Genomic DNA, 54,775 nt, shown 5'->3' with positions numbered 1-54,775 from the left:
GTTTTTACAGATTCTCGTCACGAAAACTAGATTGACTGTAAAAATACGATGTATTCTATTAGAAAATATATTTCATTAACTAATAGAAATATTTACTATTTCCATCTTACGATAAATTTTTTAAACATTCCAATTTATATTTCTTTATAATAAATCGAAACTCCTGTAAAAATATTATTCCAATAAAAATTTAATACCTAGTAATAATACCAAGTTTCACATGAAATTGGCAAGACCACTTCTTAAAAAACATTCACTACTTTAGCAAAACGTTACACAGCAAACATGCCATTCCCTCTCCACTCTTCACCACACCTATAGTCAATAACATATTTTTACCAAATATTATTTTTTTGTTTACACGCCGTTCATCATTCCTTCATATAAGAATAGTATGTTCAAAGTGTAGAAAATATATTGTGTCGAGGTGTGGAAATATGATATGGCTCATTCTCTTTTTACCTGCCGTAATCGTTTGGGCATGTGTTCTTTGCATCCACGTCAAATCCGGAAAAAGTAATCATCAGTACCATGAACCATTAATCTTTTACTCACAACGTGTTTCTCCATTCCGAGTTGAACATAGTAAAAATAATTACAAAGACGAAATAGAAAAAAGCTATCGAAAATGATAGCTTTTTTCTATCCACACGTTTACTTACATACTCTATTTTACTATTTGCATACCCTTTGCTTAGTAAAAAGTAATAATCCGCAAGGAACCCCCTACGGATTAAAGTTTCACTTATTTCGCCGGTGGATCAAATTTCACACCTACATCTTTTGATCCGCCTTCACTTCTTACAAGTTGAATAATTTTATTTGCTTCTTTCTGTGAATGTTTTGCCGCTTTAACCGTTACTCTAATATCAGTACCATCAGCTCTTACAAGAGCATCTGGATATCCTCCTTGAGATTTAATTACTGTCTCAAGTAATTCTTGCTTCGTTTCCATTGTAGTGATTGCATCAAAGTTATCTTTCGCTTTACTCTTTTCTGTTGCTGAAGATTTCGAAGAATTCATCACTTCTTGTAATTTTGCTTTCGCTTCACTACGTTGATCTTCCATTTGCATACGTAAAGCTGTGAAATTCTCATCACTTGATTGAACTGATACATTGCCCTCTTTTTTACTTGTTTCTTTTTTAGTATTTTCTTTTTTGTCTGTTTCTTTATTCGTTGTTTCCTTGCTTGTATTTTCTTTTTTCGGAGTTTCTTTAGGTGCTTCGTTTGTTACTGCTTTATCAGTACCTTGTTTTTCTTGCCCAATCTTTTCACCTGTTGCTGGCGATGCTGTATTCATTTTGTCAGGAGTTGTCACGTAATACACCGATAGTACAACAACTAAACTTAACATCGTTAATAGCCAAACTGTTTGTTTTTTTAACACTTTATTTCCTCCCTATCAATTTTTCGGTGAAACTGAAACGCGATGGGCCGGTACATCTAGCAGCCTTATCACAGCTTCTTTTACCATTGCTTTAACTTGTATATTATCCACTCCCTTTGCTACGACAAGAACACCACGTACTTTCGGCTTCTCTGTTCGTAAAACAACAGGAGTTTCTTTATCCCCTTCACGTATAATGACAGTCTTTTCATCAAGAGACTCGTCCTCTACTTCTCTCTTACCGCCTGTTTTATCTGTTTCACCTGTTGTTTGTGAGCGTTTCACTGTATTTTTTTCTAAAATTTTTTCTTCAGATGAATCTAAATTCACTTTAATCGTTACGTCTTTTACTCCTGCTATTTCTTCTAAAGCAGCTTTTAATTCTTGTTCATACGCTTTTTCATATTTTTCTACATTTGACATACTATCATTATTTTTTTGTCCGAAAGTTGGTACGTCTTTTTCTTGGTTTTGAGTTTTTTGTTCTTTAAATACAGGTACTTCTTCTTTTTTACCCGCAAAGAAATTACTAGAAAACATAAGCAAAATTCCAAGTATGAGTAGGACAAGTAAAAACTTAGGTGTTACCTTTTTACCCTTCTCGTTGCTTTCTTTTTGATCCCCATTTAATAAGTTTCGAAAAAATGAGAATTTCGAATTTTTATCTTTATTGTCCATTTACTCTACCTGTCCTCCCTTCCATTTGAACTTGGATTTGTTTACCCTCTAGTTGCCACCTGCTTGAAAAGAAATCTTTCATTTCTACATTCGTTTCTTCCACTTTTTTTGGAGGCTCTTTCGTGTTAATTTCAATTGGCTTTACTGTTTCGATTGCATCATTTTTACTACGTTCTTTTTCTTTCAACGTCACAACAACAGATTGAATATCTTTCGCTGACTTTACTTCTTCTATATTTTCTGCTGCGACTATTTGTATTTCAGAGACAGTCATACCATACTTTTTCTCAAACTCTTTTCCTACTTCTTTTTTCATTTTGGTAGCCATCTCTTCTAAACTATATGCACGTGTTAGAGCTTGTATTTCTTTTTTCTTCGAATCTATTGAATTTTTTACAGATCCTTCTGCTACGTACTTTTCTTCATTAAAATTTGCAATTACTTCATTTACATCTGTCTGCAATAGTTTAAAAAGAGGCGTTAAAATTAATACAACTAACAAAAGACTTACAACGAATTTAACGTACTTTTGCAAATTCGAATTTGGAAGAATAAGATGAAGCATTGTCGCTAAGAGCAAAAAAACGATAATATTTCTGATCCACTCTGTAACAAATTGCATACTCTTCACCTCCTACCGCATCATAAGTGTAATATTCCCCGCAGCAATAATAATTGTAATACTTAAAAAGAACATAAATGATACGATAGCTAAGCAAGCAAATACGTAAATGATACTTCGTCCAATAATGTCTAAGCATTGAATAATTGCTCCGCCGCCAACCGGTTGCAATACTGCTGCTGCGAATTTATAAATAAATGCGATACAGAAAATTTGAATCGCTGGAAAAGCAACAATTAAACATAAAATGACGAGCCCAATAATTCCGACTGTGTTTTTCAATAATCCTGATGCGCTAATAACAGTATCTGCCGCTTCCGTAAACATCCTTCCAACTACTGGAATGAAGTTTCCTGTTACAAATTTAGCAGTTTTCACAGCTATTCCATCAGCAACGGCTGTTGCTGTTCCTTGTACAGATAATACTCCTAAAAAAATTGTTAAAAAGACACCGATAATCCCTACGCTAACGTTTTGCAGAAGCTTGGATAATTTCGTCACTTTATATTGATCACTCATTGTACTTACAATACTTAATATCGTTGCCAGTAATAAAAGTGGTAGAACGATATAATTCATAAGAAGCCCACTCGTATTCATTAAGAAAATGATAACCGGATGAAAAAATGATACAGATACAACCCCGCCCCCAGTTGCTATAAGCGCCAGCAAAATTGGCAATAACGCTAATATGAAATCTACCATTGTTTGTATCGTTTCTCTTGCATATGTCATAACGACATAAAAACTATTTAAAGCAAAAATAATAAGTACCATATATACAACAGCATCAGCAATTTTACTTACGCTACTTTTTGAAAAAGCGGATTGCAGTGATTGCAACAATGCACTAAAAATTGTGAGCATAATAAGTGTGCCAAGCAGTTTTCCATTAGCAGCAAGCTCATGAAATAAATATTTTAATAACCCTATCATCCACTCTTTTAGAGAGAATTCTTTTTCTCCCTTTACAAACTCCATAAAGCTCCCTTTTTGACTCTCTGGCAAATAGCCTCCATATTTTGTAACAAGCCCGTCCCAAAATTGCTTCACATCTTCAATTCCGAGCTTATCCAATTGTTGATCAACGACGTTTGTTTCTACAGGAGAAGCTTGTACAACAACCGGTAAAGAAAAGAAAAGGAAGCAAGCAAATAGCAGCTTAGCTCCAAACCTCCTCAACATTCACTCCCCCTTATCCCGTCGGTAAAAATCCGAGAATAGTTTCAATTACAACCGTCAAAATAGGAATCGCCATAACGAGAATTAAGATTTTCCCAGCAAGTTCAATTTTCGAAGCGATGGCACCTTGACCAGCATCTTTTGTAATTTGGGCTCCAAACTCAGCAATATAAGCAATTCCAATAATCTTTAGTAACGTTTCCACGTAGACGTTACTAACTTTCGCTTCACTTGCTACTCTCTCAATCATTTGTAAAATAGAATGAATTTGATCGATTAAAATAAGAAACATCACGCTACCTACGAACACAATAAATAAAGATGTAATACTAGATTTATGCTGATTCAAAACAGCAGCTAAAAACGTAGCAACGAGGCCTAATCCGACAATTTGTATAATTTCGATTCGAACCGCCTCCTTTACTGGAAGAGAAAGACACTTTTAATCTTGTCAAATAGCGTATTAATTAAAAATGCAACATGAAATAAAATGACGACAAAACCGACAAGGATAACCCAATTTGCAATATCCTCCCGCTTTAATTCTTTTAGTACAGTATGAATGAAAGCTAAAACAATGCCGATTCCGGCGATTTGAAATATTAATCCAACATCAATGGACATCGCCTTTCTCCCCCCTATAGCAGTAAAATTACAATAAGTAGCCCTGCTAGTACCCCTAAGCTCTTGATCATTTTTTCGTATTGCAGTTGTAATGCTTTCGCTTCTCCTTCTTCTCTCTCCAAATGTGTAATACATAAGCGAATATGTTTTTGTTGTGATTCACGATCATGTTGCCCGAGCGTTTCACCAAATTGCTGCAGTATTTCATACTCAGTTTGTTGAAATGCGGTTAACTTCCAGTTCTCTTTCAAACTATCTATCCACGCTTCTCTTACTGTTTGTTCTCCACTTTCTAGTCTTTTAGCGAAACTTTGAAATATCCAATTTAATGGCTTCGGCATTTGTTTCACTAATCGCTCGGCCGCTTCAGATAAAGGTGTGTGTCCATACATAATTTCTGCTTCTAATGATTGTAATGCCGCCTTTAATAACCTAAGTTGCCGCGGTCTCTCACTGTACCTTTTAGCGTATGAAAATCCGAAAAAGGTGCTGACAGCAACTATTAATACCGCACCAAATATTTTCACCATACGCCTTCTGCCTTTTTATGAGGTAGTACTGGTTTTCCAGCTCTATCTTTCACTTGCATTATCGTTCCTGGACCTCTCGCTTTTGACAATTCCACAAACCTGTCAAACACGCCAAGTTCCAGCACCGCTTTTAGTGATGGCCGCTTTACAACATCTTCATAGGAAAATCCGTGTGCACTTATAAAAAGCTGAACACCTGCATGCACCGCTTCCATAATTGCTTCACTATCTTCTTTACGGCCAATTTCATCTACGATCAAAATATCAGGACTCATAGAACGAATCATCATCATCATTCCTTCAGCCTTTGGACATGCGTCTAACACATCGACTCGTGTGCCAAAATCATATTGCGGGATTCCTTTCACACAGCCAGCAATTTCTGACCGTTCATCAACAATCCCCACTTTACAGGAAGGAATTTCCGAAGCACTTACCCCTTGACTCATGCAGCGTGCCACATCTCTTAAAAGTGTCGTTTTTCCCGTTTGTGGAGGGCCAATTACCATCGTGTTTAACCATCTTGTTTCATACAAATATGGCAAAAGCGGTTCAGCAATTCCTATTTTTTGACGAGCGATACGAATATTAAAGGAAGAGACATCACGAATCATTTTCACTGCGCTTTTTTCTGTAATGACTTTTCCCGCTAACCCGATTCTATGCCCCCCGCGAAGCGTCACATACCCACGTTTTAATTCCTCTTCCATCGTATAAATTGAGAATTGACTTAACTTATTCAATAAGTAAATAGCATCCTCTGCAGTAGTGATATAGTCATAAAAAAATACCTTTCCATGTGCAATGCACTCTAGCGGTCTTCCAATTCGAACACGAATTTCCTCTAAAGCATCGTATTGCTTACATTCTTCAATTAAGTACTTCATCGTTTTTGGTAAAACTTCTAATACCTCTTTCATCGGCTTCTCCCCACTATACTCGACTTACTATTTCAGTAATGCGATAAAAATACAGCAAATTCCAAGCGCTAGAAAAAAGAGCTTCAAGAAAGAAATTTCACTTGCTACACTCGCTATCCCAATTGTCATTGTTAAAATTAATACGGTAGGTCCAACAAACGCTAACATACCATTTATAAACAACGCTTTCTTCGCATCATTCACATAAAGCATAAGCAAAGCAGCAAATATCTCCGCACTACCTGAAAATAATCGAAGTGCTCCCATAACAAGCACGGATGTTTCCATTGCCGCTAGCCACTGTTTCATTCTTCCACCTTCTCCCGTAACAGTTACTAACTTCATATTCTAAAAAAGAATATATTTGTACAACCATATGCAGAGGTTGTCTATTTCAGAAGCAAAAACATAACTTTTCTCTAAAGTCTGCATTTTAATCTGAATATTCATATTATTTTATGGTATATTATGGTATATTTAGTTTAAAAGGGGTATAAGCCATACAGCACGTCACTTTATTACCACTAGATTTATGCTATACAAATGTGATTTTCGAGCTATCAAGTGATCCACATATAAAAAATGCATTAGGGCTAACGGTAGAAAACATCGAAGACACGAAAACATTTCTTCTTTTCGCAATAGAAGAAGAACATCAAAAGAAATCATTATCGAGAATGATTGTGAATGAAGATAATGAAATAATTGGCCTCACCACACTTAAACATATTAATAATGAGAAGAAGCAATCTCACATTGGTAGTTGGCTCGGCTATCCGTACTGGGGAAAAGGCTATAACGAGGCTGCTAAAAAAGAAATCTTTAAAATCGCTTTTTTAGACTTACAACTTTCCTACGTATTTGCTGGTGCTAAAACGAATAATATCCGCTCGTTAAAAACACAAGAAAAACTACCTTATATTTCATTGCATGTGGAAAACAAGTTTCCAGACGAACATGCTGCACTAGAGAAAGAAGTAAAGTCATCTTGCTCTCTGCATGTCGTGTCACGTGAAAATTTTTTAAACTGGTTGGAATTACAGAGTGAGGAGGAAAAATATGAAGGCATTGAAAATTAGTTTAACCGTTGTAGTAGAATTAGCTCTTATTTATCTTTTTTCATTGTTGGTCGGTTGGTCATTTATAGAGACCTTTTTCCTTGGTAGTTTAGCAATATTTGCAATTATGTGGTTAATTATTATGAGTAACCATAGAAATAACATTACAGATCACGCAATAAGTAAAACATTAACTGGCGTTGAGACTGGCGAAATAAAACCATTTCAAATTGTTTTGACTCCATCTATTATGGCTACTCTTTCACTTGTTTTAGTAAGTTTTATTATAACCACTATTTACTATCTACCCTATTTCCTATAAAAAAAGCACTCGTGATTATCACGAGTGCTTTTCTACTATGCACGAGAGACGTATTTACCTTCACCAGTGTTGATGATAAGCATTTCGCCTTCGTTAATGAAGATTGGTACTTGTACAACAAGACCAGTTTCTAATGTAGCTGGTTTTGTTACGTTAGAAGCAGTATCACCTTTAATACCAGGCTCTGTTTCTGACACTTTTAATTCAACTGTATTCGGAAGTTCAACACCAAGTACTTCGCCTTGGTAAGTCATGATTGCTACTTCCATGTTTTCTTTTAGGAATTTAAGCTCGCGCTCGATTTGGTTTTCACCAAGCTCGATTTGCTCATAAGTTCCGTTATCCATAAATACGTGAGCCTCACCGCTTGCGTATAAGTATTGCATACGACGGTTTTCGATGTGTGCTTTTTCTACTTTCTCACCTGCACGGAATGTTTTCTCTTGAACAGAACCTGTGCGAATGTTACGTAGTTTAGAACGAACGAATGCAGCACCCTTACCTGGCTTTACGTGTTGGAAATCAAGTACTTGCCAAAGCGCATTGTCCACTGAAATTGTTAAACCTGTACGAAAATCGTTTACTGAAATCATGTAAAAAAATCCTCCTGTGTATTACAAAATAATAAGTTCTTTTGGTGATTTCGTAATTACTTCATTACCTTCACTTGTCACAATGATATCATCTTCAATACGTACGCCGCCAATACCTGGAATATAAATACCTGGTTCTACTGTTACAGCCATACCTGGTTCAAGTACTGTATCAGAACGGAACGCTAAACCTGGTGCTTCATGGATTTCAAGACCTATTCCATGACCAGTAGAGTGCCCAAAGTATTCACCATATCCTTTTTCCGTTATGTAGTCACGCGTTAGCGCATCAGCCTCGCGACCTGTTAAACCAGCTTTAATACCGTTCACACCACGTAGTTGTGCTTCTAAAACGATATTATAAATTTCTTTTAATTTATCAGATGGTTCACCGACTGCAATCGTACGAGTAATATCAGAGCAATATCCTTTGTAATAAGCGCCGAAGTCTAATGTAACGAAATCTCCTGTTTCTATCACTTTTTCAGATGCCACGCCGTGCGGTAATGCCGAACGAAGACCTGAAGCAACGATAATATCAAACGAAGAAGATGTTGCTCCTTGTTTTCTCATGAAAAATTCAAGTTCATTTGACACTTCAATTTCAGATACTCCCGGGCGAATGAATGATAGAATATGCTCAAAGGCAGCATCTGCAATCTGTGCAGCTTCCTTTAATATCTTAATCTCTGAATCAGTCTTTATCAAGCGTAACTTTTCTACAAGTCCAGAAGTCGGGATAAATTCAGCATCAATCGCTTCCTTATGCGCTGAATAAGAACTATATGTAAGAGTATCTTGCTCAAAACCAAGCTTTTGAATTCCAAGCTCTTTCACTTGCTTTGCCACTTCATCAATGATCAATCCTGCGTGCTGTACAATCTCATATCCAACCGCTTGTTTACTTGCCTGCTCGACGTAACGGAAATCTGTAATAAATTGAGCACGATCTTTTGAAATAAGAACTACACCTGCTGTTCCTGTGAAGTTAGCCATATATCTACGACTATGTTCATTTGTTAACAAAATACCGTCAATGCCAGCCTCATCAAACGCACTTCGTAATCTTTCAATTTTCTCCATTACTTTATGCCTCCCTCAATTTCTCCATTAATGCAAATAACGCTAACTTATAGCCATAAAAACCAAATCCAACAATTTGTCCTGCACAAACAGCTGCCGTCACAGATTCGTGACGGAACGATTCACGCTGATGAATGTTAGAAATATGTACTTCAATAACAGGAATCGAAATGCTCGCAATGGCATCACGAATCGCATAGCTATAATGCGTAAATGCTCCTGGATTTAAAATGATCCCTTCATATATATCTTCCGCTTCATGAATAATGTCGATAATGGCACCTTCATGATTCGATTGGAAACATTCTAACTCCACTCCCATTGTTTCTGCTTCTTGCTTCATATCTGCTTCAAGTGTCGCTAGCGTGCCCTTCCCATATACATTTACCTCACGAACACCGAGGCGATTTAGGTTAGGACCGTTTACGAGGAGTAACTTTTTCATATTCTTAAAACTCCTTAATATTAAATATCTATACAATATTTTAACATAGGAGTTACTTATTTGAATAGTTCGTCTTCTCTTGCCCTTCTTGTTCTACTTTATTGCTATTTACTGCGTAAGAAACAGAATATGCTATAAACACACCATACAATATAAAAATACATATTGTCGTCACAATTGTCTCTTTTGGTAAATGGAGCGCACTTTTAATAACAGGGGCCATTAAACCCATCCCAAAAAACAGCAATGCCCACCAAAATAGCCCATAAATAATTCCTGGAATAACCCCTTCAAACTTCGCAAAAAATGCTTTATACAAAAAGGCAATCAAAATTGAAAGAAGTCCCATACACACTATTCCTGACACATTGCCCCATACACCTTCTTTCCAACTTCCAAACGCAAATGGTAAAAGGAAATAATTCGGTCCCGCCTCCGTAAATGAAAATATATGAAGGAAATACCATATCCCGCCCCAAAAGATTCCACCAAACAAACCAATCTGCACAAAATTCCTTGTTCCTAATTGTTCTTGACTCACATCGACACCTCCACTCAATAGTATGCCCGAAACTATTTTGAAGCATGTTTAAATCCTGCGAAATTTGTCTATAAAAAGAATAAGAAATGTCCGACTCTCATAACATTTTCCCTTGTCATCTACTTGTATTTGCCGATAAAATAAAGGAAACTCGGTGATTGTCTTATTTCAAAACGACAGAACCCAGTATGACAATTGCCTCTTTTTCTACATAAGAGAGAAACAAATACAGGTTGGTGTTAACATGGCAGAAGAGTCAAAACAAATATATGGCGGGCAAGCGGTCATAGAAGGAGTTATGTTTGGCGGTAGAGAATATACTGTTACAGCGGTTCGTCGTAAAGATAAATCGATTGAATTTTATCGATTACCACGCGTTCGTAATAAAGTATTATCTACGCTGAAAAAAATTCCATTTTTACGAGGGATTGCCGCTATTGTGGATGCAAGTGCGAATGGAGCAAAGCATTTAAACTTCGCTTCAGAACGATTTGACGTCCACCCAGAAGATGATGAACAAATTGCAAATAAAAAAGAAGAACAATCAAAATTAACGATGGTATTAGGAGTTGCAGCGGTTGGCGTTTTATCTTTCATATTCGGTAAAGTCATCTTCACAGCAGTTCCTGCACTATTAGCTGAATTAACGAGACCGATTTTCCCATCTCATACTGGGCAAATCATTGTCGAAAGTGTCATTAAGCTCATGCTATTATTGAGCTATATATACTTTATTTCTTTAACCCCACTTATTAAGCGGGTATTTCAGTATCACGGTGCGGAGCATAAGGTAATCAATGCTTACGAGAATAACCTTCCTCTGACTGTAGAAAACGTTCAAAAGCAAACTCGTCTCCATTATAGATGCGGCAGTAGCTTTATTATATTTACAGTCATTATTGGAATGTTCGTTTATTTCCTCGTCCCTACAGATCCTCTTTGGGCACGAGTTATAAACAGAATTTTATTAATTCCAGTTGTACTTGGTATTTCTTTCGAAGTATTGCAATTTACAAATCGATTACGAGATATTCCCGTATTACGCGTACTTGGATATCCTGGATTATGGCTACAATTATTAACAACGAAAGAACCAACAGATGATCAAGTGGAAGTAGCAATAGCATCGTTTGAAGAATTATTACGTTTAGAGAACAAACAATAATTATTTAAAAATGGTGTTCAACTCCTTTCCTCATCGTTAATATACTAATTTCAATATATGTTTTTAGGAGGTGTTCCTTATGAATGGTCGTTCGTTTACTTTCGCTATATTTGTGCTTATTATCGGATTGGCAATATTCGGCCTTGTTTCATCTGTTATTACAAATCCCATGGGTGTATTAAGAAATATCGGGTACATGTTACTTGTTGTCGGTATCTTTTATTTGCTATACAAGATGTTTACAAATTCCAGTGGTTCTGCAAATTCGCAAAGCTCATATAAGCGTGCGGCAAAACAATCGAACCGCAAACATGGGAAACAAAATGTAGCACCCCTAGGCAATTCTTTCTTTAAGTCAAATACTTCTAATGACAAAAGTAAAAAAGGGGATTCTTCCACTTTGAAACGAAAAAGAAAACAGTCTCATTTAACTGTCATTGAAGGCAAAAAAAGCAAAAAGAAAGACCGTGCTTCCTTTTAGGAAATACGGTCTTTTTTTATACTTTGAAGCACTTCTTTTAAACTTTTCTCTCTCATACTTTCAATTCGAAGATGATGATTTTCAAATGGTAAATTCCGTGTCACATCATTAGGTACAACAACGCACATTAATCCCGCTGCAACTGCTGCTCTCAATCCATTTAATGAATCTTCAAATACAACAGCTTCAGATGGCTTAATTCCTAATTCTTCTATTGCAACTCGATAAAGAGCTGGATCTGGTTTTACCTTCTCAACATCTTCTCTCGTTTTAATTACTTCAAAATATTCTCGAATCTGTAGCTCTTCTAAAAAATGAATAACCCATTCTCTAGACGAACTAGAAGCTAGTGCGATTTTCAATCCCATTTCTTTCGCTTCTTCTAAATATTCTTTTACCCCGTCACGAGCTTCTGGTATTTTCATTTTCTCTTTATGTAAAGTTGCCACTTTTTCTTTTAATACACTTTTGTTAAACTTCTCTTTTAATTGATCATTTAAATATGCAAAAAGCACCTCATCTGTTGTTCCAATGCATTTCGCAAATTCCTCTAAAGGTAGCTCTCCGCCGTATTCACGAACAGCATCTCTGAAAGAGTGAAACCATATCGTTTCTGTGTCCACAATTAATCCATCAAAATCAAAAATAATTGCTTTCATAATTCTCCCATCCTTTTCGAATTGAAATAAAAAAGGAAACGCCATCCGTTCCCCTTAATTACTTTTCTCTTCATTTGCTTTTTGAACACCACGAAGTGTTTCCACTCGAACCTCATCTTGTTCAAAGTATTGTACTAAATCACCGATACGGTCAATTGATTCCCAACTTAAATGATGTTCAATTCCTTCTACATCATTATAAATTTTGCTTTCATCCACACCGATAATGCGCATAAACTGTTCTAACAATTCATGTCGATATACGAGACGTTCCCCGATTTTTTTACCTTTTGATGTTAATACAAGCCCTCTATATTTTTCATAAATTAGATATTCGTCTTTGTCTAATTTTTGTACCATTTTTGTTACAGAGGATGGATGTACACTAAGCGCTTCAGCAATATCAGATACACGGGCATAACCCTTTTCATCAATCAACAAATAAATTTGTTCAATATAATCTTCCATACTAGGGGTAGGCATCGGTTTCCTCCATCCAATTTCATTTTGCTTATTCCGTACGAAGCAATCAATAAAATGATACACCAGAAAGAATAACGTGACAAGGTGGAAACGAGCCTAAATCTGCAAAAGTGAAAAGAACCTGCATTCAAATACAAGTTCCTTTCATGTAAAATATTGAATTTCTGCTTCAGGAAAAAAGTGATGAATATATTCTCGAATCGTTTCTTCCAATACTTCTGCATCATCTTTTTTATATACATATTTCCCAATTCCATATCGTCCCCATTTATACTTTCGCTTCTCTTCATCCATTTCAAGCTTCGTATTTGGATAACGCTCTTGAATAACCTTTTTCGCTGGTTTCGTAAAACGATGCTGAATCAATTCAAACGTTAAATTTGGTATCGACATATCTTTCAGCGCATTGTACAGTCGTTCAAATAATTCGCGGTATCCTTCTTCCCATCCCTCATGCATATAAAGTGGTGCAACTATAAAACCAAGTGGATAACCTGCACCTGCTACTTTACGAGCCGCCTCAATTCGCTCTTCAAACGGCGATGTCCCTGGTTCAAAATTTTTAATTACATATCGTGAATTTATACTAAACCTGAAACGAGTTTTCCCATTATGCTTTGCATCTAATAAATGATCAACATGCGAATATTTCGTAACGAAACGTAAACGCCCATATTCACTTTCTCCAATGAATTCAATCGTCCGCTTTAATGCATGTGTTAAATGATCAATCCCAACAATGTCTGATGTACACGCCGCTTCGAATCTTGTTATTTCAGGTGCCCTTTCATCCATATATTGCTTTGCCTTCTCAAATATTTCATCAAGATTGACATACACACGAACGTAAGGCTTACTCCCAAGTGTCGTTTGCAAATAGCAATAATGACAATGTCCCATACACCCTGTGGCGAGCGGAATTGCATATTCAGCTGACGGTTTTGACGTATCAAACTTTAGCGTCTTCCTCACTCCAACGACAAGTGTAGCCTTTGCATTACGATACTTTTGCAAATCATTTTCTCCTGGTAAATTTCTAATTTGATTATGTGATGTCGTTTCACGAATTTCTAATCCCATCTTCGTAAACTTCTCATAAAGCTCTTTTCCAAGCGGATATTCAAGTGCCTTTGGTTCAAAGTAAACGAGTTTTGGCATAAATGGTTTCATACGCTTCCCTCCCTCTCGTTAGTATGAGAAACGTTAAAAAATTAACACTCATTAAAGTTTTCCACTTCAGTAACTTGCGTTGCAAGTTACTGAATGTTATAATTTGGATAACAACTACCTTGCAACGCAAGTTACCTGAGTAAAAGGTGGTGAAATCATGCACAGCCAAATGTTAAAAGGTGTACTAGAAGGTTGCATCCTATACATCATTTCACAAGAAGAAGTGTACGGATATGAACTGAGCACAAAATTAAATAAACACGGCTTTACATTCGTAAGCGAAGGAAGCATATATCCGTTATTGTTACGTATGCAAAAAGAAAAATTGATTGAGGGAACATTAAAAGCCTCCTCACTTGGTCCAAAGCGAAAATATTATCACGTAACGGATAAAGGATTAGAACAGCTTGAAGAATTTAAACAAAGCTGGGGAATGGTTTCTACTACGGTAAATAACTTATTACAGGGGGAGTGATGAGGATGAATGCCCAAGACATGGTTGAATTGAATAATAAAAAACGTGAGCTTCTAACTTCCGAAAACGAAGCTGCTTATGGCGATATGTTAGTATATCTTCGAATATCAAACGTACCTCAGCAACAAATGGAGGAACTTTTACTAGAAATATTAGATCATCTTATCGAAGCACAAGCAGAAAATAAAAGTGCTTACGACATTTTCGGTAATGATTTACAATCTTATTGCGATGAACTTATATCAGCTTTACCAACCCAAACAAAGTTAGAAAAAACTTCTTTAATTGGATTTTCTATTAGCTTACTTCTTGTTATACAGTTTGGAATCGATGCAATTGTTTCTTTTTTTATTTTAACTTTTGGAAATACTGCGGAACAATTAACCCCAGTTTTTAGTATCCCTGGAACTACTTTGTCTGTTTCAATAATTATACTAGGTATACTATTTATTTTATATTTGTTAAAGCGTTACTCCTTTGATCAGAAAATGAATTGGAAAAGAAGAATTCTATTTGGATTCGCATTTGCTACTCCATTTTGTTCCGCTGTATTCTTAAATATTTATTTCCAAAAGCAACCTTATCTCATTTATCATCTAACCTTTTGGCAAAATGCTTTAATTGCTATCTTATTTTTTATTTTATATAAATTACTATATAAAAAATCAAATTTTTAACAGCCCTTCAAAAGGCTGTTTTTTCTTCTGTCTAATTTTACAAATTGAAAAATTTCATAAAGAAAATAAGAAAAATGCAAAATAATTAAAGTTAATTGTTGACGTGATGCTTTTATTATCGGTATCATAAATCTTCGTGAGCAATTATTTTTCGTTATACGATTTTTTTATTATTACTGAATTTTTGAGAGGAGAAATTAGATGTCAGTTAAGAAGAAAACGCAAGTACGCACCGGCAAAATGGTACGTGAACTAATGTTAGCAGACGAAGATGTAAATGCTTCGCTAATTATGGTATATAGTGAAAACGGTGTAAACGCAGAAATTAAAATCGAGGGCTTAACGCCGAAATGTAACGAAGAATTATTTTTGAGCGGAAACGTGGATTGGAACAAGAGTGTTATTTATAAAATTGTTGATTTCACTGGAAACGCTGAAGTTGGTAAAGTTACATTAACAGCGATGAACAAAAACAATGTTTCTCTAGAAATTGAACGCGTTATGTGGAGTAAAGAAAATAAAGAAGCTGCCGAGCAAGAAGAAACACAGGTAGAAGCAGCACCGAAAAAAGAAGTAGTTGTAGAAGCTCCAAAAGCAATTACACCTGCTCCTAAGCCTGTTACGCGTGTGGAAACACCTGCTATGGCACCTAAACCTACTCCGGTACCGACACCGAAGCCAGTAAGCGTAGAAGCGGCTGTAGAACTAACTACTCCAGCACCTGTGAAAAAAGTAGTCCCTACTCCAGTTACAAAGCAAGAGACAGCACCGGTTGCTCCTGCAAAACCGAAGCAGCCTGCTTTGACTGAAACAAATTCAAAACTACAAGAAAATTATGTTAAACTCGTGAAAAAGACAATTGAAGTTTGTCAAGATTACGAGCTTGGCATCGACATAGATGATTCTATTGAAAGCTTAAAAGAAGAACTACAAAGCCAAGGTATTAGCGTTACATTTGATAAAGAAATTATGGACGTTGTAAGTCGCCTTCGTTCTTTACAAGATAAAGGAATCAAAGTAGAAAAAGTACTTAATTTACTATAAAAAAATAAGAGGTGGCAATTGCCATCTCTTATTTTTTATAATTCCACTCATTACTTTCATACTTTTCTTTCGCTAACGTTTGAACTTCATGTAACTGTTCTTCTGTTAATTCATATGGAACAAGTTCTACATCCAATCCTTTTTCAAACCCAATTTCAAACGCTTTAATTAACTGTTCTATCGTAAATGTACGGTCTGTTAATTCATTAATTGCTACTGCTTTAGAAGAGAACATACTCTTCATACGTTCCTTCACACGTTCATTTGGGAATAAAAATAGATCATATAGTTCATCTAAATCAATTTCTAACGGAATCGATCCATGCTGTAAAATAACACCTTTTTGACGTGTTTGAGCACTACCAGCAATTTTTCTTCCTTCCACTACAATTTCATACCAAGATGGTGCATCAAAACATACACCTGAACGTGGATTTTTCAAATTTTCACGATCTGCTTCTGTTTTTGGAACTGCATAATATGCTTCTAACCCTAATGCCTTAAAACCATCTAATAAGCCTTGCGAAATAACACGATACGCTTCTGTAACTGTTTTTGGCATATTCGGATGATCTTCAGACACAATAACACTATACGTTAACTCTTTGTCATGTAGTACACCCCTGCCGCCTGTTTGACGACGAACGAATCCATATTTCTTTTCGTTAACTACATCCATATTAATATCTTTCTCAACACGTTGAAAATATCCAACTGTTAATGTTGGTACTTCCCATTCATAAAAACGAATTGTTGGTGGCATTTTCTTTTCACTTTGCCAATTTAACAAACATTCATCTAACGCCATATTAAATGCCGGTGAACATTGACCAGAGTTAATATAACACCATTTTTCTTTTCCCATCCTGCACCTCATATAACCAATTATTTTTCACATTCTCTAGTCTACCAAATTCGACAAAATTTGTGAAAGAATACGAAATTTCTTCTTATATGCAAATGAATCTGTTGCATAAATACATATGGGCATTATAATATTGAAAGTAGGATAAGAAAAAAGGGAGCGATAGAATCGTGTCAACAACTTGGATTATTTTATTAGCCGTAATCGTAGCATTTATCGGCTACACTGTATGGATGTACTTCTATCAGAAAAAATTAATTAAAACTCTTACAGAAGAAGAATTTCGCGCTGGCTACCGTAAAGCACAGCTTATCGATATTCGTGAAACAGACGAATATAACGCAGGGCACATTTTAGGTGCACGTAACATTCCGTTATCACAAATTCGCCTTCGCCATAAAGAACTTCGTCAAGATCAACCTGTTTACTTATATTGCCAAAGCGGATTCCGTACAGGTCGTGCAGCGCAATACTTAAAAAAACAAGGCTACAAAGATTTCTACCAATTACAAGGTGGATTTAAATCTTGGACAGGCAAAATTAAAAAGAAATAATAACATACAAAAAACTAGCTGAATAAATCGGCTAGTTTTTTCATTTCATCTTGTTCGCAATGTATAATAAATTCTGCTTAATCGTTTCTTTATCGTTCTCTTCTACATTCCGATACAATAGCTGATATTCAATTCCTTTCTCTTTCCATATAAGCGTAGCAAATTCGTCACCACGTTCATAATCATCTTTATTTTTAAAATAAGCAGACGTTCCATTATTCAGTTTCATTTGTTCTTGAAATCGCTTCTCTTCCACGAGATCCGGAAAACTATAAGGAAAGTTCGCGACATTTAACTCAATATACTCATTTCGACCTGGCTCCTGCTGTTTATATTTAATCGTTAAGACAGCGTTCTTTTTCCCAAGCGTTCTTACTTCACCCTTCACATCACTTGTAATGTCGTACGGTAAAAACGTTGGAACTTTAAACTTCACCGGAAAATATTTTGGAAGTTCCTTTAGCGGAATAGGATCCGTAACACGATCCATAGCTCCTCCTGTTGTTCCCACAAAGTGTTTTTCTTCTTGCATCGTTTGCTGAAACGAACACGAACTAAGTACAAAACTAGAAAACACGAAACAAATGATTCTTTTTTTCAATTTGTTTCCGCCCTTTCATACCGCTCTCTTAACGAACGAAGCGTTGATATGCTCTTCATATTCGCTTTGTCATTAAACTCCACCTTTGAAAACTTTCCACGTTATTCTCACACATTTTGACAACACTTTTTGCAAACAAAAAAGACCCCTATCATTCTTACGCCCAAGTGAAAAGGTTACGCGAATAAAAAGAAGTCTTATTAATACCATAGTTTGTGAAAAGCTTTTCAGGTCAAGATTTTTTCTTTCTTATTATTTTCCCTTTATAATAAGGGAAAGAGGTGATACATATGGCCAATATAAAACAAATTGCTAAAACTGCTGGTGTATCGATATCAACTGTTTCTCGTGTCCTGAATAATCACCCTTACGTAAAAGAAGAAAAGCGTAAGCGTGTTCTAGATGCTGTTGAAGAATTAAACTACGCAAAAAATATAAATGCTGTCCATTTAATAAGAGGGAAAACATATACAATTGGCGTTATGCTTCCTTTCATTAACCTCCCCTACTTCAGTACCATTATTGAAGGAATCGGTAACGAAGCATTATTAGCTGGGTATCATATTAATTTATGCCAAACAAATTACGATAACCTTGAAGAGATTCGTGTTCTTGAAATGATGAAAATGAAACAATTTGATGGGATGATTATTTGCTCCAGAACGAGCTCTTGGGAACAAATCGAACCTTTCGCAAAATTTGCCCCTATTATTTCATGTGAAAAAATGAACCATCCCCTCATTTCATCCATCTACGTAGATCATTATGAAGGCTTCCGTCTCGGTACTGCCTATTTACTAAGTAAAGGCCATGAAAAAATCGGAATTTGTTTAGCGAGAAAAACAAGTGTAAATTCCATGGAGCGTGAAAAAGCATTCGCCGATACACTTCGTAACGAAGGGAAAACGTTGCATCCTGAATGGATTTTCCACCAATGCTATACAATGCAGGACGGAGCACAAATACTCCATCGTATTTTAAATATGAAAAATCGTCCAACTGCTATTTTTACAGCGAACGATCAAGTTGCAGCTGGTTTATTAACAGAGGCTCGAAAACATGGTATTCGAGTACCTGAAGACCTTGCTATCCTTGGATTTGATAATCATGAAATTTCAAAGGCATTAGAAATTTCCACAATTGAACATCCCGGTCTCGCAATGGGCTCACATGCTTTTTCTTTATTCCATAAGCAGATCCAAAGCGAGCAAATTGTCGGCAGTGCAAAAGAACTTTCATTCCATTTAATTGAGCGAGAGACTGTCTAAAAAGAGCGTTACCTATAACGCTCTTTTTCAGCTCTTCACCTATTGACATTATATTTTTCATCTCATATAATGAACCTAACGAACGGTAGGTAGGGGATGAAAATGACAGCAAACCGCATTAAAGCTGTAGCACTTTCTCATTTCGCACGCTACGGCTATGAAGGAACTTCATTGGCAAATATTGCTCAAGAAGTTGGGATTAAAAAACCATCGATTTACGCACACTTTAAAGGAAAAGAAGAGCTATATTTCATATGCTTAGAATCTGCTCTTCAAAAAGATTTGCAGAGCTTCACAGGCGATATCGAAAGCTTTTCCAATTCGTCCACTGAAGAATTGCTTTTAAAATTATTAAAAGGCTATGCAAAACGCTTTGGTGAAAGTGAAGAATCAATGTTTTGGTTACGAACTTCTTATTTTCCGCCTGATGCATTTCGCGAACAAATTATTAATAAAGCAAATGTACACATTGAAAACGTCGGAAAACTTTTATTCCCTGTATTTAAAAGAGCAAGCGAACAAGATGAGTTGCATAACATTGAAGTAAAAGACGCCTTAGAGGCTTTTCTATGCTTACTCGACGGTCTTATGGTTGAACTATTATACGCAGGTTTAAATCGTTTTGAGACACGTTTAGACGCTTCTTGGAAAGTATTTTGGCGCGGACTTTCAAACTGACGGATTGCTCCTTTGCAATGCGTCGTTTTTAAGCCCTTTACCTAACGACTGGTAGGAAGGAGAAATGACATATGGCATGGATTTATGTAATCATCGCTGGTATTATTGAAATCTTTTGGGTGATTGGACTAAAAAAAGCGGAGGCACCACTTGAATGGGCTGGTGTTGCGCTATTAATTACAATTAGTTTCGTCTTATTATTTAGAGCTTATAAAGATTTACCTGTCGGCACTGTATACGCAGTCTTCACAGGAATTGGGGCTGGCGGAATCGTTCTGACAGAGATTTTCGTCTTCGGAGAACCTTTCTCTATTGTAAAAGTATTATTAATTGGTTTAATCTTCTTCGGAGTAATTGGTTTAAAACGAGTAACAGAAGAAAAAGAAGCGAAGGAGGCCGCATAAAATGGCTTGGGTATTTTTAATTCTAGCTGGTATTTGTGAAATTATTGGTGTACTCTTTATGAAAGTAGCCACTGAAAAGAAAGGCTGGGCACCAAAAGTTATTTTAATCGCTAACTTCGCAGTAAGTTTCTTTTTCTTATCTCTTGCGATGGACACGTTACCGATGGGAACTGCTTACGCGATTTGGACTGGAATCGGAACTGCCGGTAGTGCACTTCTTGGTATTCTTATTTTCCGTGAATCAGCGGATTGGCGTCGTCTTGCTTTCTTAAGCTGCATTTTATGCGGCGCTGTTGGCTTAAAACTATTAAGCTAACGTGAGGTGAATGTCATGTGGAAAGAAAAAGGGAAGCAAATGTTAGCATGGATTACACTCGGGATTGTCATTCTATTGCAAATAAGTTTTCATATAATAGAATGGTTGTTTCATAAAGTAGTATCCATTCTCACATTCCTTCCTAACATGACACTTGAAATTATATCAATCGTTTGGTCCATTATTGCCTCCATTGCAATCGTCATTATATGGAGTATCGCCAAGCTATGGAATAAGTTATTTAAAAAGGACAGTACTTCTGAAAAAGAGTAACTGTCCTTTTTCGTATTCATTCAGATTTTCTATAAAAGTTAGATGCAATAAGACAAAGAAGACCAACTATGACAATACTTATACCAATTCCTTTATGCAAATTAGGAAACGGTGATGGTATGTCTGAATAAAAATTTGCTAATATGAGACCGATTGAAACGAAAAGTACCCCTATTCTATATAACCATTTTCTTTTGTCCATCATTCTCCCCTCCTAAAATTTTTCATACACTCCTTTCTTTTGGACATACTACCTAAAAAAGGAGTGAATAATATGCAAAATTCTATACATAAGCAAATCCTATTTTTATTTTTCCTATTTCTTATTCTCATCATCGTTTTCAGCTTTATATTACATACTCCGAAAGATGTACCAAATAGCGTTTCTTTTTATAAACTACTGCTCTCGTATTGTCGTTATTGAAGAAGGTGCCTTTTTTAAGGCACCTTTTAAAATTCTCTTTTTTCATATATTTTTACTGAAACGAAGATAGATGCTATGAACATGCATATTGAACTAACGAATAACATGCTGTTATATAGTTGAATTTGTTCTAGGTTGATTCCAAAGAAAATAGAAGAAACAGCCATAGGTGCTATTAGTATAAAAATCGCAATAAAAATAGTTTTCTTATACCCTAGCCAAAAGGATAGCGGTAAAACCAAACTTAAATACACTAAAATAAAGCTAATACTAGCAACCATTTTCGTTTCAATAAATTCAAATAAGTTAACCCCACTCTTCATTCCCATCGTGAAACAACCGACCGTTACACTTATAAAAAGAATAATAATTGCTACTATATATTTTGCATACACAATTTGTTTTCTCAATATTGGGAAACTATTTACTATGACTTCACTTTCATTTTTACTATCTGCTTCAAATGTTTTTACTGTTGCCCCAATTGTAATAATTACTGACATAATTATGAACAGATTTTCCGTATCCGTTAAGGCCATATAAAAGAAAACAGGATACAGTATGTACCAAATTAAAAATTTCCATTGAATGATGAAATCTTTTAAAATTAGTTGCTTAATCATGTATTACACCTCCTAATATGAAAATGTCACTTCTATAACTCTGCCTCCTGAAACATTTTCATTGAGAGGAACATTGATATGAATATACTTACTAATACTCCGATACCAAGAACACTCATTGCTAGTGTAGCCTCTTGAGAGTGGAGTACTTTTAGCATAATTGTTTTATCACCAAAAATATTACACATAAGGCCAATCATACCTGTTAAAGGCAAAATCATAATAACATTCAAAACAGAAGTCGCTTTATATCCTCCAATGTAATTAGCGGGTATCGTTACAACACAATAGATTAAAGTTGCTACTATTGCTGAAAATACTGCATATCCAGGCATGACTATATCCCTGCCCAATAAAATATTTCCTAATATTAAGACTATAAAAGTTACACTCAAACCAGCCATAATAAATAATGAACTTGCAATATATTTAGCTATAACTATCTCTGTTCTCGTTATAGGCAAGCTCACTAATACTTTTTCCGCTTTACTTTTCTCTTCATAATAAAAAGAAATATATATAATCGTACTACATGTTATAAATAATCCTATTGCAATCCCCATTGGTTCGACGGAATCCTTAAAAATAGATAAAATGGGTATTAAAAAATAGAAAGGAAACATCTTCTTCTGTAAGAAAAACTCCTTCAAAATCAATTGTTGCATATAAATTCTCCTCTCTATAAATCACGCGTTTCATAAATTTTAATTGTAAGAAACATAGAAACGATATAGACACTAGCTAATATCATTCCTCCAACTATAAATACACCAATATGTACTGGATTCATAATCCACTCACTGAATGAAGATGTTGTTTCATTCAGCCCATCACTAATAAATATCCAAAGAATTACACCCACTCCTATTGATGCTGCTGATCCTATACTTCTTACTACCTTCGATTTTGTACCATAATAACTAGGGAAAAACGTGACAACAAAAAATGTGGCATAAACAGCTCCATTTATGACTTCATACCATGGAATTTCAATGTATAGATTAGGATGATATACACCGATATCACTAATAACCACAATACCCCTTATAAGAAAAACAACTAACATCGTAGAGAGAATGGCACCAACAATGAATATTGCACAGGAAATATATCTAGCAATTATGATATCCTTTCGACTTACCGGTAAACTATTTATAACAATGTCACTTTTATTTCTTTCATCCATAACGGTTAACGTCATAACCGATGAAAAGGTTATAAATAGACAACTCATTGGAAATAACAATTCACCACTTGCATCTAACATAAAGAACAAAAGGGGCATAACAAGATTCACTAACCAAATTACCCGAAAAAAGAATAAATCTTTATATACGAGCTGACGCATAAGCACCTCTCCCTTTCGCAGTGTAAACGATGATATCGTCTAATGTAGGCTTTTCTATTACAACCTCATTTCCAAACCAATCGATAATTGCTTGTTTATCCTTCGCTAAACCTTCAAAACCAAATTTATTTTTTCGTAATCCAACAAATAGTTCTTTTCCTTCTCGATCTAATAAATCATTGCTTCCCTTTACGATTACGTAGTTCTCCATTAATTCATCTTTTTCACCAGTAAATATAATTTCTCCATCGTTGATAAACGTAATATAATCTGCAATACGTTCTAAATCCGTTGTAATGTGGGTTGAGAATAATACAGATACTTCATCTTCCATTACAATTTCTTGCAACATATCAAGTAATTCACTTCGGACAACTGGATCTAATCCTGCTGTCGGCTCATCCATAATGATAAACTCTGCATGATGTGAAAGTGCGATGGCAATCGCAAACTTCATTTTCATCCCTTTAGATAGCTCTTTAATTTTTTTATACTTTGGAACTTGCAATCTTTGCATATACGATTGGTATTGATTTTCGTCCCACTTTTTATATAACGGTGCAATAATACGTTTCATTTGTTCACACGTTAAATCTTCGTAATAATGATTTTCATCATATACAAAACCAATATTTTGTTTTATGTCCTTTTCGGCTTTCTTATTGTCTTTGCCAAAAATTTTTATATCGCCGCTATCTTTTCTAATTAAATTCATAATCATTTTGATCGTTGTACTTTTCCCAGCACCATTTGGTCCGACAAACCCCATAATATATCCTCGTGGTAATGCAAAACTTATATTTTCCACTGCAAAATCTTCATAACTTTTACAAACATTTTTTAGCTCTAACATCTCTTATTCCCCCTTATATAAACACGCAATCATCTGCTGCAATTCTTCAAGTGAAAGCTGCAACACTTTACTTTCTTTTACGATTTCTTCAGCCTTACTTTCCAATAGACGTAGCCGCTGTTCTTTTAATAGTTCATTATTTTTACGTGAAACATAAGTCCCCTTCCCAGCAACAGTTTCTATATATCCTTCTTTTTCAAGCTCCTCGTACGCACGCTTCGTTGTAATTACACTAATTTGCAATTCCTTTGCTAAGCTACGAATAGACGGTAATTGGTCTCCACCCTTTAAACCACCATTTAAAATAAGCTGGCTTAATTGTTTTCTTATTTGCACATAAATAGGGTCTTGGGAAGAATTCGAAATAATAATATTCATGTTTTCCTCCAGTGTGTGTATATACTGTATATATCTTATATATACAGTATATACACAGCATCCTATTTTTGGCAAGAAAAAAAGACCAACATTTTCCTGTTGGTCTTTCGTATATGTATCACTTTTCAAAGCGATCTAACATCTCATCTCTCATTCCGAAACTTACTACTGCAATTCCTATATACATAAACAGAAGGAATGCCGGATGAACCGTGTTGTACCAGCTGCTGTCAACGATTAAATAAATCGTTAATGCCACAACAAGAACAAACGCTAAGATAAACATATAAAAGTGTCTTGTACTACCCATGATAAACTCCTCTCTTCTCACTTCACCATTCAACAGTTTATTTTATCGAATAATTCGATATGACTCAAGGTTAACTTTCTGTTATGTAATCAAGTTCCACCTTTACAATGTCCTCACATGCTATTGAAATGATGGTTCCTTGTTTATCAATCGCCGTCACTTCTCTATTATCCATTACACGATTTGCTACTCTTTCTAACACTTTCCCTTGGTCTCGATAGCAAAATTCTTTTACATCTTTAATTGTTTCTCCATTTTCTAAATGGTATACCATTCTATAACATCGATATCCCACACTTTCACCCCCGTCTTGCTCGTTTTTTCACATATACATAAAAATGAGTAATTTTTTCCTCATCACATCTTCTTAATTTCAATAAAATTCTAACAAAAATAAATACTTTTATCAAACCGACTTTTTCAACAAAACTACCTATAAAACTACACCTTTACACCATTAGGAAACAAAAAATATAATTTTTTAACATTTTCTTCACTATTTCTGCATAAAGTGAAACTTTAATCAGTGGGGATTTTTGTTCATCCCCACTGATTATCAGTTGAACCAATCGGGCATTTACGGACAGTTTATCTCCCACCTGGCTTCTTTGCACCAGCTAAGTTTTGAGTTGGGAGTTTACTGTCCGTTAATGCGGGACAAATTCTCCATACAAAAAAAGAACCCGCCGTAGCGAGTTCTTCTTTTGTTATTCTAATCAAACTTGTACAGGAGCTGGCTTTGCATAACGTAAAACTGGTTTACGTGCAGCCATCGTTTCGTCTAAACGTTTAATGACTGTCGTATGCGGTGCTTCTTGTACAACTTCTGGATTTTCTTCTACTTCTTTAGCGATTTGAATCATCTTATCAATGAAACCATCTAATGTTTCTTTTGATTCTGTTTCTGTCGGCTCAATCATAATACATTCTTCCACATTTAATGGGAAGTAAATTGTTGGTGGATGGTAACCGAAATCAAGCAGACGTTTTGCAATATCTAATGTACGTACACCAAGTTTCTTTTGACGACGACCTGATAATACAAATTCATGCTTACAATGTCTATCGAATGGAAGATCGTAGAATGGCGCTAATCTTCTCATCATATAGTTCGCATTTAATACAGCATACTCTGTTACTGCACGCAAGCCATCTGGACCCATAGAGCGAATATACGTGTATGCACGAACGTTAATTCCGAAGTTACCATAGAATGGTTTCACACGACCAATTGCTTCTGGACGGTCGTAGTTGAAGTGATAACCATTTTCCGTTTTTTCTAAAATCGGTTTTGGTAAGTACGGAATTAAATCAGCTTTCACACCTACTGGACCAGAACCTGGGCCACCACCGCCGTGAGGACCTGTAAATGTTTTATGAAGGTTTAAATGCACAACGTCAAATCCCATATCTCCTGGGCGCGCTTGGCTTAATACCGCATTTAAGTTTGCACCATCATAGTATAATTTACCGCCTGCATTATGGACGATTTCTGCCATTTCTAAAATATTTTCTTCAAATAGACCTAATGTATTAGGATTTGTTAACATAAGTGCTGCTGTTTCTTCGTTTACAACACGTTTTAAGTCTTCTAAGTCAACAAGGCCATTTTCATTTGATTTTACTGTAATTGTTTCAAAACCAGCTACAGTTGCAGATGCTGGATTCGTTCCGTGAGCAGAGTCAGGCACAATTACTTTCGTACGGTTAAAGTCACCATTCGCTTCATGGTATGCACGAATTAACATTAAACCTGTCCATTCTCCGTGTGCACCAGCTGCTGGTTGTAAAGTAACAGTATCCATACCTGTAATTTCAATTAAATGCTCTTGTAAGTCGTACATTAATTCCATTGCACCTTGTACTGTCTTTTCATCTTGCAGTGGATGAATATTTGCAAAGCCTGCGAAACGAGCCACGTTTTCATTAATTTTCGGATTATATTTCATCGTACAAGATCCAAGTGGGTAGAATCCAGAATCAACGCCGTGGTTACGGTTTGAAAGCGCTGTGTAATGACGCATAATATCAAGTTCAGATACTTCTGGAAGCTCTGCATCTTCAACGCGAATATAATCGCTCTCAAATACATCTTCTAATTTTACTTCTTCTACATCTAATTTGGGTAAGCTATATCCTACGCGGCCTTCTTTAGTCACTTCAAAAATAAGTGCTTGGTCTTGGTTCTTCATTGGATAGCCCCCATTTCATTTACAAGTGTGTCAATTTCCTCTTTTGTACGAAGCTCTGTTACTGCTACAAGCATATGGTTTTCATGCTCTTTATAATCACGGCCTAGATCGTAACCACCGATAATATTCTTTTGTAATAATGCATCGTTTACTTCTTTTACTGGACGTTTGCAATCTACAACAAACTCATTGAAGAATGGTCCAGCAAATGTTACTGTGAAGCCTTTCGCCTCAAATTGACGTTTTGCATACTGTGCTTTAGAAATGTTTTGACGTGCCATTTCTTTCACACCTTGTTTGCCAAGTGCCGTCATTGCAACAGAAGCTGCTAATGCATTTAACGCTTGGTTTGAACAAATGTTAGATGTCGCTTTATCACGGCGAATATGCTGTTCACGTGCTTGTAACGTTAATACAAATCCACGTTTACCATCTGAATCTACAGTTTGTCCAACAAGACGTCCTGGAATTTTACGCATAAATGCTTTCGTTGTTGCAAAGTAACCACAGTGCGGTCCACCAAACTGCGTTGGAATACCGAATGGTTGTGCATCACCGATTACAATATCAGCACCAAATTTCCCTGGTGGTGTTAATGCGCCTAATGATAATGGATTTGAAGAAACGATAAATAATGATTTTTGTTGATGAACGATTTTTTCAATATCAGCTAATTTTTCAACTTGTCCGAAGAAGTTTGGATATTGAACGATTACACAAGCAACTGTATCATCTACTTCACTTTGTAATACGTCTAAATCTGTTACACCATCTTTATGATTAATTTCAACAACTTCAAGATTTTGACCTTTTGCATACGTTTCAAGTACTGCTCTTGATTCTGGATGAACCGCGCTAGATACAAGAATTTTCTTTTTGCGAGTATGGCCAGCTGCTAACATTGCCGCTTCAGCTAAAGCTGTACCCCCGTCATACATAGAAGAGTTTGCTACATCCATTCCTGTTAATTCACAAATCATTGTTTGGAATTCAAAGATTGCTTGTAATTCCCCTTGTGAAATCTCTGGTTGGTATGGCGTGTAAGCTGTATAAAATTCTGAGCGAGAGATAACGTGATCTACAATTACTGGAGCGTAATGATCGTATACGCCTGCTCCTAAGAAAGAAGCGTACTCTTTTAAGTTAGCATTTTTACTAGCCATTTGAGATAACTCTTTTAAAAGCTCTGGCTCTGATTTTGCTTCTTTAATTTTTAAATCCCCTTTAAAACGAACACTCTCTGGAATATCAGAGAATAACTCATCGATCGTTTGAACGCCGATCGTTTGTAACATTTCTTTTTTGTCTTCTTCTGTCATTGGAAGATAACGATGCAACATGAAATCTACCCCTCTCCCCGTTACTTTGAACGTTTATAAAATGGTGTTGGAACAACTACTGCTTTGACGCGTTTATTACGAATTTCAATTTCTACTTCTGTATCAACTGCTGCGTATTTTACATCAATTAGTGCTAAACCAATGCTTTTCTTTAACGTTGGAGATTGTGTACCACTCGTTACTTCCCCGACTTTTTCTTCTCCAATAAATACAGGGTAATGCGTACGAGGAATTCCACGTTCGATTACTTCGATGCCGACTAATTTACGAGGCGCACCGTTGTCTTTTTGCTCTTTTAACGTTTCTTTTCCAAAGAAGTCTGCTTCTTTATTTGGTTTTACCGCAAAGCCAATTCCAGCTTCAATTGGTGTAATATCTTTTGATAATTCTTGTCCATAAAGTGGTAATGTTGCTTCGAATCGAAGTGTATCACGAGCACCTAAACCACATGCTTTTAAGCCTTCTTCTGCTCCAACTTCAAGAAGTTTCTCCCAAAGTTTTGCAGCATCTTCACTCTTACAATAAATTTCGAATCCATCTTCACCTGTATAACCTGTACGAGATACAAGTGCTGGAATTCCATCTACAAGAATATCGTTTTTAAATTTAAAGAACTTAATTTCTTTCAAATCTTCTGACACAACTTTTTGTAAAATGCCTTCTGCTTTTGGTCCTTGAATTGCAAGCTGTGCAACTTCACTAGAAACATTGACTACTGTCGCATCGCCAATTACATGACTTGCTAACCATTCGTAATCTTTCTCGATATTTGATGCATTGATTACTAATAAATAGTCTTCTTCACCACGTTTGTAGATTAATAAATCATCTACTGTACCACCATTTTCGTAGCACATAGCTGTATATTGTGCGCCCCCTACCTTTAAGGTAGATACGTCATTTGTAACAACACGTTGTAAAAATGCTAAACTATCTACACCTTTTACTTCAACTTCTCCCATATGAGACACATCGAACAAACCTGCAGCTGTACGTACAGCTTCATGTTCTTCTTTAATGCTTGAAAATTGAACTGGTAATTCCCAACCACCGAAGTCGATTGTTTTCCCACCATACTTCGCGTATACATCAAATAACGGTGTACGTTGTAATGTAATCATGCTCTCTCCCCCTTATGCTTTGACAAATCAATAAAAGTTGCTTCCCTTTTCTAAACATTTTCATTCTGAAAAGATAGGATATACGGAATCTCATTATATTTTTTTATGAAAGCGTAAATAAAAAATCACTTTCTTGGATAAAATACGAAAGATTCCACACATTTCACACCATTATCCTAACATCATTCGCTATATTTCATCAATATTCTAGCATAAAAAATAATTTAGAATTTTTTATATTAAAACTCAATAAATACAGCTTTTAAGATTTAATACTTTATTATTGTCTATTGTATAGCCTTTAATAACGATAATCATGCCTTCTTTTAAGGCAAATCATCATACATTAAAAAATAATTACTTTAGTTTATAAAAGGTGGGAGAGTCGTAATGAATGTCGATATTTCCGTAGATCGGACGTGGCAAAACAATTTTTTAAATAGAATCGATGAAGATGGTCCTTGGACAAACTGGGATTTATATCACTTAGCTTATGAAACAGAAAAATCGTTACTTGTTCCTACTTTTGATGGACTACAAGCACCGAAACATTTATCCCATTTCACACCGCTTCCGCATCAATTAGAAGTCGCTCAAAATGTAATTGAACAAATGAATGGTAAAGCGATTCTAGCAGATGAAGTAGGTCTTGGAAAAACAATCGAAGCTGGACTTATTTTGAAAGAATACATGGTCCGCGGGCTTGTGAAAAAGGTACTTATACTTGTCCCAGCTTCTCTCGTATCACAATGGGCATACGAGCTGAATACAAAGTTTTTCATTCCCGCTGTAGCACAAAAGAAAAGCTACTCGTGGGAACAAGCTGACGTAATCGTATCATCAATTGATACTGCGAAACGTTCACCACATCGCGATATCGTGTTGAACTTAGAATATGACCTTATTATTATCGATGAAGCACATAAACTGAAAAATAATAAAACAAAAAACTATGAATTTGCACAACGATTAAAAAAGAAGTTTTGTTTATTACTAACCGCTACTCCTGTTCAAAATAAGATTGATGAAATTTTTAACCTTGTTTCTTTATTAAAGCCAGGACATTTAGGCAATCAATCCAACTTTGAAGAATATTACGCTTCCAAAAATCGCTCAGCCGAATCAGATGAAGACTTAAAAGCTCTCATTAACAAAGTAATGGTGCGAAATAGACGACATAATACCGGTATCGATTGGCCGAAGAGACATGTACGTACAATTTTTGTTGAGTTTAATGAACAAGAACAAGCTCTATATAATGATATCGAAAATTGGCGAGGGCAAGACGCCTTCACATCTGCTTTCTCATCGTTAACTTTAAAACGGGAAGCGTGCAGTAGTCGTGAGGCTGTTTACTATTCATTGAAAAAGCATGTAGAAAAAAGACAGAAAGAAAATGAACATTATATAAAAGATCCACATATCGATGTGCTAATGGACAAAATTAATCATATTCCTTTCAACTCGAAAGCAACTAAAGCTCTAGAGCTTATAAAAGAAATTGACGATAAAGTCGTCATTTTCACGGAATACCGAGCATCACAGATGTACTTACAATGGTTTTTACAACAACACGGTATTTCTTCTGTCCCATTCCGCGGCGGATTTAAACGCGGGAAGAAAGATTGGATGAAGGAACTTTTCCAAAATCGTGCCCAAGTGTTAATTGCAACGGAAGCTGGCGGAGAAGGCATTAACTTACAGTTTTGTAGCCATATGATCAATTATGATTTGCCATGGAATCCAATGCGTCTTGAGCAAAGAATCGGACGTATTCACCGTCTCGGTCAAAAGAATGATGTTCATATTTATAACTTAGCTACAAAGCATACTGTTGAAGAACATATTCTGAAACTGTTATATGAAAAAATCAACTTATTCGAGCGTGTTATCGGTGAACTCGATGAAATTTTAACGAGAATTAATATGAAAAACATCGACGCGCACATTCAAGAAATTTTCGCGCAATCAAAAAGCGAAGGTGAAATTAGAATTAAGATGGAAAACTTAACATCTATAATCGACTTTGCGAAACGAAATGAAGCTGAGGTGCAAGGCTATGCAGCAACATGAAATTCATAATTACTTATACAATTTCTTTGAGGCGAATAACTGTGAAATTTTAGAACGTTCTCCTCATTTATTAGATGTACAGTTAACAATTGAGATGGATAAATTATTAATGAATCGCCCTTTTTATTGGCACTATCTTGAGAAAACAGGAGGCGTACCGAATCCGATGCGCCTTACTCTTATTACAAATCCAGAAAATGAAGAAAACGATGGTGAGCTTATTCACTACGGTTCACCACGTCTACATCAAATTTTCCAAACGACAAAAGAATTAGGCTCATACATACGTTTATATGAGGATGTAAGACATAATGGGGCAACACATACACCGCTCCACCCTTGGCTCGGTATTAATATAAAAGTTTCCTATCAATGTGATCGAAAAAAAGACATCCTTCACTCAATTGGTATTCATCTCATTTCTGGAACAATGATGGCAAACTTTCATGAAACATTAACTAACATTAAACTTACACCAAAAATACCTGATTTTTGTTTTACGCTCTCGCCTATCATTAAACCGCAAAGTGGTTTACAACGTATAGAGGACGCTTTAAAAAATATAATTGCAGAAGATGACCATACGTGGGCGAAAGAAGCAAGAGTGCGTTGGAATCATGATTTAGACCTTTTAAACCGTTTTTATGAAGAAAGTGACGAACTTCCTGAAAGCTATGAAATTGAAAAACAAGCCTTGCAAGAACAATATGAACCACGCATTACAGTGCAAATTATTAACGGTGGCCTTTTTTATGTTACCGCGAATCATTTTCTATCTTGAAGAAGCTCCTTCTGCTTTAGAAGGAGCCTCTTTTGAGCTATTTTCTACCCTACTCGCTATCGCCACTACGCTCTTGCTGTTTTTTCTGTGCCATACGTTTCTGCTGTGCACGATCCTTTGCACTCACATGATTTGCATCAGTTGGCAGATTTTCTTTCGAACGTCCAATTCCATTGCTCATCTTTCCCACTCCTTTTTGCGTTTTTCAAAATACATGTTTATTTTCAGCTAGAGTTACAATCCTTATGCAAAAAAATAAGAGCAGCCATTGGCTACTCTTACTCGCTCACATATTTTTGAAACATATCATGGATGCCTTTATTTACTAGGTTCGAGATCTGCTCGTCAGATTTATTCGGATAACGATCACGCAATCTGATAGATGCCTTCACCATTAAATTTTCTAATACAGAACGGCCACCTTCTCCATAAATAATTTCAGCATATTTAACAAGCCTTCCATCCTCTACTGTTGCTGGATTATGATTGAAGAAAAATTTACTCATTGTCTCCACCTCTCTCTTTTGATAACGTTTACATTTATATAGATTATTTATGTTATTTATTTCACAATATTGTATGCATGTATATTTAATTAGTTTCATTATAAAGCAACATATCGATAGTAAATATGTGATTTTCCGTCCATTTTGTGAACAAACTAAAAATGAAAGCGTTTCCTTTATTATATACTAAAAAAACTTACTACGCTAGGGGCAATTTTTTTCAATCTACTAATCCCTCAAAAATTGATATATTTTTTCTTTTCCCATTAAACCTTATACAATTTTCAGAAATTATATTATAAAATATATGTATGACTTAAGGAGGCTTTGTATGAATCAAAATAAAAAAGCTATATTAGATCTTGTCTTTTATCTCGTAATCCCATTCCTCATTTGGAAATTTGCAAAACCTTATATCGATCCTTATTACGCGATGTTACTTTCCTCTGTTCCGGGGATTATTTATACACTGTATACCTTTAAAAAAGAAAAACAGTTTAACGTGACAGGGTTCTTTATTTTAATTACACTCATTTCTAATACAACGGTAGATCTATTATCTGGGTCAGCTGAACGAATGTTATGGAACGATGCATATTATCACATCGTACTCGGTATTATCGTCATATGTACAATTTTTATAAAAAAACCACTTATGTTATATTTCGCAGCAGATATTGCAGCGCTGCAAGGCCATGACCGCGATAAAAGTCGTGAGCTTTATCGTGATAGTCGTATATATCCAGCACTGCAATATTTAACGTTATTTTTCGGGCTACAATTTATATTAAAAAGCTTTTTAAAAATTTATTTCATCTCTGTTTTTGGTGTAGATGGCTACGGTGAAATGAGAGCGATTATGACCGCTGTCGGCTGGGGCATTTCTATTTGTATCGGAATAGGGTTCGTATGGGTGAACAATAAAATACATGCCGTTACGGAAGAACAAGAATCCGTGCAGTAAATAAAAATCCTCTAGTGTATTACGACACTAGGGGATTCTTGGTTTGCTAGACATATGACTAAAATTTAACTTGATTTTTTTCTTTTACTTTTTACATTTCGGTAAAACAAAGCAGCACTCAGCGGCATAACACCAAACCACTTATTCATAAATGGCTCTTTTTCAGCACGGCGTTGTTCTTTCTTTTGTTTTCGATCTTCTTTTGGAGCATCCATATACGACACAAACTGCTGCGTCACAAAGCGAACATAATCATTAGTAGACATATTATCATCACCTCTACTTGATTAGTATGTCCACTTTTTTATACATTAATCTTTTCCTTTAATTCATTCATAATTTGCTTTACAGACTTATTTGTCGTATCGATATGAATATGAGCCTCTTCATAATAAGCTCGGCGTGATTCAAATTTCGTTACAAATGCATCTATATCTTTCTTTTGAAATAGTGGACGTGTCGTATCTTCACGAAGCCTTTCTGCAATTACGTGCGGATCACAATATAAATACACGACAGTTCCGTTCTCTTTCATCCACTTGCGATTTTCCGCTCGTTCAATAATTCCCCCACCAGTTGTAATAATGACATTATGGACTGGTAGCGAACGTAACATTTCGCTTTCATATTCCCGAAAAGCCGTTTCGCCTTCTTCGGCAAAAATATTTCGAATTGCCTTCTCTTGCTTCTCTTCGATTTTTTGATCAGTATCTACAACATCCATTTGAAGTTCTTGACTTAATGCTTTTCCAATTGTTGTTTTCCCTGCTCCCATATAGCCGGTTATGTATATAGATTTCATTTTCTGTCCTCTCAATCGTCATTTATTAATTGTTATTATAACGAAAGATGCTACTTTGTTTAATAAAAAAACGTTTTGTTCTTATACTATGAAGAACAAAACGTAACACTCGCTTTTACTTATAAGTACCTCTTCTCACCCACTGCGTTGCAATCCATTTCTCGCCTTTCGTTACAGGTGCCCCTCCGTGTAACGTAAGCTCATTTAGTGATTGATCTTGATAAAAATACTCAAAGTATACTGCCATTCCCTTTCTAGGGTGTACAGAAAGATTTAATTTCGGGAAGTACGTTTCCCCGCCTTCTTCTACATCATTTAAGTACATTACAAGCGTACTAATACGATTGTTAGCAGCTGATCTACTATGTTCCGCAAAATAATCATAGTGTGCTTTATATTGTTGATCCACTTCATAATTTAAAATGTGCAATCCTTCACCATGCGACGCAGGAACATTCATGATAGATGAAATTCGTTTTTCAATCTTTGAAGTAAGTTCATTGTCTTCCAAAAATGCACCGCTACTTGTTCGAATATCATTTACATCACGTGATGAACCAACTTTAGAACGCTTCATTTTATTTTTAGACATTTCAATCAATTCATCACACTCTTCATCACTTAGTACATTTGCTAATACGACAATAAGAGGTTCTTCGAATTTTGAAATAATGTGTATTTCTCTATCTTCTGTCATAATCGTATTTCCTTTATGATCAAAAATAGTTTGTTCCTTATTTTCACCTATTTGATTGTTGTTTGTCATTTCCCTATTCTCCCTAAAAATAATGATTGGATAGCATGAATATATCACATTCTTTCTACCTTTCTCTTTTTTGAGAAAATTTAAACTTTTAATCATTATATTTATCCATTTCTTCTAAAAAATCAATTCAATTTACAATAGAAATCCCTGGTTTTTCTTCGTATTTTTTACATATTATCCTTCTATCCAATCGACTATTTTTCCATCCTTTTTTCTATACCGAAAGCTCACCGTATAGAAAACTTCCTGTTTGAGTGTACACTGCAATGCAACGAGAATTAAATCATTTTCAAAGATATAATTTCCACTCACTTCTCCCTTTTCATACTGAAAGAAAAATGCACCTTCTTTTTCTTTTTGCTGTAAGTCTTTTTTTATATCTGTAATAGATCGGTTAAGCAGTTCATCCAGTAAAAACTTTTGTTCTATTTCTATATAAAAATTTTTATCTGTAAACAACATATTTGTTTCGTATATAAAAAAAGAAGTTAATAAAATAAGAAAGATGAGCGTTCCAGGCATTGTAAACCCATTTTGCCCTCTCATACATTCATTTCCATTTCACTATATCGCATAACTACACCTTCATATATTTTTCCGCTAGTATCTTTCACATTTATAATGAGTACATGAGGTGTTAGTTTGTAAGAAACCGTTCCAATATTTTGTAAAACAACTTCCCTCCCGCGCCTATTTACCTTTCTTATAAGACGACTATTCTCTTTTTCATACGATACTTCACTCCCATTACGCGATCGGAATCGTAAAATACTATCTCCATTTTCAAATGCTAGCTGTTCTCCAGATGATACTTCTCGAAACTCCAATTGCATTTGACCTAAAAATACATCCCACTCCCAATCATTTAATCCTTTTGACTGTTTATTTTCCATTCCAATGAAATGTAGGCGGGGAAAGAGCAAAAAAAATATTGATAATAGAAACAGACATACAATCATTTCTATTAATGAAAAACCAAATTCTAATTTATTTTTTCTCCTACATAAAAGCATTGTTCCATCATTCTGTCTTTCACATCTCTCCACATGGTACAAACTTCATTGCCTCCCCAATATGTGTAATACACAATTCCATTTATATTCTTTTCTATTATTCGCTTTTCTTCATTTCCATACATATATATAATTGCTTCCTTTTTTAATAATCCAGATGCCTTATAACGAATTTGTATATTTTTTCTTTCTTGCATAACTAATACTGTTTGCGGTAGTAGTAACGATACAGCCATCATTAAAACACTTAACGATACAATCATTTCAGCCATTATGGATCCTTTTTGACATTTCACGATACGTAAATCTCCCTCTTCCAAGCTGAAATACAATTTCATATTTATAATTTCTATACGAAATTATAATCGTACCACCTCTATTAATATTTCCACTTGGATTATATGTCATCGGATTTGGAAACGTATGCAAATCAATTTGTATATCTTCTTCATACTCTCGCTTGACGATATAATACTTTGTACCTGACTCTTTTATAGCATACATATTTCTATCTTTATGCCAACGTAATGTATAGTGCTTTTGACGATTTATCGCTAATTGCTGCATATACAAAATATCATTTGAAAACTGTCTCAAAAATTGTTCAACTTTTTGTCGCTCGTATAAAGAATGAACACTAAAATACGTAACTATACTTAATACAGAAATAGCAAATAAAACGAGTAACATTTCTAAAAAAGTAAACCCCTGTTGTTTCACAACGCCCTAATTGATACTGCGCCATCATCTGAAATATGAATAGATTCGCCATTCGGACACTTATCAGTTGTAATATACTTTTCATCCGTCAGTTCTTTTAACGATGGAATTTTATTATGTTGTAATTGATATACTTGTATTTGCGCTTCTATAGATTTCACGTAAGCTGCACACCCTTTTCCTTGGACCGATGAGCGCTGTGTAACTACATTCGGAATAATTAATAGTAATAATATAGTTATGACAACCATTACTAATAGCATCTCTAACAGAGTAAATCCTTCCTCATTCTGCATACAAATGCCCCCTAAATAGAATTCATCATTTGAAACATCGGCATAATCATCGCTAAATACATAAGGACAACGATTCCTCCAATACATGTAAATAAAATAGGCTGAATGATAACTAACATATGTTTAATTTTCCGTTCCATCTTTTCCATAATAAGATCGCTATAGTCACCTAATTCAATCGCTAAATTGCCGTTTGCGTGTCCATGCGTAATAACACAAGAAAGTTCTTTCTCGTAATACCCACTTTTAGCAATGATAGATTGTAACTGTTCTCCTCCAATTAATTGTCTTTCAATCCGGCTCGCTTCATATTGAAAGAACGGATGATATCTTTGCTCCATCATTATTGTTAAAGCTTCACATACTGATAGTCCACCATTTAATAAACCACTCAACTGAGTAGCAAAATAATGCGAATGCTTTAAAATAAGAAATGTTTTGATCAGGGGAATACGAAGCATGATTTTTACCTGTCTAATATGTGGAAGTTTCCTAAAATACAACATATATAAACTACATCCAATAATAACAGTTAAAATAGCAGTTAAAATAGCAGTTAAAATAATGTAAGGTAGCAGTTTTATTGCACTTAAAATTCTTTCTGTAAGTAGTGGTGTATTAGAACCGAACGAACTATAAATCATTTCAACCTGAGGTAATAAGATGAGGTTAAAAATAAAAAGCATGATTAGTAGAAAAAACATCAAAAACATAGGATACTGCATTATTTTCATCATGTCTCTCCTATACTTATCTTTCTTATAAAGAAGTGCACTTCCTTGTTGCAAAGCAAAAGAAATATCACCATGTTGCTCGGCATAAAATAAATAACTTAACATGTCCTGATGAAACTTTAACTGATGAAAAGAATCGTGTAGACTTTTCCCATTTTTTAACCCCTCAATCATGCGCTGCAATTGTACTTTCTTTTCTACAGGTAATTGAAACTGTAAAAATTCTAATGCTTGTAAAAGAGAGTAGCCTTTTTCTAATAATTCTCCTAAACGTTTCAACAATACTACTTGATCACTTAAACTCCAAGTTTTCTTAAACATAAACATCATCTTCTAAAAACCCTAAAGCATATCCTTTTCGTATTGACGATTCTAAAGTCTCATGTTTGTAAGTAACACATTCTCCATTTGCTTCTTTAAGTGCTTGTTTTAACTCATATCCATATAGCAGCTCATAGATGCTTGCTTGCCTTACTTGCCTCATTGATTTACATAAAGTTGAGCACTTTCCTCTGCAAAACGGACACTTCAATTCGACAAGTTGCTGTGCAGCTACAGCCAATAAAGACTGTTCAATCTCTTGCCTCGTTATACCATAATCCATGAAACGAATGATTGCTCCTTTCGCATCATTCGTATGCAGCGTTGTCATGACTAAATGTCCTGTCAAACTTGCTCTTATAGCTATTTTTGCTGTCTCTGCATCACGGATTTCACCGACTAAAATAATGTCTGGATCATGACGTAAAATAGCCTTTAATCCTGTTTCATATGTGAGACCCGCTTTTTCATTTATTTGAATTTGTAATACATCGTCACTTCTTTTTTCAACCGGATCTTCAAGTGTAATGATGCGACGTGTTTTCTTTTTTCTAATTACCTCTAATAATGCATACATTGTCGTTGTCTTCCCAGAACCAGTCGGTCCAGTAAACACGAGTAGCCCCTGTGAATAGCGTAAAAATGAGAGTAGTTTTGCTGCCGTACTTGGAAATAACGAAAGATGTGATAAGGGCTGAACAGATGCTTGTAAATGAAGGCGAATAACGAGACTTTCTTGATATACTGTTGGAAGTGTTGAAAGGCGTAAATACACTTCTTGTCCATCAATTTGCAAATACAACGAACCATTCTGTGGCTTCCGTTTCTCTCCTATGTCCATAGATGCTAAAAATTTAAAATGTGAGACAAGTTTTTCTCCAAACTCCTTTTCAATACAATGTCTCGTCATTAAATCTTTTCCTATACGTAGTTGCACCGCTACATCCTTCTGCCGGGGCACAATATGTAAATCTGACGCTTGTACCCTACACGCCTCTTTTAAAATTGTATTCGCAAAAATTTCAATCCCATTCATCACTTTTCCCTCCTTACTATGTATATAGCATGAAAACATGCACAATAAAAATTTGGAATTTTGTATTTTCACTAGAACAAAAAGGGAAAATATGTTTGTGAAATTATGAACAATTTCTGAATTATTGTCTGAAATTACCTATACTCATGTTTATCTGTATTATAATGTTATTATCTTGGATAAAGTGATAAAGGTGGAGATCCTCATGGAACAAGCTTTAAAAATTACAGGTGTTTTAGCTGACCCAACTCGTTATTACATTTATAAATATATTTCGCAAAAACATAGTTACGTAACTGTACAAGAAATTGCAGATGAATTCGATATTCATCCAAACGTAGCACGTTTACATTTATCTAAATTAGAAGATGTTCATATGCTTAAATCGGAAACAAAGAAAACTGGAAAAGGCGGAAGACCAAGCAGATTATATGTCTTATCTGAAGATGTTATTCAATTGCAATTTCCATTCCGTGATTATCAATTGTTAGCAAGAATAGCATTTAATTCTTTACTTAGCCTTGGCGCTGCTGGTGAAAAAGCGCTATACGAAACAGGAAAACAATTCGGGGCCGAATTAATGCAACAACATATGCAACGTTTAAATGTGAGTGAAGATGCTTTAACAGTAGAGCAAAAAGTTCAAATTGCAAAAGAAGCTTTCTCAACAGCCGGCTTATCACCTGCATTTGAATTAAGTGCAGATGGAACAAAAATTTTCTATGATGTACACAATTGTCCATTTAAAGAAGTTGCTGTTCATCATCCAACTGAAATTTGTAACATGCACGGAGATATGATGAAAGGAATTTTTGAAATCCTATTCCCTAACATGGAATTAACTCGACATGATAGTCTATTAGATGGATGTAAATCTTGTAATTATAAACTAACAATTTAATTTCTCATATAAAAAGAAGCCAATAATAATTGGCTTCTTTTTATATGAACGAATATTTACAATAGTAAGAAAAATAAACTATAATGAAAAGAGGTTTTACTTTTTCTAGAAAAGGAGGGAAATGGCATGGATCGCATGTTTCGCGTTCTCGGCTTTTGGACTGGAATTTTCTCGGTTATGTTTTACGTAGGAGATATGCAACAGGCTGCACTACTATTTTTAGGACAAACAGGTTTCTTCGTACTTTTAAGCTATTTAAAATTAACAGAGCGTATGTATATATACGTATTCGGGGCATATTTAACTGTTTTCTTCATAGGATTTACATACTACACGACATTTTTACTTGTCCCTGGGGCTGGACATTAAAAGATGGCATTTTGCCATCTTTTTTTTAATCCCGGAATTTCCTAGTTGACTTATAGGTTTTATTACCTTATATTCTATATAACAGATTGGAATTAGGGGGAATCAACATGAATACACTGCTTGTCGGAATTAACGTTGCAGTCATGCTCATCTTAGTTGGCGTATTATATTATATGCAACGTAAGCATGTATCTTTTAATAAACGTGTATTTACCGCTTTAGGAGTCGGAATTTTATTCGGTCTTATATTACAATTCATTTATGAGCCAACTTCTAAAGTAATTATTGAATCAAATACTTGGTTTGGCTTAATTGGTAACGGTTATGTGAAATTACTTCAAATGATCGTTATGCCACTTATTTTAGTATCTATTATTTCAGCATTTACAAAATTACAGTTAACGAAAAACCTTGGTAAAATTAGTGGTCTTATTATCGGAATTTTAATTCTTACTACAGGAATCGCTGCAGCTGTCGGTATCGCTGCAAGTGCAGGATTTGATGTATCTGCAACAGGCTTGCAACAAGGTGATGCAGAATCTGCTCGTCTGAAACTAGTTGAAGAAAGATTTACTTCTATTGAAAAGACAACAATTCCAGATAAATTATTAGAGCTATTGCCTACAAATCCGTTTCTTGATTTAACAGGCGCTCGTCCAACATCAACAATTTCTGTCGTAATATTTGCAGCCTTTATCGGCATTGCCTTTATAGGTGTAAAACGAAAATATCCAGAACAAGCAGAGCTATTTAAGAAAATGCTTGATGCTGGATATGCAATCGTAATGCGTATGGTAACATTAATTTTACGCCTTACACCATACGGCGTATTAGCTCTTATGGCAAAAACAGTTGCTGGTAGCGATATAAATGCTATTTTAAAGCTTGGCAACTTCGTGTTAGCCTCTTATGTAGCACTTATCGTAATGTTTATCATTCACTTATTATTAATTGCATTGTCTGGTTTAAATCCAATTCAATATTTGAAAAAAGTGTTCCCTGTACTAACATTTGCATTCACATCTCGCTCTAGTGCTGGTGCGATGCCATTAAATATTGAAGCTCAAAAAGAAAAGCTTGGTATCTCCGAAGGAATTGCAAACTTCGCAGCTTCATTTGGAGTATCTATCGGACAAAACGGTTGCGCAGGTATTTATCCAGCAATGCTTGCAATGATGGTCGCTCCAACTGTAGGAATTGATCCATTACAACCACAATTTATTTTAACTTTAATCGCTGTTGTTGCTATTAGCTCATTCGGTGTTGCCGGAGTTGGTGGCGGTGCAACATTCGCAGCTTTAATCGTACTATCTACAATGAACTTACCAATCGGTATTGTTGCTCTAGTTATCTCGGTTGAGCCATTAATCGATATGGGTCGTACAGCTCTTAACGTAAGTGGTTCTATGACAGCAGGTCTTATTTCAAGTAAATGGCTTGGTGAATTAGATCAAGATACGTACAATCAAGATGATACAAAAACTGATGAAATTGCTTCATAATGAAAAAAAGACGCTAACATACAATTGTTAGCGTCTTTTTTATTCCGTTCCCTCTTTATAGATTTTATCTTGAGAATTATCACTCCAAGTATTCTTCTAGTTGCTCTTTTAACTCTTCCTCAATCTCATAACAAGATTCATCAACAAGTTCTCCTACTTTCTTACTCCCCAAAATGTTTGATTGAATTGACATTCCTAAAAAGATTCTTTCGCATTTCCAAATTGTAATATAGTGAAATTCAATCATCTCTTTTTCTTCATCTAATATAGCTATAGCAACTGTTGAATAATAACCCACCTCAAAGGGATTCTCTTTTTCTCTTGCAAATCCCATATCTAATTCCATGTTTTTTTCTATGTATAAATGCGAATACTCTTTATACAATTTAAGTGGCATTCGCTCTATTTCCTTCTCCATACATTGAATGTTCTCTTTTAACTCCAACGTAAACTCCTGTTCTTTATATTTCATTTTCGCCTCCTTAAACATAGAAAAAGAGAATACAATAACATATCCTCTTTCCTCAAATATATTTCATTATCTCACAGCCCGTCCTTTTCACAAATAACCATTTTGTTCGCACCATTTATGAAATTGTCCTACGTCTACTCCAACTAACACGATATCCTTTAGCTCTACATCAATGATTTGTTCTCCAATTACAATAGCAAACTGCGATGCTAATTTTGTCTCGTTTTTCTTTACAATTCCAATTCGGTTCCGATGCGGTCCATCTTTTATATATGCTTTTTGTCCTACAATATCAAAGTTCAAGATTCTCACCTCTTTTACTGCGCTCAAATTGGAAATACGATCTCCACCTCGGAAAATTTCCTTTCATTGCACTATTTCTCTATATATATGACGAAACAATAAAAGAGTCCTTCCTTCTTTACAATTATTTTTTCTTTGTTTCATTTTTGTGATCGAAACGTAAAGTTTATAATAAAATACACTTGGAAGCGCTTTCTACGCAATTTTTTATGTTATAATATATAAGTAGAACTTCGTAAAGAGGGTTAAAAAATGAATACAAAGATGATTAAAAAAGTAATTGAAGCATTAAAAGTATATGGCTTTCAGGATGTATCATTCTGTGACAAAACGAGGCAATTTTTATTTCATAACGAAACCGATATTATGAGCGGCTATGCAGAAATAACATATAGTAGTCAATTTGAAAAATTCAACGTACAAATTCATCCAATTGAAACACATCACCAAGCAGAGTTACAAGAGGTTGAAAGACATATACAAGCTTGTATAAGAAAAGTGGAATATTTAAACGCACTTCTTACCGGGCAGACAAAACTAGATGATAAAATTATTATTATGTAAAAAAAGAACGTGATCCAATCACGTTCTTTTTTCATTATATGTTCATCTTTTCCTTTAGTTGTAATCCTGTAACAGATTCTAATACATCCATCGATTCTCCAAATGTCATATCAAAAATTGTATTGTCCTCTATGTACGGAAACTGTCTGAAACGCTTTTCTAACACCTTTACAGCATCTGATGTAAAGGTTGCACTATCAATGCCAAATTCTGTTTCAAGAAGAACGATCCAATCTAACACATGAAAACCTAATCCATTGACGAATGCAATAAGTTTTTCTTCTGGGTTTGAAGATAAGAATACTTGGCGTTCCATCTCACTAAAAAGTTCTTCTCCTAAGATTTCAGCTAACTCATCATCATGTTCACGTTCAACAAGTTCTTCGTAGCCGTAATCATCCACAAGCTCTTCTACTTCTTCACTATCCTGACAAAGCAATTGACTAAGAAGTGCCTCTTTCTTAAATTCACTATTTTGTACGACTTCTAAAAAGCTCGTTTCCCATCCATTTTCTAATTTCATATTATGTACTCCTTTATATACGTTTCTTATCATCACTGTACCCAAAAGATCACTTTTATAACCTTTTAGGTAGTTACTATTATTTCACATGATTCATAACATAAGATGCAAACTCAGCTACATCTCCTTCAAAAATATTTATTTCTGGCAAGTGATAGAACGTTGTTTGGAGCGGGTTTCCTGCATGATATACATATATCGTTTTCTCTAGTGCAATCGCCATTCCAAACTCTGTATGGCTCCCGTTTCCGCCATCTAATATAAGTAAAAACACATCCGCTTCTTTTACAGCATTTTTTTCTGCCTGACCAATTTCTCTTAATTGTTCTTGATTCACTGCTCTTTCGTTTTTGGTCCAATCATATGTATGGTGCCATCCTGCATGTTTCAGTTCCTTTGCTACGGAACATACAAGATGTTTATTTTGGAAACCTGAGGCGATATAAAAATTCATTTATATACACTCCTTCATTATGTATCGGGAAACTCCTTTTTAGCGTTATTTGTTATAGCTATAATAAAGAACAACTTCAAAAAAAATCCCCATCTTTAAAACTTATTTGCGTTTAAATGATGGGATGCTTCATGGTCTTCTTTTATTTTTTGTTTTTTATAACTTTCATCAGCTAACATTTCTAGTTCAGCTGTTATCTCTGATTTTTCAAGCTCTCTTTCTTGCGAAAATTTCCTTGAAATATAAACAATAACACTACCAACGTACAACACAAAGCATATAATAAGTGCAGTATTTTCATAGAGACTTAGCTCCAACACAGTCACTCCTAATCCATTCGTATTTTCACGCTTCATTAATTGGAATTTCCCTATTAACCCATTTGTTATCCCGCTATTTGAGGGCAGTAAAACCCCCTCCTCAAATTCCAGTGAAAGCAAAGAAGTTAGATGGAGGATGCCCCCAACTGATTAAAGTTTCACTTTATTGTAACATAAAAATATCAATTCTTGGAATCTTTCACCCTACTAAAAGAGGCATGATTGTTTCATCATGCCTCTGAAATATTTTGAATGATTGTTTTAATTGCTTCTTTTCCATTATATTTTTTTAGTGCTGTTTTATACTTCTCATTATTTTGATTCAATTCTTCGACATACTTTATAAGAGATTTTACAGTTACATCTTCTTCATATAATACGGAGGCATACCCTTGCCTTTCAAAGGACTCTGCATTTAATATTTGATCTCCACGGCTTGCAAATTTCGATAATGGAATTAAAACCATCGGCTTTTGTAATGTTAAAAATTCAAAAATTGCGTTGGAGCCCGCGCGTGAAATAACAAAATCTGTTACCGCTAATATATCTGGCAGTTCTCCATGTACATATTCAAATTGTCTATATCCTTCTTTATTTTGTAAACTTTCATCAAGGTTACCTTTTCCGCAAAGGTGAACAATTTGATACTTTTTAAGAAGTTCTGGTAATGCTTCTCGAGCCGTATCATTAATTTTTTTCGCGCCCAAGCTGCCTCCCATAATCGTAATAACTGGCTTTTTACGTGAAAAACCTAAAAACGCTAAACCTGTTTCACGATTTCCTTTCAGCACTTCTTCACGTACAGGAGATCCCGTATATATTACTTTTTCTTTCGGTAAATGTTTCGCTGCTTCTTCAAATGTAACAAATATTTTCGAAGCAAAACGAAGCGCAATTTTATTTGCTAGTCCTGGCGTCATATCAGATTCATGTAATAAAACTGGTACTCTATTTAGCCATCCTCCAATTACGACTGGTACAGATACGAAACCGCCTTTTGAAAAAATCACATCTGGTTTTAGTTTTCGAATCCTTACATACGCATCCATAACACCCTTCATTACAAGAAAAGGATCTTTTATATTTTTCAAATCAAAATAACGACGTAGCTTTCCACTCGAAATACTATAGTAGGGAATGCCTTCCTTTTCTATAATCGTTTTCTCAATACCTTGATGAGAACCAATATAAGAGATATCCCAGTTGTCTTCCTGTAAATATGGGATAATGGCTAAATTAGGTGTTACATGTCCTGCCGAACCGCCACCTGTAAAGACTATCTTCTTCATACGTCTCCCCCTTCTAAACTATAATACACTAAAATATCTTGCCTCAGGGTGAGAAAATACCATAGCCGTTACGGAAGCTTCTGGCTCCATCATGAATCCTTCTGTTAATGAAATACCTATTTCCTCTGGATGAATTAAGCGAAATAGCTTTTCTTGATCTGCAAGTTCTGGACACGCCGGATAACCAAATGACACGCGTATTCCTCTATATTTCGTACGGAAACGTTCTTCCATCGTCAGTTCAGGTGAGTCCGGAATGCCCCAGCGGTCACGAATGAGCATATGTGTTTTTTCAGCAAGTCCTTCTGCTAATTCAAGCGCTAACGATTGAATGGCATGACTACGTAAGTAATCACCTTTCGCCTTCCACTCTTCAGCAATGTCCCGAACTCCTTCCCCAACCGTAACAGATAAGAAAGCAACATAGTCCATCTCATCTCCAATTGGGCGCAAATAATCGCCTAAAGTACGATAGGGAGCCTTTCCTTGTCTAGGGAATGTGAAACGCTCTATAACACGCGTATGATCTTCTGGATCATATATTACAATGTTTTGTCCGTCGCTTTGCGCTGGGAAAAATTGATACACTGCTTTCGGCTTTAACCAAGATTGTCCTTCCTGCAATAATTCATCTATTAAATCATTTAATTCATGTGCTCTCTTATCCCCCTCTTTCAAAAGCTTCTTCACATTTCCTTTTAATCCAAGGTGATGCCCAAGTAACATTTGTCTATTTAAAAATGGAGCAAGATGAAGAGCCGGAATATCGCGTAATACAATTCGTTTTGTTGAATCAGGCACCATAACCTCAGCCTTCGGTAATGGCTCAATTACTGCTGGAATTTCTACTTGCTTCTCCTCTTTTTTTACGATATGAAGATGACGTTCTTTTTTATCCTGTTTCATCTTCTCACGCTCTTCTTCTTTTTGAAGCTTATTAATAATATCGAGCCCCGTCATCGCATCACTCGCATAACAAACGAGCCCTTTATATGATGGTGAAATCCGATTATCTGTAAACTTTCTCGTTAACGCTGCACCACCTACAACAATGGGCACATCAATATTTGCTGCTTTTAAATCTTCAGCAGTCGTTACCATTTGTTGCGCTGATTTTACTAATAAACCTGAAAGGCCTATAATGTCAGGCTTCTTTTCTTGTACTTCTTGAACAATTCGATCCGAGCGAACATTGATTCCTAAATTAATAATCTCATATCCGTTATTCGATAAAATAATTTCAACGAGGTTTTTCCCAATATCATGTACGTCACCTTTAACAGTTGCTAATAATACTTTCCCTTTTTTTGCACTATCGCTAGATTCCATATGTGGCTCTAAATAACTTACAGCAGCTTTCATACTTTCGGCACTTTGCAATACTTCAGCAACAATAAGTTCATTATTATTAAATAGTCGTCCTACCTCATCCATCCCTGTCATAAGCGGACCGTTAATAATATCAAGAGGTTTTCTTCCTTCTTCAAGTGCAAGACTTAAATCCTCGTGTAATCCTTGTTTCGTACCTTCTACAATATAATTTGCTAGTCGTTCATCAAGCGTTAACGTTTCTTGCACAACGACATCTTTCTTTTTAGCGACTCGGTAAAAGTTTGTAAATTCTTCTAACGTCTCTTTCGTCGTTTCAAACAGTAATGCATCTGCAAGGTGTTTTTCTTCCTCTGGAATCGACGCATAGCGTTCTAATTTTTCCGTATTAACAATCGCGTAATCTAATCCAGCCTTCGTAGCATGATATAAAAAGACGGAATTCAATACTTCACGTCCAGCCGGTGGTAAACCAAATGATATGTTACTTACACCTAAAATCGTTAAACACTCTGGTAACGCTTCTTTAATAAGGCGAATCCCCTCTATAGTCGCTGCCGCTGAACCGATATATTCTTCATCACCTGTCCCTACTGGAAACACAAGTGCATCAAAAATAATATCTGACGGGCGTATCCCATATTTCGTCGTTAATAATTCGTAACTTCTTTTTGCAATTTCTAATTTTCTTTCAGCACTTACTGCCATACCATCTTCATCGATTGTACCAACTACAATTGCAGCACCATACTTACGAAGAAGCGGTGTTACCTTTTCAAAACGCTCTTCTCCATCTTCTAAATTAATAGAGTTGATAACAGCTTTTCCTTGAATATAAGTAAGTGCTCTTGCCATAACATTTTCATCCGTTGAATCAATCATAATCGGTACTTTTAACACTTTCGTAACTTCTGTCAAAAATTTCTCCATATCTTCTATTTCATCACGATCAGGATCTGCCATACAAATATCAATAATATGAGCATTTTTCTTCACTTGTGCTCTTGCCACTTCAGCAGCCTCTTCAAATTTCCCTTCTGCTACTAATCGTTTAAATTTACGTGAACCAATAACATTCGTTCTTTCACCTACAAATAACGGTCTCATAGACTCATCGTATTGCAGTGCCTCTAATCCACTAATTCCATGTCCTTCTCTCTCATGATGATCACGAGGCTTAAGAGATGCTAGCGCTTCCTTCATTGCTCTTATATGTTCTGGTGTTGTGCCACAACAACCACCGATAATATTAACCCATCCTTCTTCAGCAAATCGCTTCACCTTTTCAGCAAGAGAAGATGGAGACTCATGGTAATGTCCATCTTCATCAGGAAGACCTGCATTTGGATAACAAGAAATGTAACACTCCGATAAATCAGATAGTGAACGAATATGATCCCTCATAAACTCCGGACCAGTCGCACAATTTAACCCAACAGATAATGGTTTCATATGTTCTACTGATAAATAAAAAGCTTCAATTGTTTGCCCAGCCAGAGTCGTTCCCATTGGCTCAATCGTTCCTGAAATCATAATAGGAACCGTTTTTTTCAGTTCTTCAAAAGCAGCTTGAATTCCAATATAAGCTGCTTTCACGTTACGCATATCTTGACTCGTCTCAACGAGTAATACATCAACTTCTCCTTTTAATAATCCTCGTGCCTGCCTTGTATAAGCCTCAATCAATTCTTCAAAAGTCACACCACCAGTAACACTAATTGCTTTCGTTGTTGGTCCCATCGCTCCCGCAACATATACTTCCTTACCGCTTTCTTTAACAGCTTGCTTCGCCAAAAGTGCTGCCTTTTCATTTAGTTCTTCATCTAAATGAGACAGCTCATAATCACTTAGTACAATATTCGTTGCTCCAAATGTATTTGTTTCAATAATATCCGCTCCAGCTTCAATATAAGCTTTATGAATCTTTAAAATAACGTCTGGTCTTGTTTCTACTAAATATTCATTACAGCCCTCGTACTCTTCTCCTCCGAAATCTTCAGCAGTTAAATCCTCTTGCTGAATCATTGTTCCCATTGCACCATCTAATATTAAAATGCTATTTTGTAATTTTTCTTCTATACACTTCATCAATTAATACCTTCTTTCACTTCTTGCTTTTCTCTTACATATTTAACAAGATGTTCTGTAATTTCATATTTTAAAAATGGTGTAATAAGATAAATACCATTAAAATATTTCATCGCTGCGTCGATCAATTCTTGCGAAATGCGAATCCCTTCCTCAATTGCTGCCTCTTTCGTTTCGTGTCCATCCATTCTCTCTCTTATTTCTTCAGGAAGAGTAATACCCGGTACCTCAAAATGAAGAAAATCTGCATTCCGCTTACTTACTAACGGCATAATTCCAATAAAAATAGGTTGTTCCAAATGCTTTGTCGCTTCATACACTTCTTCAATTAAGGCGATATCGTAAATTGGCTGAGTTAAAAAATATTCCGCTCCAGCATCTATTTTTCGTTCCATTCGCTTAACCGCTGCTTTTAAGTGCCTCACGTGAGGATTAAATGCGCCGCCTACAGAAAACCTTGTCGCCGGTCCAATTGATTTCCCTAAAATTGAACGTCCATCGTTCATTTCTTTAATCATTTTAATGAGCTCAATAGAGGACAAATCGTATACAGAAGTTGCACCGGGAAAATCACCAACGCGCGCTGGATCACCAGTCAAAGCTAACACTTCTTCCATCCCTAACGCCGATAAACCTAACAAATGAGATTGTAGTCCAATGACGTTATGATCTCTACACGTTAAATGTGTCAATACCGGGATATCATGCTTCGTTAATAACGCACCCATCGCCATATTAGAAATACGAGGCGATGCTAATGAATTATCTGCTAGAGTAATAGCATCTGCTCCCGCTCTTTTTAACGCTCTTGCTCCTTCAAAAAAACGCTGTGTATCTAACGTTTTCGGTGGATCTAATTCCACTACAACTGTCGTTTGTTTTTTCGCTTTCTCTGCTAGAGTGACGTGAGCCTTCGAACGTTTCTCATGCGTATGAACGACTTTCGGCCTTTGAATAGTGTCTTTTTCTATTACAGGTGTAACATTCGCAACAGCGCGCTTCATACTTTGAATATGTTCTGGAGTCGTACCACAACAACCACCTAATAACCGAATACCTTGCTCAATAAATCTCGGTGTCATCGCCTCAAAATAAGCTGGGCTTCCCTCATATACGTAACGTCCCTCCACATAATTCGGGAGACCTGCATTTGGGTATGCTGATAAATAGCCATTTTGCGGAATCGATATCATTTTGAAAGCCTCCGTCATATGAAGCGGCCCTAGTTGACAATTCAATCCAACAACATTTGCACCGTAATCTATAAGTTGCTTTAATATTTCATTGACATCATTTCCATTTTGAGTCGTACCTGCTTCATGTAACGCTAATTGAGCAACAATTGGAATGTTCGTTTGCTTACGCAATACTTTAACGGCATGCAGTAATTCAAATTCATCGTAAAAGGTTTCTAATAGTAATCCATCAACTTGTTCTTCTAGTAAAGCCCCTGCCTGTTCAAGTAGCATAAACTCCCTTTCCATATCAGTCGTTGTAACGGCTCCGATATGTTTCATACCACCAATTGTTCCTAAAATTGCATTTCTGTCCGTAACAGATGCTTTCGCCAGCTTTACTGCCGCTCTATTAATTTCTGTAACTTGATTTTCTAAGCCATACATACGTAATTTCGCCTCATTTGCTCCATACGTATTCGTTTGAATTACATCTGCTCCAGCAGCTACATATTGTTTATGAATCGATATAATTAAGTCTGGATCAGATACATTCAATTCTTCAAAGCTACTTTGCAAACCATGTGAATGCAATAACGTCCCAACCGCACCATCACCTATTACAATTCCTTTTGATAATAAATCTAGTAACTTCACGAATCTCCCTCATTTCTATCAATATAAAAACCCCCTCTTCACTTTGAAGAGGGGGACATAATCGTTCCTCCTCTTATTATGCAAAACATTCGTTTTGCAGGTATTAGCACCGTTTCAAACATTTCGTTTGAAGGTTGCCGGGTTTCACAGGGCCTTTCCCTCCACCGCTCTCAATAAGAGTTGTCTTTATTATTTTATTTATGTAGCTAAAAGGAAATGCGTTCCCCTTTTAACAATGTTTGTTAATTTTTTAATAAATTTAGCATGCACAAAAGTAAAAGTCAATGACACTTGCGGAAAAATAAAAATTATTTAAAATAGAGTTGCAATTCAATTATCTTTTGTTGTAAAGTTAAAAACATAATAAAAATTTCATACGAACATTCTTATCTAGAGAGGTAGAGGGACTGGCCCTGTGACGCCTCAGCAACCATTAACATTTTGTTAATAAGGTGCTAATTCCAGCAAATTGTGAAAGATTTGACAGATGAGAAGAAGACTCTATTCAAACCGAAAGCCTTCTTCTTAGAAGGCTTTTTTTATTTTATATTCAGTTAATGTTTCAATTTAAAAAGGAGGAATTTTCACATGTCAACAATCGAAACAAAGCTAGCACAAATCGGCAATCGCAGTGAAACTACAACAGGAACGGTTAATCCACCAGTTTATTTCTCAACCGCTTATCGTCACGAAGGAATTGGTAAATCTACCGGCTTTGACTATTCACGAACTGGCAATCCAACTCGCGGTCTTTTAGAACAGGCGATCGCAGACTTAGAATATGGCGAACAAGGTTATGCCTGTAGTTCAGGGATGGCAGCTGTTCTCCTCGTCCTTTCTCTATTCCGCTCTGGAGACGAACTTATTGTATCTGAAGATTTATACGGGGGAACGTATCGATTATTTTCTGAACATGAAAAAAAGTGGAATGTTCGATGTAGATACGTAAATACACAGTCTATTAAACAAATTGAGCAAGCTATCACAACTGAAACGAAGGCTATTTTCATAGAAACTCCAACTAATCCATTAATGCAAGTTACTGATATTGCTGCTGTCGCAACTGTAGCGAAAAGGCACGGACTACTTCTTATTGTAGACAACACATTCTACACACCTTATATACAGCAACCATTAACAGAAGGTGCCGACATTGTACTTCATAGCGCAACGAAATATTTAGGGGGGCATAACGATGTACTAAGCGGACTTGTCGTTGCAAAAGGAAAGGAACTTTGTGAGGAAATCGCCCATTATCATAATGCATCAGGTGCGGTCTTAAGCCCATTTGACTCATGGTTATTAATTCGCGGTATGAAAACGTTAGCGCTTCGCATGAGACAACATGAAGAAAATGCGAAAGCAGTTGTTGCGTATTTAAATGATGAAGACGGGGTGACAGATGTATTTTATCCAGGAAGAGGCGGCATGATTTCATTCCGCCTTAAAGATGAAGCTTGGATCAATCCATTCTTACAATCTTTATCCTTAATTACATTTGCCGAAAGTCTCGGTGGTGTAGAAAGTTTAATGACTTATCCAGCAACGCAGACACATGCTGATATTCCTGAAGAAATTAGAACAGCAAACGGTGTATGTAATCGTCTTCTTCGATTCTCCGTTGGCATTGAAAATAGTAACGATTTAATTCAAGACTTAAAGCAAGCCATTAAACTCGTAAAAGAAGGTGTAAGAATATGAGTTATTCTATAGATACACTCTTACTACACAACCAATATAAACATGACTCACAAACAGGCGCTGTGAACGTTCCTATTTATAACACATCAACTTTTCACCAGTTTGATGTAGATACGTTCGGAAAATATGACTATAGCAGGTCAGGAAATCCAACTCGTGAAGCTCTTGAAGATATCATCGCTTTATTAGAGGGCGGAACAAAGGGGTTCGCCTTTGCATCAGGCATTGCAGCGATTTCCACTGCATTTCTTCTTCTTTCACAAGGGGATCACGTTCTCATTTCAGAAGATGTATACGGAGGCACTTACCGAGTGATAACTGAAGTACTCTCCCGTTACGGTGTTTCACATACATTTGTTGATATGACCAATTTAGAAGAAATAAAACAAAACATTAAACCAAATACAAAGCTCTTTTATGTAGAAACACCTTCTAACCCACTTTTAAAAGTGACAGATATTCGCGAGGTTTCTAAACTCGCAAAATGTATTGGCGCTCTTACTTTTGTTGATAATACATTTTTGACACCACTATTCCAAAAACCACTTGAACTTGGAGCTGATGTCGTTCTTCATAGTGCTACAAAATTTATTGCTGGTCATAGTGATGTTACTGCCGGATTAGCAGTCGTAAAAGATGCAGAACTCGCTCAAAAGCTTGGATTTTTACAAAATGCATTCGGTGCTATTTTAGGGCCTCACGATTGTTCTCTCGTACTTCGCGGTCTAAAAACATTGCATGTACGCCTCGAGCATTCAGCTAAAAATGCCAATAAAATTGCACATTATTTACAAGAGCACGTTAAAGTACAAAATGTCTATTATCCGGGATTACAAACACATCTCGGATTTGATATTCAACAATCTCAAGCAACATCAGCTGGAGCAGTCTTATCATTTACTTTGCAGTCAGAAGATGCACTCCGCCAATTTTTATCAAAAGTAAAATTACCTGTTTTTGCAGTTAGTTTAGGAGCTGTCGAGTCAATTCTTTCCTATCCAGCTAAAATGTCACATGCAGCACTGTCGCAAGAAGCTCGTGATGAAAGAGGAATCTCTAATTCATTACTTCGGTTATCAGTTGGTCTCGAAAATGTTGACGATTTAATATCCGATTTTGAAAATGCCCTTTCTTATGTAGAAGAACCTGTAAATGCATAGAGAGAAAAGAAGATATGAGATTAGGTTTTCATATCTTCTTTTTATGCGGTTCAGTATATTCATTTGAATTTCTTCCTTTTTTATGGTTCATAAAAAATAAAGGTATATCATCTATTTCTAAATAATGGGTTAATTGATATATTAAGAAATAAAAAGGGATGAAAATAATGGATACTTGTGCAGATATTTTAATCGTTATCGATTTACAAAATGGAGTATGTTATAGCGGAGAGCATTTATTTGATTTACAGAACTTACTAACAAAA

Annotated in this window: 73 protein-coding genes, 1 pseudogene and 2 riboswitches; of the genes and pseudogenes, 25 read left to right on the top strand and 49 right to left on the bottom strand. The window is 35.6% G+C overall.

Going from position 1 to position 54,775, the window contains the following annotated elements; translation table 11 throughout:
• Positions 1–437 precede the first annotated feature (437 nt).
• Positions 438–632, top strand: a complete 195-nt coding sequence (locus MR170_RS11850) for a hypothetical protein (RefSeq protein ID WP_002000935.1) — start codon at positions 438–440, stop codon at positions 630–632.
• 113 nt (positions 633–745) lie between these two features.
• On the opposite strand, the gene MR170_RS11845 is transcribed toward MR170_RS11850, so the two are convergent.
• From MR170_RS11845 to MR170_RS11805, 9 genes are read right to left on the bottom strand one after another with little or no spacing between them, the layout of a single operon-like run.
• Entirely contained in the window at positions 746–1,390 is a 645-nt protein-coding gene (locus MR170_RS11845) for a SpoIIIAH-like family protein (RefSeq protein ID WP_000914711.1), read from the bottom strand.
• A 15-nt stretch (positions 1,391–1,405) separates the two neighbouring features.
• The gene (gene spoIIIAG / locus MR170_RS11840; RefSeq protein WP_242308316.1) at positions 1,406–2,068 is read right to left on the bottom strand and encodes a stage III sporulation protein AG; all 663 of its coding nucleotides are present in this window, start codon (positions 2,066–2,068) and stop codon (positions 1,406–1,408) included.
• A complete protein-coding gene (spoIIIAF, locus tag MR170_RS11835) occupies positions 2,058–2,690 on the bottom strand; it encodes a stage III sporulation protein AF (RefSeq protein WP_029443282.1) in 633 nt (210 codons plus the stop codon). Before spoIIIAF ends, spoIIIAG begins: the two co-directional genes overlap by 11 nt.
• Positions 2,691–2,702: 12 nt before the next feature.
• Complete coding sequence (gene spoIIIAE, locus MR170_RS11830) at positions 2,703–3,875, bottom strand: stage III sporulation protein AE (RefSeq protein WP_000946113.1); 1,173 nt, start codon at positions 3,873–3,875, stop codon at positions 2,703–2,705.
• A 10-nt stretch (positions 3,876–3,885) separates the two neighbouring features.
• Entirely contained in the window at positions 3,886–4,269 is a 384-nt protein-coding gene (spoIIIAD, locus tag MR170_RS11825; protein WP_077393170.1) for a stage III sporulation protein AD, read from the bottom strand.
• Positions 4,270–4,292: 23 nt separating this feature from the next.
• Positions 4,293–4,496 carry a stage III sporulation protein AC gene (gene spoIIIAC / locus MR170_RS11820; RefSeq protein ID WP_000020914.1) on the bottom strand — a complete coding sequence of 68 codons (204 nt, stop codon included), beginning with the start codon at positions 4,494–4,496 and terminating at the stop codon, positions 4,293–4,295.
• 14 nt (positions 4,497–4,510) lie between these two features.
• Positions 4,511–5,026, bottom strand: coding sequence for a stage III sporulation protein SpoIIIAB (gene spoIIIAB / locus MR170_RS11815; protein ID WP_242308315.1), 516 nt, complete (start codon positions 5,024–5,026; stop codon positions 4,511–4,513).
• Positions 5,020–5,946: a stage III sporulation protein AA gene (spoIIIAA, locus tag MR170_RS11810; protein ID WP_242308314.1), complete on the bottom strand. Its 927-nt coding sequence runs from the start codon at positions 5,944–5,946 to the stop codon at positions 5,020–5,022. Before spoIIIAA ends, spoIIIAB begins: the two co-directional genes overlap by 7 nt.
• A gap of 27 nt (positions 5,947–5,973) precedes the next feature.
• Positions 5,974–6,255, bottom strand: a complete 282-nt coding sequence (locus tag MR170_RS11805) for a YqhV family protein (protein WP_000816050.1) — start codon at positions 6,253–6,255, stop codon at positions 5,974–5,976.
• A 191-nt stretch (positions 6,256–6,446) separates the two neighbouring features.
• On the opposite strand from MR170_RS11805, the gene MR170_RS11800 reads away from it, so the two are divergent.
• Together MR170_RS11800 and MR170_RS11795 are read left to right on the top strand one after the other, a co-directional pair.
• Positions 6,447–7,025 (top strand): GNAT family N-acetyltransferase, encoded by a 579-nt coding sequence (locus tag MR170_RS11800; protein ID WP_242308317.1) that lies wholly within the window; start codon positions 6,447–6,449, stop codon positions 7,023–7,025.
• Entirely contained in the window at positions 7,006–7,326 is a 321-nt protein-coding gene (locus MR170_RS11795) for a hypothetical protein (protein ID WP_029443285.1), read from the top strand. The genes MR170_RS11800 and MR170_RS11795 overlap by 20 nt, the downstream gene beginning before the upstream one ends.
• A gap of 35 nt (positions 7,327–7,361) precedes the next feature.
• Here MR170_RS11795 and efp read toward each other — a convergent pair whose 3' ends face one another.
• From efp to MR170_RS11775, 4 genes are read right to left on the bottom strand one after another with little or no spacing between them, the layout of a single operon-like run.
• Entirely contained in the window at positions 7,362–7,919 is a 558-nt protein-coding gene (gene efp, locus MR170_RS11790) for an elongation factor P (RefSeq protein ID WP_016080316.1), read from the bottom strand.
• A gap of 21 nt (positions 7,920–7,940) precedes the next feature.
• Entirely contained in the window at positions 7,941–9,002 is a 1,062-nt protein-coding gene (gene pepQ / locus MR170_RS11785) for a Xaa-Pro dipeptidase (RefSeq protein ID WP_000411037.1), read from the bottom strand.
• A 4-nt stretch (positions 9,003–9,006) separates the two neighbouring features.
• Positions 9,007–9,447, bottom strand: coding sequence for a type II 3-dehydroquinate dehydratase (aroQ, locus tag MR170_RS11780; RefSeq protein WP_000735140.1), 441 nt, complete (start codon positions 9,445–9,447; stop codon positions 9,007–9,009).
• 52 nt (positions 9,448–9,499) lie between these two features.
• A complete protein-coding gene (locus MR170_RS11775) occupies positions 9,500–9,988 on the bottom strand; it encodes a YqhR family membrane protein (RefSeq protein ID WP_016080314.1) in 489 nt (162 codons plus the stop codon).
• Positions 9,989–10,232: 244 nt separating this feature from the next.
• Here MR170_RS11775 and MR170_RS11770 point away from each other — a divergent pair, with 244 nt between their 5' ends.
• Positions 10,233–11,153: a DUF1385 domain-containing protein gene (locus tag MR170_RS11770; RefSeq protein ID WP_000807121.1), complete on the top strand. Its 921-nt coding sequence runs from the start codon at positions 10,233–10,235 to the stop codon at positions 11,151–11,153.
• A 79-nt stretch (positions 11,154–11,232) separates the two neighbouring features.
• Positions 11,233–11,634 (top strand): SA1362 family protein, encoded by a 402-nt coding sequence (locus tag MR170_RS11765; protein WP_016080312.1) that lies wholly within the window; start codon positions 11,233–11,235, stop codon positions 11,632–11,634.
• Here MR170_RS11765 and MR170_RS11760 read toward each other — a convergent pair.
• The 3 genes from MR170_RS11760 to splB form a co-directional block, all read right to left on the bottom strand.
• Positions 11,631–12,293, bottom strand: coding sequence for an HAD family hydrolase (locus MR170_RS11760; RefSeq protein ID WP_029443288.1), 663 nt, complete (start codon positions 12,291–12,293; stop codon positions 11,631–11,633). The two genes, MR170_RS11765 and MR170_RS11760, sit on opposite strands and share 4 nt — an antisense overlap.
• Before the next feature lie 54 nt (positions 12,294–12,347).
• The gene (gene mntR, locus MR170_RS11755) at positions 12,348–12,776 is read right to left on the bottom strand and encodes a transcriptional regulator MntR (protein ID WP_001143080.1); all 429 of its coding nucleotides are present in this window, start codon (positions 12,774–12,776) and stop codon (positions 12,348–12,350) included.
• A gap of 144 nt (positions 12,777–12,920) precedes the next feature.
• The gene (splB, locus tag MR170_RS11750; protein ID WP_242308313.1) at positions 12,921–13,946 is read right to left on the bottom strand and encodes a spore photoproduct lyase; all 1,026 of its coding nucleotides are present in this window, start codon (positions 13,944–13,946) and stop codon (positions 12,921–12,923) included.
• A gap of 157 nt (positions 13,947–14,103) precedes the next feature.
• Here splB and MR170_RS11745 point away from each other — a divergent pair, with 157 nt between their 5' ends.
• The 3 genes from MR170_RS11745 (at position 14,104) to MR170_RS11735 (ending at position 16,142) form a co-directional block, all read left to right on the top strand.
• A complete protein-coding gene (locus MR170_RS11745) occupies positions 14,104–14,421 on the top strand; it encodes a PadR family transcriptional regulator (RefSeq protein ID WP_000556083.1) in 318 nt (105 codons plus the stop codon).
• A 5-nt stretch (positions 14,422–14,426) separates the two neighbouring features.
• Positions 14,427–15,098, top strand: a complete 672-nt coding sequence (locus MR170_RS11740; RefSeq protein ID WP_048563837.1) for a DUF1048 domain-containing protein — start codon at positions 14,427–14,429, stop codon at positions 15,096–15,098.
• Between the two features lie 201 nt (positions 15,099–15,299).
• Positions 15,300–16,142 carry a hypothetical protein gene (locus MR170_RS11735; protein WP_043935934.1) on the top strand — a complete coding sequence of 281 codons (843 nt, stop codon included), beginning with the start codon at positions 15,300–15,302 and terminating at the stop codon, positions 16,140–16,142.
• A 28-nt stretch (positions 16,143–16,170) separates the two neighbouring features.
• On the opposite strand, the gene MR170_RS11730 is transcribed toward MR170_RS11735, so the two are convergent.
• Positions 16,171–17,007, bottom strand: coding sequence for a lipoate--protein ligase family protein (locus MR170_RS11730; protein WP_000514076.1), 837 nt, complete (start codon positions 17,005–17,007; stop codon positions 16,171–16,173).
• A 170-nt stretch (positions 17,008–17,177) separates the two neighbouring features.
• Between MR170_RS11730 and MR170_RS11725 the strand changes: the two genes are divergently transcribed.
• Positions 17,178–17,561, top strand: a complete 384-nt coding sequence (locus MR170_RS11725; protein ID WP_000108654.1) for a rhodanese-like domain-containing protein — start codon at positions 17,178–17,180, stop codon at positions 17,559–17,561.
• A gap of 40 nt (positions 17,562–17,601) precedes the next feature.
• Here the strand turns inward: MR170_RS11725 and MR170_RS11720 are convergent, their stop codons facing one another.
• Positions 17,602–18,138 carry a hypothetical protein gene (locus MR170_RS11720; protein ID WP_033657529.1) on the bottom strand — a complete coding sequence of 179 codons (537 nt, stop codon included), beginning with the start codon at positions 18,136–18,138 and terminating at the stop codon, positions 17,602–17,604.
• A 314-nt stretch (positions 18,139–18,452) separates the two neighbouring features.
• Here MR170_RS11720 and MR170_RS11715 point away from each other — a divergent pair, with 314 nt between their 5' ends.
• The 5 genes from MR170_RS11715 (at position 18,453) to MR170_RS11695 (ending at position 21,101) form a co-directional block, all read left to right on the top strand.
• Positions 18,453–19,430, top strand: a complete 978-nt coding sequence (locus MR170_RS11715) for a LacI family DNA-binding transcriptional regulator (protein ID WP_050844511.1) — start codon at positions 18,453–18,455, stop codon at positions 19,428–19,430.
• 96 nt (positions 19,431–19,526) lie between these two features.
• Entirely contained in the window at positions 19,527–20,108 is a 582-nt protein-coding gene (locus MR170_RS11710) for a TetR/AcrR family transcriptional regulator (RefSeq protein WP_002005730.1), read from the top strand.
• 71 nt (positions 20,109–20,179) lie between these two features.
• Entirely contained in the window at positions 20,180–20,512 is a 333-nt protein-coding gene (locus MR170_RS11705) for a DMT family transporter (RefSeq protein ID WP_000312344.1), read from the top strand.
• A 1-nt stretch (position 20,513) separates the two neighbouring features.
• Positions 20,514–20,828 carry a DMT family transporter gene (locus MR170_RS11700; protein ID WP_016080306.1) on the top strand — a complete coding sequence of 105 codons (315 nt, stop codon included), beginning with the start codon at positions 20,514–20,516 and terminating at the stop codon, positions 20,826–20,828.
• Positions 20,829–20,843: 15 nt separating this feature from the next.
• Positions 20,844–21,101: a DUF3975 family protein gene (locus MR170_RS11695; RefSeq protein WP_016080305.1), complete on the top strand. Its 258-nt coding sequence runs from the start codon at positions 20,844–20,846 to the stop codon at positions 21,099–21,101.
• Between the two features lie 16 nt (positions 21,102–21,117).
• Here MR170_RS11695 and MR170_RS11690 read toward each other — a convergent pair whose 3' ends face one another.
• From MR170_RS11690 to gcvT, 11 genes are all read right to left on the bottom strand, one after another.
• Entirely contained in the window at positions 21,118–21,306 is a 189-nt protein-coding gene (locus MR170_RS11690) for a hypothetical protein (RefSeq protein ID WP_242308312.1), read from the bottom strand.
• A gap of 245 nt (positions 21,307–21,551) precedes the next feature.
• Positions 21,552–22,148: an ABC-2 transporter permease gene (locus MR170_RS11685; RefSeq protein WP_043935937.1), complete on the bottom strand. Its 597-nt coding sequence runs from the start codon at positions 22,146–22,148 to the stop codon at positions 21,552–21,554.
• Between the two features lie 32 nt (positions 22,149–22,180).
• Positions 22,181–22,813 (bottom strand): ABC-2 transporter permease, encoded by a 633-nt coding sequence (locus MR170_RS11680; RefSeq protein WP_050844513.1) that lies wholly within the window; start codon positions 22,811–22,813, stop codon positions 22,181–22,183.
• Between the two features lie 14 nt (positions 22,814–22,827).
• Complete coding sequence (locus MR170_RS11675; RefSeq protein ID WP_001249554.1) at positions 22,828–23,496, bottom strand: ABC-2 transporter permease; 669 nt, start codon at positions 23,494–23,496, stop codon at positions 22,828–22,830.
• A complete protein-coding gene (locus MR170_RS11670) occupies positions 23,477–24,349 on the bottom strand; it encodes an ABC transporter ATP-binding protein (RefSeq protein WP_098674684.1) in 873 nt (290 codons plus the stop codon). The genes MR170_RS11675 and MR170_RS11670 overlap by 20 nt, the downstream gene beginning before the upstream one ends.
• 3 nt (positions 24,350–24,352) lie before the next feature.
• Complete coding sequence (locus tag MR170_RS11665) at positions 24,353–24,727, bottom strand: GntR family transcriptional regulator (RefSeq protein ID WP_001021349.1); 375 nt, start codon at positions 24,725–24,727, stop codon at positions 24,353–24,355.
• Positions 24,728–24,845: 118 nt separating this feature from the next.
• Positions 24,846–25,037, bottom strand: a complete 192-nt coding sequence (locus MR170_RS11660) for a hypothetical protein (RefSeq protein WP_000535933.1) — start codon at positions 25,035–25,037, stop codon at positions 24,846–24,848.
• Positions 25,038–25,107: 70 nt separating this feature from the next.
• The gene (locus tag MR170_RS11655) at positions 25,108–25,311 is read right to left on the bottom strand and encodes a DUF3929 family protein (RefSeq protein WP_000262496.1); all 204 of its coding nucleotides are present in this window, start codon (positions 25,309–25,311) and stop codon (positions 25,108–25,110) included.
• 442 nt (positions 25,312–25,753) lie between these two features.
• Positions 25,754–27,229, bottom strand: coding sequence for an aminomethyl-transferring glycine dehydrogenase subunit 2 (gcvPB, locus tag MR170_RS11650; RefSeq protein WP_016080297.1), 1,476 nt, complete (start codon positions 27,227–27,229; stop codon positions 25,754–25,756).
• A complete protein-coding gene (gene gcvPA, locus MR170_RS11645; RefSeq protein ID WP_000903240.1) occupies positions 27,226–28,569 on the bottom strand; it encodes an aminomethyl-transferring glycine dehydrogenase subunit 1 in 1,344 nt (447 codons plus the stop codon). The genes gcvPB and gcvPA overlap by 4 nt, the downstream gene beginning before the upstream one ends.
• Before the next feature lie 20 nt (positions 28,570–28,589).
• The gene (gcvT, locus tag MR170_RS11640) at positions 28,590–29,690 is read right to left on the bottom strand and encodes a glycine cleavage system aminomethyltransferase GcvT (protein WP_242308311.1); all 1,101 of its coding nucleotides are present in this window, start codon (positions 29,688–29,690) and stop codon (positions 28,590–28,592) included.
• A gap of 390 nt (positions 29,691–30,080) precedes the next feature.
• Here gcvT and MR170_RS11635 point away from each other — a divergent pair, with 390 nt between their 5' ends.
• Together MR170_RS11635 and MR170_RS11630 are read left to right on the top strand one after the other, a co-directional pair.
• On the top strand, positions 30,081–31,763 hold the full coding sequence (locus MR170_RS11635) for a DEAD/DEAH box helicase (RefSeq protein ID WP_001100040.1): 1,683 nt from the start codon (positions 30,081–30,083) through the stop codon (positions 31,761–31,763).
• Positions 31,750–32,544: a YqhG family protein gene (locus MR170_RS11630; RefSeq protein ID WP_001183963.1), complete on the top strand. Its 795-nt coding sequence runs from the start codon at positions 31,750–31,752 to the stop codon at positions 32,542–32,544. The genes MR170_RS11635 and MR170_RS11630 overlap by 14 nt, the downstream gene beginning before the upstream one ends.
• Before the next feature lie 49 nt (positions 32,545–32,593).
• Here the strand turns inward: MR170_RS11630 and MR170_RS32235 are convergent, their stop codons facing one another.
• Positions 32,594–32,725, bottom strand: coding sequence for a hypothetical protein (locus MR170_RS32235; RefSeq protein WP_000064665.1), 132 nt, complete (start codon positions 32,723–32,725; stop codon positions 32,594–32,596).
• Between the two features lie 97 nt (positions 32,726–32,822).
• Entirely contained in the window at positions 32,823–33,050 is a 228-nt protein-coding gene (locus MR170_RS11625) for a hypothetical protein (RefSeq protein ID WP_000032702.1), read from the bottom strand.
• A 73-nt stretch (positions 33,051–33,123) separates the two neighbouring features.
• On the opposite strand from MR170_RS11625, the gene MR170_RS11620 reads away from it, so the two are divergent.
• Both MR170_RS11620 and MR170_RS11615 read left to right on the top strand, forming a co-directional pair.
• A complete protein-coding gene (locus MR170_RS11620) occupies positions 33,124–33,240 on the top strand; it encodes a hypothetical protein (RefSeq protein ID WP_003279814.1) in 117 nt (38 codons plus the stop codon).
• Between the two features lie 141 nt (positions 33,241–33,381).
• Positions 33,382–34,014, top strand: a complete 633-nt coding sequence (locus MR170_RS11615; protein WP_001073111.1) for a VC0807 family protein — start codon at positions 33,382–33,384, stop codon at positions 34,012–34,014.
• A gap of 65 nt (positions 34,015–34,079) precedes the next feature.
• Here the strand turns inward: MR170_RS11615 and MR170_RS11610 are convergent, their stop codons facing one another.
• The 10 genes from MR170_RS11610 to comGA form a co-directional block, all read right to left on the bottom strand.
• Positions 34,080–34,280 carry a YqzE family protein gene (locus MR170_RS11610; RefSeq protein ID WP_000106083.1) on the bottom strand — a complete coding sequence of 67 codons (201 nt, stop codon included), beginning with the start codon at positions 34,278–34,280 and terminating at the stop codon, positions 34,080–34,082.
• A 38-nt stretch (positions 34,281–34,318) separates the two neighbouring features.
• A complete protein-coding gene (locus MR170_RS11605) occupies positions 34,319–34,816 on the bottom strand; it encodes a shikimate kinase (protein ID WP_016080294.1) in 498 nt (165 codons plus the stop codon).
• Positions 34,817–34,931: 115 nt separating this feature from the next.
• Positions 34,932–35,582, bottom strand: a complete 651-nt coding sequence (locus MR170_RS11600; RefSeq protein ID WP_000183863.1) for a 2OG-Fe(II) oxygenase — start codon at positions 35,580–35,582, stop codon at positions 34,932–34,934.
• Between the two features lie 174 nt (positions 35,583–35,756).
• On the bottom strand, positions 35,757–36,128 hold the full coding sequence (gene comGG, locus MR170_RS11595; protein ID WP_016080292.1) for a competence type IV pilus minor pilin ComGG: 372 nt from the start codon (positions 36,126–36,128) through the stop codon (positions 35,757–35,759).
• Positions 36,125–36,595, bottom strand: coding sequence for a competence type IV pilus minor pilin ComGF (gene comGF, locus MR170_RS11590; RefSeq protein ID WP_029443294.1), 471 nt, complete (start codon positions 36,593–36,595; stop codon positions 36,125–36,127). The genes comGG and comGF overlap by 4 nt, the downstream gene beginning before the upstream one ends.
• Entirely contained in the window at positions 36,565–36,867 is a 303-nt protein-coding gene (locus MR170_RS11585; protein ID WP_016080290.1) for a hypothetical protein, read from the bottom strand. The genes comGF and MR170_RS11585 overlap by 31 nt, the downstream gene beginning before the upstream one ends.
• Complete coding sequence (comGD, locus tag MR170_RS11580) at positions 36,860–37,315, bottom strand: competence type IV pilus minor pilin ComGD (protein ID WP_000813141.1); 456 nt, start codon at positions 37,313–37,315, stop codon at positions 36,860–36,862. Before comGD ends, MR170_RS11585 begins: the two co-directional genes overlap by 8 nt.
• A complete protein-coding gene (gene comGC, locus MR170_RS11575) occupies positions 37,312–37,611 on the bottom strand; it encodes a competence type IV pilus major pilin ComGC (protein ID WP_001178687.1) in 300 nt (99 codons plus the stop codon). Before comGC ends, comGD begins: the two co-directional genes overlap by 4 nt.
• A gap of 11 nt (positions 37,612–37,622) precedes the next feature.
• Positions 37,623–38,672 carry a competence type IV pilus assembly protein ComGB gene (gene comGB, locus MR170_RS11570; RefSeq protein WP_276575598.1) on the bottom strand — a complete coding sequence of 350 codons (1,050 nt, stop codon included), beginning with the start codon at positions 38,670–38,672 and terminating at the stop codon, positions 37,623–37,625.
• Positions 38,659–39,702, bottom strand: coding sequence for a competence type IV pilus ATPase ComGA (comGA, locus tag MR170_RS11565; protein WP_043935941.1), 1,044 nt, complete (start codon positions 39,700–39,702; stop codon positions 38,659–38,661). Before comGA ends, comGB begins: the two co-directional genes overlap by 14 nt.
• Positions 39,703–39,907: 205 nt before the next feature.
• On the opposite strand from comGA, the gene MR170_RS11560 reads away from it, so the two are divergent.
• The 3 genes from MR170_RS11560 to MR170_RS11550 all read left to right on the top strand — a co-directional run bounded on the left by MR170_RS11560 (position 39,908) and on the right by MR170_RS11550 (position 42,474).
• Entirely contained in the window at positions 39,908–40,603 is a 696-nt protein-coding gene (locus MR170_RS11560; RefSeq protein ID WP_000434107.1) for a helix-turn-helix transcriptional regulator, read from the top strand.
• 126 nt (positions 40,604–40,729) lie between these two features.
• Positions 40,730–40,972: a DUF2626 domain-containing protein gene (locus MR170_RS11555; RefSeq protein ID WP_000375619.1), complete on the top strand. Its 243-nt coding sequence runs from the start codon at positions 40,730–40,732 to the stop codon at positions 40,970–40,972.
• Between the two features lie 107 nt (positions 40,973–41,079).
• A complete protein-coding gene (locus tag MR170_RS11550; RefSeq protein ID WP_242308309.1) occupies positions 41,080–42,474 on the top strand; it encodes an L-cystine transporter in 1,395 nt (464 codons plus the stop codon).
• A gap of 79 nt (positions 42,475–42,553) precedes the next feature.
• On the opposite strand, the gene MR170_RS11545 is transcribed toward MR170_RS11550, so the two are convergent.
• Together MR170_RS11545 and MR170_RS11540 are read right to left on the bottom strand one after the other, a co-directional pair.
• Positions 42,554–42,946 (bottom strand): hypothetical protein, encoded by a 393-nt coding sequence (locus tag MR170_RS11545; RefSeq protein WP_242308308.1) that lies wholly within the window; start codon positions 42,944–42,946, stop codon positions 42,554–42,556.
• An 87-nt stretch (positions 42,947–43,033) separates the two neighbouring features.
• On the bottom strand, positions 43,034–43,249 hold the full coding sequence (locus MR170_RS11540; RefSeq protein ID WP_001008326.1) for a DUF3912 family protein: 216 nt from the start codon (positions 43,247–43,249) through the stop codon (positions 43,034–43,036).
• A 252-nt stretch (positions 43,250–43,501) separates the two neighbouring features.
• Here MR170_RS11540 and MR170_RS11535 point away from each other — a divergent pair, with 252 nt between their 5' ends.
• Positions 43,502–43,813 carry a hypothetical protein gene (locus MR170_RS11535; protein ID WP_001093240.1) on the top strand — a complete coding sequence of 104 codons (312 nt, stop codon included), beginning with the start codon at positions 43,502–43,504 and terminating at the stop codon, positions 43,811–43,813.
• A 34-nt stretch (positions 43,814–43,847) separates the two neighbouring features.
• Here the strand turns inward: MR170_RS11535 and MR170_RS11530 are convergent, their stop codons facing one another.
• The 6 genes from MR170_RS11530 to MR170_RS11505 form a co-directional block, all read right to left on the bottom strand.
• Positions 43,848–44,336 carry a hypothetical protein gene (locus MR170_RS11530; protein WP_242308307.1) on the bottom strand — a complete coding sequence of 163 codons (489 nt, stop codon included), beginning with the start codon at positions 44,334–44,336 and terminating at the stop codon, positions 43,848–43,850.
• Positions 44,337–44,415: 79 nt separating this feature from the next.
• A complete protein-coding gene (locus tag MR170_RS11525) occupies positions 44,416–44,790 on the bottom strand; it encodes a nucleoside 2-deoxyribosyltransferase (RefSeq protein WP_242308306.1) in 375 nt (124 codons plus the stop codon).
• A gap of 95 nt (positions 44,791–44,885) precedes the next feature.
• Positions 44,886–45,146: a DUF3966 domain-containing protein gene (locus MR170_RS11520; RefSeq protein WP_000817964.1), complete on the bottom strand. Its 261-nt coding sequence runs from the start codon at positions 45,144–45,146 to the stop codon at positions 44,886–44,888.
• Positions 45,147–45,340: 194 nt separating this feature from the next.
• The gene (murG, locus tag MR170_RS11515) at positions 45,341–46,399 is read right to left on the bottom strand and encodes an undecaprenyldiphospho-muramoylpentapeptide beta-N-acetylglucosaminyltransferase (protein WP_000724780.1); all 1,059 of its coding nucleotides are present in this window, start codon (positions 46,397–46,399) and stop codon (positions 45,341–45,343) included.
• An 18-nt stretch (positions 46,400–46,417) separates the two neighbouring features.
• Positions 46,418–49,816 (bottom strand): methionine synthase, encoded by a 3,399-nt coding sequence (gene metH / locus MR170_RS11510; protein WP_242308304.1) that lies wholly within the window; start codon positions 49,814–49,816, stop codon positions 46,418–46,420.
• Complete coding sequence (locus tag MR170_RS11505) at positions 49,816–51,648, bottom strand: bifunctional homocysteine S-methyltransferase/methylenetetrahydrofolate reductase (RefSeq protein ID WP_016080281.1); 1,833 nt, start codon at positions 51,646–51,648, stop codon at positions 49,816–49,818. The genes metH and MR170_RS11505 overlap by 1 nt, the downstream gene beginning before the upstream one ends.
• Positions 51,649–51,718: 70 nt before the next feature.
• A riboswitch (SAM riboswitch) is annotated at positions 51,719–51,828 on the bottom strand.
• Between the two features lie 203 nt (positions 51,829–52,031).
• Positions 52,032–52,142, top strand: a riboswitch (SAM riboswitch).
• A gap of 94 nt (positions 52,143–52,236) precedes the next feature.
• Here MR170_RS11505 and metI point away from each other — a divergent pair.
• The 3 genes and pseudogenes from metI to MR170_RS11490 all read left to right on the top strand — a co-directional run.
• Positions 52,237–53,349, top strand: coding sequence for a cystathionine gamma-synthase/O-acetylhomoserine thiolyase (gene metI, locus MR170_RS11500; protein WP_000103889.1), 1,113 nt, complete (start codon positions 52,237–52,239; stop codon positions 53,347–53,349).
• Positions 53,346–54,509, top strand: coding sequence for a cystathionine beta-lyase (gene metC, locus MR170_RS11495; protein ID WP_242308302.1), 1,164 nt, complete (start codon positions 53,346–53,348; stop codon positions 54,507–54,509). Before metI ends, metC begins: the two co-directional genes overlap by 4 nt.
• 167 nt (positions 54,510–54,676) lie before the next feature.
• Positions 54,677–54,775: pseudogene (locus tag MR170_RS11490) on the top strand (cysteine hydrolase family protein); the annotation flags it as partial.

This window comes from Bacillus cereus group sp. BfR-BA-01524 (assembly GCF_022662595.1).
In the GTDB taxonomy this organism is placed as follows: Bacteria; Bacillota; Bacilli; order Bacillales; family Bacillaceae_G; genus Bacillus_A; species Bacillus_A thuringiensis_S.
The sequence above is the reverse complement of the archived record's forward strand: the minus strand, read 5'-3'. Positions and strand labels throughout refer to the sequence as shown.

Bases quoted from the DNA above. Each gene is read 5' to 3' on its own strand.
- MR170_RS11850 (WP_002000935.1), top strand. From the start codon at position 438: ATGATATGGCTCATTCTCTTTTTACCTGCCGTAATCGTTTGGGCATGT.
- spoIIIAG (WP_242308316.1), bottom strand. From the start codon at position 2,068: ATGGACAATAAAGATAAAAATTCGAAATTCTCATTTTTTCGAAACTTA.
- spoIIIAF (WP_029443282.1), bottom strand. From the start codon at position 2,690: ATGCAATTTGTTACAGAGTGGATCAGAAATATTATCGTTTTTTTGCTC.
- spoIIIAE (WP_000946113.1), bottom strand. From the start codon at position 3,875: ATGTTGAGGAGGTTTGGAGCTAAGCTGCTATTTGCTTGCTTCCTTTTC.
- spoIIIAC (WP_000020914.1), bottom strand. From the start codon at position 4,496: ATGTCCATTGATGTTGGATTAATATTTCAAATCGCCGGAATCGGCATT.
- spoIIIAB (WP_242308315.1), bottom strand. From the start codon at position 5,026: ATGGTGAAAATATTTGGTGCGGTATTAATAGTTGCTGTCAGCACCTTT.
- spoIIIAA (WP_242308314.1), bottom strand. From the start codon at position 5,946: ATGAAAGAGGTATTAGAAGTTTTACCAAAAACGATGAAGTACTTAATT.
- MR170_RS11805 (WP_000816050.1), bottom strand. From the start codon at position 6,255: ATGAAACAGTGGCTAGCGGCAATGGAAACATCCGTGCTTGTTATGGGA.
- MR170_RS11795 (WP_029443285.1), top strand. From the start codon at position 7,006: ATGAAGGCATTGAAAATTAGTTTAACCGTTGTAGTAGAATTAGCTCTT.
- efp (WP_016080316.1), bottom strand. From the start codon at position 7,919: ATGATTTCAGTAAACGATTTTCGTACAGGTTTAACAATTTCAGTGGAC.
- pepQ (WP_000411037.1), bottom strand. From the start codon at position 9,002: ATGGAGAAAATTGAAAGATTACGAAGTGCGTTTGATGAGGCTGGCATT.
- aroQ (WP_000735140.1), bottom strand. From the start codon at position 9,447: ATGAAAAAGTTACTCCTCGTAAACGGTCCTAACCTAAATCGCCTCGGT.
- MR170_RS11770 (WP_000807121.1), top strand. From the start codon at position 10,233: ATGGCAGAAGAGTCAAAACAAATATATGGCGGGCAAGCGGTCATAGAA.
- MR170_RS11765 (WP_016080312.1), top strand. From the start codon at position 11,233: ATGAATGGTCGTTCGTTTACTTTCGCTATATTTGTGCTTATTATCGGA.
- MR170_RS11760 (WP_029443288.1), bottom strand. From the start codon at position 12,293: ATGAAAGCAATTATTTTTGATTTTGATGGATTAATTGTGGACACAGAA.
- mntR (WP_001143080.1), bottom strand. From the start codon at position 12,776: ATGCCTACCCCTAGTATGGAAGATTATATTGAACAAATTTATTTGTTG.
- splB (WP_242308313.1), bottom strand. From the start codon at position 13,946: ATGAAACCATTTATGCCAAAACTCGTTTACTTTGAACCAAAGGCACTT.
- MR170_RS11745 (WP_000556083.1), top strand. From the start codon at position 14,104: ATGCACAGCCAAATGTTAAAAGGTGTACTAGAAGGTTGCATCCTATAC.
- MR170_RS11740 (WP_048563837.1), top strand. From the start codon at position 14,427: ATGAATGCCCAAGACATGGTTGAATTGAATAATAAAAAACGTGAGCTT.
- MR170_RS11735 (WP_043935934.1), top strand. From the start codon at position 15,300: ATGTCAGTTAAGAAGAAAACGCAAGTACGCACCGGCAAAATGGTACGT.
- MR170_RS11730 (WP_000514076.1), bottom strand. From the start codon at position 17,007: ATGGGAAAAGAAAAATGGTGTTATATTAACTCTGGTCAATGTTCACCG.
- MR170_RS11715 (WP_050844511.1), top strand. From the start codon at position 18,453: ATGGCCAATATAAAACAAATTGCTAAAACTGCTGGTGTATCGATATCA.
- MR170_RS11710 (WP_002005730.1), top strand. From the start codon at position 19,527: ATGAAAATGACAGCAAACCGCATTAAAGCTGTAGCACTTTCTCATTTC.
- MR170_RS11705 (WP_000312344.1), top strand. From the start codon at position 20,180: ATGGCATGGATTTATGTAATCATCGCTGGTATTATTGAAATCTTTTGG.
- MR170_RS11700 (WP_016080306.1), top strand. From the start codon at position 20,514: ATGGCTTGGGTATTTTTAATTCTAGCTGGTATTTGTGAAATTATTGGT.
- MR170_RS11695 (WP_016080305.1), top strand. From the start codon at position 20,844: ATGTGGAAAGAAAAAGGGAAGCAAATGTTAGCATGGATTACACTCGGG.
- MR170_RS11690 (WP_242308312.1), bottom strand. From the start codon at position 21,306: ATGATGGACAAAAGAAAATGGTTATATAGAATAGGGGTACTTTTCGTT.
- MR170_RS11685 (WP_043935937.1), bottom strand. From the start codon at position 22,148: ATGATTAAGCAACTAATTTTAAAAGATTTCATCATTCAATGGAAATTT.
- MR170_RS11680 (WP_050844513.1), bottom strand. From the start codon at position 22,813: ATGCAACAATTGATTTTGAAGGAGTTTTTCTTACAGAAGAAGATGTTT.
- MR170_RS11675 (WP_001249554.1), bottom strand. From the start codon at position 23,496: ATGCGTCAGCTCGTATATAAAGATTTATTCTTTTTTCGGGTAATTTGG.
- MR170_RS11670 (WP_098674684.1), bottom strand. From the start codon at position 24,349: ATGTTAGAGCTAAAAAATGTTTGTAAAAGTTATGAAGATTTTGCAGTG.
- MR170_RS11665 (WP_001021349.1), bottom strand. From the start codon at position 24,727: ATGAATATTATTATTTCGAATTCTTCCCAAGACCCTATTTATGTGCAA.
- MR170_RS11660 (WP_000535933.1), bottom strand. From the start codon at position 25,037: ATGGGTAGTACAAGACACTTTTATATGTTTATCTTAGCGTTTGTTCTT.
- MR170_RS11655 (WP_000262496.1), bottom strand. From the start codon at position 25,311: ATGGTATACCATTTAGAAAATGGAGAAACAATTAAAGATGTAAAAGAA.
- gcvPB (WP_016080297.1), bottom strand. From the start codon at position 27,229: ATGAAGAACCAAGACCAAGCACTTATTTTTGAAGTGACTAAAGAAGGC.
- gcvPA (WP_000903240.1), bottom strand. From the start codon at position 28,569: ATGTTGCATCGTTATCTTCCAATGACAGAAGAAGACAAAAAAGAAATG.
- gcvT (WP_242308311.1), bottom strand. From the start codon at position 29,690: ATGATTACATTACAACGTACACCGTTATTTGATGTATACGCGAAGTAT.
- MR170_RS11635 (WP_001100040.1), top strand. From the start codon at position 30,081: ATGAATGTCGATATTTCCGTAGATCGGACGTGGCAAAACAATTTTTTA.
- MR170_RS11630 (WP_001183963.1), top strand. From the start codon at position 31,750: ATGCAGCAACATGAAATTCATAATTACTTATACAATTTCTTTGAGGCG.
- MR170_RS32235 (WP_000064665.1), bottom strand. From the start codon at position 32,725: ATGAGCAATGGAATTGGACGTTCGAAAGAAAATCTGCCAACTGATGCA.
- MR170_RS11625 (WP_000032702.1), bottom strand. From the start codon at position 33,050: ATGAGTAAATTTTTCTTCAATCATAATCCAGCAACAGTAGAGGATGGA.
- MR170_RS11620 (WP_003279814.1), top strand. From the start codon at position 33,124: ATGCATGTATATTTAATTAGTTTCATTATAAAGCAACATATCGATAGT.
- MR170_RS11615 (WP_001073111.1), top strand. From the start codon at position 33,382: ATGAATCAAAATAAAAAAGCTATATTAGATCTTGTCTTTTATCTCGTA.
- MR170_RS11610 (WP_000106083.1), bottom strand. From the start codon at position 34,280: ATGTCTACTAATGATTATGTTCGCTTTGTGACGCAGCAGTTTGTGTCG.
- MR170_RS11605 (WP_016080294.1), bottom strand. From the start codon at position 34,816: ATGAAATCTATATACATAACCGGCTATATGGGAGCAGGGAAAACAACA.
- MR170_RS11600 (WP_000183863.1), bottom strand. From the start codon at position 35,582: ATGACAAACAACAATCAAATAGGTGAAAATAAGGAACAAACTATTTTT.
- comGG (WP_016080292.1), bottom strand. From the start codon at position 36,128: ATGAGAGGGCAAAATGGGTTTACAATGCCTGGAACGCTCATCTTTCTT.
- comGF (WP_029443294.1), bottom strand. From the start codon at position 36,595: ATGCTTTTATGTAGGAGAAAAAATAAATTAGAATTTGGTTTTTCATTA.
- MR170_RS11585 (WP_016080290.1), bottom strand. From the start codon at position 36,867: ATGGCTGAAATGATTGTATCGTTAAGTGTTTTAATGATGGCTGTATCG.
- comGC (WP_001178687.1), bottom strand. From the start codon at position 37,611: ATGCAGAATGAGGAAGGATTTACTCTGTTAGAGATGCTATTAGTAATG.
- comGB (WP_276575598.1), bottom strand. From the start codon at position 38,672: ATGTTTATGTTTAAGAAAACTTGGAGTTTAAGTGATCAAGTAGTATTG.
- comGA (WP_043935941.1), bottom strand. From the start codon at position 39,702: ATGAATGGGATTGAAATTTTTGCGAATACAATTTTAAAAGAGGCGTGT.
- MR170_RS11560 (WP_000434107.1), top strand. From the start codon at position 39,908: ATGGAACAAGCTTTAAAAATTACAGGTGTTTTAGCTGACCCAACTCGT.
- MR170_RS11555 (WP_000375619.1), top strand. From the start codon at position 40,730: ATGGATCGCATGTTTCGCGTTCTCGGCTTTTGGACTGGAATTTTCTCG.
- MR170_RS11550 (WP_242308309.1), top strand. From the start codon at position 41,080: ATGAATACACTGCTTGTCGGAATTAACGTTGCAGTCATGCTCATCTTA.
- MR170_RS11545 (WP_242308308.1), bottom strand. From the start codon at position 42,946: ATGAAATATAAAGAACAGGAGTTTACGTTGGAGTTAAAAGAGAACATT.
- MR170_RS11535 (WP_001093240.1), top strand. From the start codon at position 43,502: ATGAATACAAAGATGATTAAAAAAGTAATTGAAGCATTAAAAGTATAT.
- MR170_RS11530 (WP_242308307.1), bottom strand. From the start codon at position 44,336: ATGAAATTAGAAAATGGATGGGAAACGAGCTTTTTAGAAGTCGTACAA.
- MR170_RS11525 (WP_242308306.1), bottom strand. From the start codon at position 44,790: ATGAATTTTTATATCGCCTCAGGTTTCCAAAATAAACATCTTGTATGT.
- MR170_RS11520 (WP_000817964.1), bottom strand. From the start codon at position 45,146: ATGAAGCGTGAAAATACGAATGGATTAGGAGTGACTGTGTTGGAGCTA.
- murG (WP_000724780.1), bottom strand. From the start codon at position 46,399: ATGAAGAAGATAGTCTTTACAGGTGGCGGTTCGGCAGGACATGTAACA.
- metH (WP_242308304.1), bottom strand. From the start codon at position 49,816: ATGAAGTGTATAGAAGAAAAATTACAAAATAGCATTTTAATATTAGAT.
- metI (WP_000103889.1), top strand. From the start codon at position 52,237: ATGTCAACAATCGAAACAAAGCTAGCACAAATCGGCAATCGCAGTGAA.
- metC (WP_242308302.1), top strand. From the start codon at position 53,346: ATGAGTTATTCTATAGATACACTCTTACTACACAACCAATATAAACAT.